General features: G+C 64.7%; 47 protein-coding genes and 1 other RNA gene (1 of these 48 only partly in view). 31 read left to right on the top strand and 17 right to left on the bottom strand.

What is annotated here, in order from left to right:
• Positions 1–407: 407 nt before the first annotated feature.
• The gene (locus tag AB4Y34_RS13985; RefSeq protein ID WP_368716337.1) at positions 408–917 is read right to left on the bottom strand and encodes a disulfide bond formation protein B; all 510 of its coding nucleotides are present in this window, start codon (positions 915–917) and stop codon (positions 408–410) included.
• A 94-nt stretch (positions 918–1,011) separates the two neighbouring features.
• Positions 1,012–2,391: an amidase gene (locus AB4Y34_RS13980; RefSeq protein ID WP_368716336.1), complete on the bottom strand. Its 1,380-nt coding sequence runs from the start codon at positions 2,389–2,391 to the stop codon at positions 1,012–1,014.
• 213 nt (positions 2,392–2,604) lie between these two features.
• Between AB4Y34_RS13980 and AB4Y34_RS13975 the strand changes: the two genes are divergently transcribed.
• Positions 2,605–4,362 carry a cation:proton antiporter gene (locus AB4Y34_RS13975; protein WP_368716335.1) on the top strand — a complete coding sequence of 586 codons (1,758 nt, stop codon included), beginning with the start codon at positions 2,605–2,607 and terminating at the stop codon, positions 4,360–4,362.
• A 127-nt stretch (positions 4,363–4,489) separates the two neighbouring features.
• Positions 4,490–5,941, top strand: a complete 1,452-nt coding sequence (locus tag AB4Y34_RS13970) for a gamma-glutamyl-gamma-aminobutyrate hydrolase family protein (RefSeq protein ID WP_368716334.1) — start codon at positions 4,490–4,492, stop codon at positions 5,939–5,941.
• Positions 5,942–6,018: 77 nt separating this feature from the next.
• Here the strand turns inward: AB4Y34_RS13970 and AB4Y34_RS13965 are convergent, their stop codons facing one another.
• Together AB4Y34_RS13965 and AB4Y34_RS13960 are read right to left on the bottom strand one after the other, a co-directional pair.
• Positions 6,019–6,990, bottom strand: a complete 972-nt coding sequence (locus tag AB4Y34_RS13965; protein ID WP_368716333.1) for a hypothetical protein — start codon at positions 6,988–6,990, stop codon at positions 6,019–6,021.
• Between the two features lie 178 nt (positions 6,991–7,168).
• Positions 7,169–7,693 (bottom strand): GNAT family N-acetyltransferase, encoded by a 525-nt coding sequence (locus AB4Y34_RS13960; RefSeq protein ID WP_176105364.1) that lies wholly within the window; start codon positions 7,691–7,693, stop codon positions 7,169–7,171.
• Between the two features lie 326 nt (positions 7,694–8,019).
• Between AB4Y34_RS13960 and AB4Y34_RS13955 the strand changes: the two genes are divergently transcribed.
• A complete protein-coding gene (locus AB4Y34_RS13955; protein ID WP_176124363.1) occupies positions 8,020–9,321 on the top strand; it encodes an MFS transporter in 1,302 nt (433 codons plus the stop codon).
• A gap of 76 nt (positions 9,322–9,397) precedes the next feature.
• On the opposite strand, the gene AB4Y34_RS13950 is transcribed toward AB4Y34_RS13955, so the two are convergent.
• Complete coding sequence (locus AB4Y34_RS13950; RefSeq protein ID WP_368716332.1) at positions 9,398–11,245, bottom strand: tetratricopeptide repeat protein; 1,848 nt, start codon at positions 11,243–11,245, stop codon at positions 9,398–9,400.
• Between the two features lie 191 nt (positions 11,246–11,436).
• Between AB4Y34_RS13950 and AB4Y34_RS13945 the strand changes: the two genes are divergently transcribed.
• Positions 11,437–13,131, top strand: a complete 1,695-nt coding sequence (locus AB4Y34_RS13945; protein WP_368716331.1) for an FAD-dependent monooxygenase — start codon at positions 11,437–11,439, stop codon at positions 13,129–13,131.
• Between the two features lie 75 nt (positions 13,132–13,206).
• Here the strand turns inward: AB4Y34_RS13945 and AB4Y34_RS13940 are convergent, their stop codons facing one another.
• Genes AB4Y34_RS13940 through AB4Y34_RS13925 form a run of 4 tightly spaced genes read right to left on the bottom strand, consistent with a single transcriptional unit; the run spans position 13,207 to position 18,508 of the window.
• Entirely contained in the window at positions 13,207–13,461 is a 255-nt protein-coding gene (locus AB4Y34_RS13940) for a formate dehydrogenase subunit delta (protein ID WP_176369260.1), read from the bottom strand.
• An 8-nt stretch (positions 13,462–13,469) separates the two neighbouring features.
• Positions 13,470–16,436: a formate dehydrogenase subunit alpha gene (fdhF, locus tag AB4Y34_RS13935; RefSeq protein ID WP_368716330.1), complete on the bottom strand. Its 2,967-nt coding sequence runs from the start codon at positions 16,434–16,436 to the stop codon at positions 13,470–13,472.
• A 15-nt stretch (positions 16,437–16,451) separates the two neighbouring features.
• Positions 16,452–18,026 carry a formate dehydrogenase beta subunit gene (locus AB4Y34_RS13930; RefSeq protein ID WP_368716329.1) on the bottom strand — a complete coding sequence of 525 codons (1,575 nt, stop codon included), beginning with the start codon at positions 18,024–18,026 and terminating at the stop codon, positions 16,452–16,454.
• Positions 18,023–18,508 (bottom strand): NAD(P)H-dependent oxidoreductase subunit E, encoded by a 486-nt coding sequence (locus AB4Y34_RS13925; protein ID WP_368716328.1) that lies wholly within the window; start codon positions 18,506–18,508, stop codon positions 18,023–18,025. The genes AB4Y34_RS13930 and AB4Y34_RS13925 overlap by 4 nt, the downstream gene beginning before the upstream one ends.
• A gap of 135 nt (positions 18,509–18,643) precedes the next feature.
• Between AB4Y34_RS13925 and AB4Y34_RS13920 the strand changes: the two genes are divergently transcribed.
• Both AB4Y34_RS13920 and AB4Y34_RS13915 read left to right on the top strand, forming a co-directional pair.
• Positions 18,644–19,723, top strand: a complete 1,080-nt coding sequence (locus AB4Y34_RS13920) for a substrate-binding domain-containing protein (protein WP_176381300.1) — start codon at positions 18,644–18,646, stop codon at positions 19,721–19,723.
• 130 nt (positions 19,724–19,853) lie between these two features.
• A complete protein-coding gene (locus AB4Y34_RS13915) occupies positions 19,854–20,120 on the top strand; it encodes a hypothetical protein (RefSeq protein ID WP_176369263.1) in 267 nt (88 codons plus the stop codon).
• On the opposite strand, the gene AB4Y34_RS13910 is transcribed toward AB4Y34_RS13915, so the two are convergent.
• From AB4Y34_RS13910 to ompA, 5 genes are all read right to left on the bottom strand, one after another.
• Entirely contained in the window at positions 20,117–20,398 is a 282-nt protein-coding gene (locus AB4Y34_RS13910; RefSeq protein WP_368716327.1) for a hypothetical protein, read from the bottom strand. The two genes, AB4Y34_RS13915 and AB4Y34_RS13910, sit on opposite strands and share 4 nt — an antisense overlap.
• Positions 20,399–20,519: 121 nt before the next feature.
• Positions 20,520–20,889, bottom strand: a transfer-messenger RNA (tmRNA) gene (ssrA, locus tag AB4Y34_RS13905).
• Between the two features lie 87 nt (positions 20,890–20,976).
• Positions 20,977–21,690, bottom strand: a complete 714-nt coding sequence (gene gph, locus AB4Y34_RS13900) for a phosphoglycolate phosphatase (protein ID WP_368716326.1) — start codon at positions 21,688–21,690, stop codon at positions 20,977–20,979.
• A 41-nt stretch (positions 21,691–21,731) separates the two neighbouring features.
• A complete protein-coding gene (gene ubiG, locus AB4Y34_RS13895) occupies positions 21,732–22,430 on the bottom strand; it encodes a bifunctional 2-polyprenyl-6-hydroxyphenol methylase/3-demethylubiquinol 3-O-methyltransferase UbiG (protein ID WP_368716325.1) in 699 nt (232 codons plus the stop codon).
• 235 nt (positions 22,431–22,665) lie between these two features.
• Entirely contained in the window at positions 22,666–23,313 is a 648-nt protein-coding gene (gene ompA / locus AB4Y34_RS13890; RefSeq protein ID WP_026228725.1) for an outer membrane protein OmpA, read from the bottom strand.
• A gap of 475 nt (positions 23,314–23,788) precedes the next feature.
• Here ompA and gyrA point away from each other — a divergent pair, with 475 nt between their 5' ends.
• The 17 genes from gyrA to cysM all read left to right on the top strand — a co-directional run bounded on the left by gyrA (position 23,789) and on the right by cysM (position 43,113).
• The gene (gyrA, locus tag AB4Y34_RS13885; RefSeq protein ID WP_176105376.1) at positions 23,789–26,419 is read left to right on the top strand and encodes a DNA gyrase subunit A; all 2,631 of its coding nucleotides are present in this window, start codon (positions 23,789–23,791) and stop codon (positions 26,417–26,419) included.
• A gap of 124 nt (positions 26,420–26,543) precedes the next feature.
• Entirely contained in the window at positions 26,544–27,149 is a 606-nt protein-coding gene (locus AB4Y34_RS13880) for a DUF2059 domain-containing protein (protein ID WP_176381304.1), read from the top strand.
• A gap of 206 nt (positions 27,150–27,355) precedes the next feature.
• On the top strand, positions 27,356–28,438 hold the full coding sequence (gene serC, locus AB4Y34_RS13875; protein WP_176381306.1) for a 3-phosphoserine/phosphohydroxythreonine transaminase: 1,083 nt from the start codon (positions 27,356–27,358) through the stop codon (positions 28,436–28,438).
• A 63-nt stretch (positions 28,439–28,501) separates the two neighbouring features.
• A complete protein-coding gene (gene pheA, locus AB4Y34_RS13870) occupies positions 28,502–29,581 on the top strand; it encodes a prephenate dehydratase (RefSeq protein ID WP_176381308.1) in 1,080 nt (359 codons plus the stop codon).
• A gap of 81 nt (positions 29,582–29,662) precedes the next feature.
• On the top strand, positions 29,663–30,784 hold the full coding sequence (gene hisC, locus AB4Y34_RS13865; protein ID WP_176381310.1) for a histidinol-phosphate transaminase: 1,122 nt from the start codon (positions 29,663–29,665) through the stop codon (positions 30,782–30,784).
• Positions 30,785–30,845: 61 nt separating this feature from the next.
• Positions 30,846–31,787, top strand: coding sequence for a prephenate dehydrogenase (locus AB4Y34_RS13860; RefSeq protein ID WP_368716324.1), 942 nt, complete (start codon positions 30,846–30,848; stop codon positions 31,785–31,787).
• An 18-nt stretch (positions 31,788–31,805) separates the two neighbouring features.
• Positions 31,806–33,110, top strand: a complete 1,305-nt coding sequence (gene aroA / locus AB4Y34_RS13855; protein WP_368716323.1) for a 3-phosphoshikimate 1-carboxyvinyltransferase — start codon at positions 31,806–31,808, stop codon at positions 33,108–33,110.
• 46 nt (positions 33,111–33,156) lie between these two features.
• On the top strand, positions 33,157–33,843 hold the full coding sequence (cmk, locus tag AB4Y34_RS13850; RefSeq protein ID WP_176381317.1) for a (d)CMP kinase: 687 nt from the start codon (positions 33,157–33,159) through the stop codon (positions 33,841–33,843).
• A gap of 162 nt (positions 33,844–34,005) precedes the next feature.
• Positions 34,006–35,739 carry a 30S ribosomal protein S1 gene (gene rpsA / locus AB4Y34_RS13845; RefSeq protein WP_008921410.1) on the top strand — a complete coding sequence of 578 codons (1,734 nt, stop codon included), beginning with the start codon at positions 34,006–34,008 and terminating at the stop codon, positions 35,737–35,739.
• Between the two features lie 21 nt (positions 35,740–35,760).
• On the top strand, positions 35,761–36,084 hold the full coding sequence (locus AB4Y34_RS13840) for an integration host factor subunit beta (protein WP_006050255.1): 324 nt from the start codon (positions 35,761–35,763) through the stop codon (positions 36,082–36,084).
• Positions 36,085–36,384: 300 nt separating this feature from the next.
• Positions 36,385–36,678: a lipopolysaccharide assembly LapA domain-containing protein gene (locus tag AB4Y34_RS13835; protein ID WP_013090140.1), complete on the top strand. Its 294-nt coding sequence runs from the start codon at positions 36,385–36,387 to the stop codon at positions 36,676–36,678.
• Positions 36,679–36,749: 71 nt separating this feature from the next.
• Complete coding sequence (gene lapB, locus AB4Y34_RS13830) at positions 36,750–37,925, top strand: lipopolysaccharide assembly protein LapB (protein WP_368716322.1); 1,176 nt, start codon at positions 36,750–36,752, stop codon at positions 37,923–37,925.
• A gap of 128 nt (positions 37,926–38,053) precedes the next feature.
• On the top strand, positions 38,054–39,457 hold the full coding sequence (locus AB4Y34_RS13825) for a UDP-glucose/GDP-mannose dehydrogenase family protein (RefSeq protein WP_368716321.1): 1,404 nt from the start codon (positions 38,054–38,056) through the stop codon (positions 39,455–39,457).
• The gene (gene rfaE1 / locus AB4Y34_RS13820) at positions 39,423–40,430 is read left to right on the top strand and encodes a D-glycero-beta-D-manno-heptose-7-phosphate kinase (protein WP_368716320.1); all 1,008 of its coding nucleotides are present in this window, start codon (positions 39,423–39,425) and stop codon (positions 40,428–40,430) included. Before AB4Y34_RS13825 ends, rfaE1 begins: the two co-directional genes overlap by 35 nt.
• Before the next feature lie 96 nt (positions 40,431–40,526).
• A complete protein-coding gene (gene rfaD / locus AB4Y34_RS13815; protein WP_368716319.1) occupies positions 40,527–41,519 on the top strand; it encodes an ADP-glyceromanno-heptose 6-epimerase in 993 nt (330 codons plus the stop codon).
• 78 nt (positions 41,520–41,597) lie between these two features.
• A complete protein-coding gene (locus tag AB4Y34_RS13810; protein WP_176124342.1) occupies positions 41,598–41,972 on the top strand; it encodes a helix-hairpin-helix domain-containing protein in 375 nt (124 codons plus the stop codon).
• A gap of 238 nt (positions 41,973–42,210) precedes the next feature.
• The gene (gene cysM, locus AB4Y34_RS13805; protein WP_018435653.1) at positions 42,211–43,113 is read left to right on the top strand and encodes a cysteine synthase CysM; all 903 of its coding nucleotides are present in this window, start codon (positions 42,211–42,213) and stop codon (positions 43,111–43,113) included.
• Positions 43,114–43,223: 110 nt separating this feature from the next.
• Here the strand turns inward: cysM and mltB are convergent, their stop codons facing one another.
• Positions 43,224–44,402 carry a lytic murein transglycosylase B gene (mltB, locus tag AB4Y34_RS13800; RefSeq protein ID WP_176381328.1) on the bottom strand — a complete coding sequence of 393 codons (1,179 nt, stop codon included), beginning with the start codon at positions 44,400–44,402 and terminating at the stop codon, positions 43,224–43,226.
• A 334-nt stretch (positions 44,403–44,736) separates the two neighbouring features.
• On the opposite strand from mltB, the gene AB4Y34_RS13795 reads away from it, so the two are divergent.
• Entirely contained in the window at positions 44,737–45,660 is a 924-nt protein-coding gene (locus AB4Y34_RS13795) for a histone deacetylase family protein (RefSeq protein WP_176381330.1), read from the top strand.
• 3 nt (positions 45,661–45,663) lie between these two features.
• Positions 45,664–46,473: an enoyl-CoA hydratase gene (locus AB4Y34_RS13790; RefSeq protein WP_176369273.1), complete on the top strand. Its 810-nt coding sequence runs from the start codon at positions 45,664–45,666 to the stop codon at positions 46,471–46,473.
• Between the two features lie 27 nt (positions 46,474–46,500).
• Here AB4Y34_RS13790 and AB4Y34_RS13785 read toward each other — a convergent pair whose 3' ends face one another.
• Positions 46,501–47,406, bottom strand: coding sequence for a lysophospholipase (locus AB4Y34_RS13785; RefSeq protein ID WP_368716318.1), 906 nt, complete (start codon positions 47,404–47,406; stop codon positions 46,501–46,503).
• Positions 47,407–47,645: 239 nt separating this feature from the next.
• Here AB4Y34_RS13785 and AB4Y34_RS13780 point away from each other — a divergent pair, with 239 nt between their 5' ends.
• The 6 genes from AB4Y34_RS13780 to AB4Y34_RS13755 all read left to right on the top strand — a co-directional run bounded on the left by AB4Y34_RS13780 (position 47,646) and on the right by AB4Y34_RS13755 (position 54,014).
• Positions 47,646–48,680 (top strand): methionine ABC transporter ATP-binding protein, encoded by a 1,035-nt coding sequence (locus AB4Y34_RS13780; protein WP_368716317.1) that lies wholly within the window; start codon positions 47,646–47,648, stop codon positions 48,678–48,680.
• The gene (locus AB4Y34_RS13775; protein ID WP_008924321.1) at positions 48,670–49,323 is read left to right on the top strand and encodes a methionine ABC transporter permease; all 654 of its coding nucleotides are present in this window, start codon (positions 48,670–48,672) and stop codon (positions 49,321–49,323) included. Before AB4Y34_RS13780 ends, AB4Y34_RS13775 begins: the two co-directional genes overlap by 11 nt.
• A gap of 48 nt (positions 49,324–49,371) precedes the next feature.
• Positions 49,372–50,169, top strand: coding sequence for a MetQ/NlpA family ABC transporter substrate-binding protein (locus AB4Y34_RS13770; RefSeq protein WP_368716316.1), 798 nt, complete (start codon positions 49,372–49,374; stop codon positions 50,167–50,169).
• A 236-nt stretch (positions 50,170–50,405) separates the two neighbouring features.
• Entirely contained in the window at positions 50,406–51,155 is a 750-nt protein-coding gene (locus AB4Y34_RS13765) for an electron transfer flavoprotein subunit beta/FixA family protein (RefSeq protein WP_368716315.1), read from the top strand.
• A 22-nt stretch (positions 51,156–51,177) separates the two neighbouring features.
• Positions 51,178–52,125, top strand: coding sequence for an electron transfer flavoprotein subunit alpha/FixB family protein (locus tag AB4Y34_RS13760; protein WP_368716342.1), 948 nt, complete (start codon positions 51,178–51,180; stop codon positions 52,123–52,125).
• Positions 52,126–52,223: 98 nt separating this feature from the next.
• The gene (locus AB4Y34_RS13755; RefSeq protein ID WP_368716314.1) at positions 52,224–54,014 is read left to right on the top strand and encodes an acyl-CoA dehydrogenase; all 1,791 of its coding nucleotides are present in this window, start codon (positions 52,224–52,226) and stop codon (positions 54,012–54,014) included.
• A gap of 140 nt (positions 54,015–54,154) precedes the next feature.
• Here AB4Y34_RS13755 and AB4Y34_RS13750 read toward each other — a convergent pair whose 3' ends face one another.
• Positions 54,155–54,476: the final stretch of a D-amino acid dehydrogenase gene (locus AB4Y34_RS13750; RefSeq protein ID WP_368716313.1), read on the bottom strand. 965 nt of this gene lie beyond the right edge of the window; 322 of the gene's 1,287 nt are visible here — the last part of the coding sequence; the start codon falls outside the window, past its right edge; its stop codon occupies positions 54,155–54,157.

Here is a 54,476-nt window from a genome sequence, read left to right as displayed (position 1 = left end):
TGCTGCAGCACGGTGCGCGTCGCCGGAACGCCCGCGACCTCGCGGACGGACCCCTGGTGATAGAAGCGGATGGTTTGCGTTGTCATGGCGGATCGGAAGACAGTGCGGACCGGGCGCGCGTTACGCATGGGGTCGCAAAAACCGGCCTCGCGCACGTAGATCGCCATCCATACCCGAAGATAGCACTACCCCGGCCCGAAAATATTTCCCGCGTCGCATGAAGCTCATGCGGCGGCGATCATGATCCTGGTACGATTCGCGCGGCAGCGAGAAGTTGCGTGCGCGGAGCGGGGAGCGACGACAATGGTGCGCGATGGGCGGACATCGCGCAGAAAAAAACGCCGGACTCCGGTGGCCCAAGCATGGGCGACACGAAGTCCGGCGTCATTGGCAATGCGGATCGGTCGTCATGACACCCGATGGCGATTGCCCACTAGGCTCAGCATCAGCGCGACGAACGCGACGATGAACGCGACGCCTGACCACATTGGCAGCGTCAGCCCGAGAATCGGCGGATATGCGGTTTCGCACAGGCCCGCGACCTTGAACACGCTCGGCAGCCAGTGCGCGGGCGGCAGGCTGTCGACGATCGGCTGCAGCTCGTCGAAGCCGCAGCTGAAGCCAGGATTCGCCTGGATGTACACATGGCGCGCGGCGGTCGCGATGCCGGCGAGCGCCGACAGCGCCGCCATCACTTCGAGCAGGCGCACGCCGCGCCAGTTCTTGAAGCGCGCGCCGAGGAACGCGAAAATCGCGATCAGCAGAAAGAAATAGCGCTGGATGATGCACAGCGGGCACGGGTCTTCGCGCAGGCCGAACTGCAGGTACAGCGCACCGCCTACGAGGGCGAGACAGATCAGGCCGAGCAGATTCAGCAGGGTGCGCTCGCGGCGCAGCATCGCGGAGTCGTTAGTCATGGATCTTCGATTGGTCTGGAGACGATAGAGCGGGTGCCGGCGATTCTAGCGCGAACGCCTTTCGCGCCGCTTATCGCCTGACGATTGCCGCGCTTTAACGGATCGCTTTCAACACCGCCTCGGCCGCGCGGCCGATTGCGAGCAGCGCGTCGTCGGCGTACGGCGCGCCCGCCAGCATCAGGCCGACCGGCGCGTCGCCGCGCAGATGGCACGGCAGCGACAGCGCGCAGCTATCGAGGAAGTTGAACGCGCTCGGGTTGCGCAGGATCAGCGCGTTAGTGTGGCCGAACGTGTCGTCGTCGTCGAGCAGGTCGGCGAGGCGCGGCGGCACGACCGGCACCGTTGGCGCGACGACCGCATCGAAACGCTGCCACAGCGTGCGCGCGGCTTCGTCGAGCATCGCGGCGCGCTCGGCGAGCAGGTCCAGATAGTCGACCGCGGTGGCCGGCTGTCCTTTCATGATGCGCACGAGCACGCGCGGGTCGTACTGCTCGCGATGCTTGTCGAGCAGCGGGCGATGCCACGCATACGCCTCGATCGGCGAAAAGCCGAAGCGGTTGATTTCCGGCAGGCGGTCGAGCGGCGCGAAGCGCACCTCGCTGACGATCGCGCCGGCCGCCTCCAGGTGCTTGAGCGCGGTGTCGATCGCGCGCGCGACTTCGGGCTCGACGCCGTCGGTCACGAAGTTGGTCAGCACGCCGAGACGCACGCCTTCGAGCGGCCGCGCGGCCGGGATGCGCGGCTCGAGCCCGGCGAGCATCCGGTCGACCAGCGCGCAGCAGGCGACCGATACACCGATCGGCCCGAACGAATCGAGCGTCGACGACAGCGGCACGCCGCCTTGCTTCGGGATGCGCGCGGCGGTCGGCTTGAAGCCGGTCAGCCCGCACAACGCGGCTGGAATGCGGATCGAGCCGCCGGTGTCGGTGGCGAGCGCGACCGCCGCCATGCCGTCGGCGACCGATGCCGCCGCGCCCGACGACGAGCCGCCCGAAACCCGCTCGTCGCCCTTCACGCCGCGCCGGTACGGCGACAACGGATGGCCGTAGTGCGGATTCAGGCCGAGCCCGGAAAACGCGAACTCGCTCATGTTGGTGCGCCCGACGATCACGGCGCCGGCCCGCTTCAGCCGCGCGACCGCGACCGCGTCGGCTTTCGCGGCTGGCGCATCGGCGAGCACGACGGAGCCCGCGCGGGTCGGCTGGCCTTCGATGTCGAACAGGTCCTTGACCGACACCGGAATCCCGGCGAGCGGCGACAGCACGGTGCCGGCCGCGCGCAGGCGATCGTGCGCGTCGGCGGCGGCGCGGGCGGCATCGGCGTCGACGTGCATGAAGACGGCGGCGCCCTGGCCGGCGGGGTCGGCGATCCGCTCGAGCGCGGTTTCGACGAGCGCGCGGCTGGTGGTGCGGCCGGCGGCGAGATCGGCGGCAAGCTGGGCAAGCGGCGGGAACGGAGCGAAGTCAGTGGCCATGATGTCGGTAGAGATCCGGTTGAGCGCGGCTCGGGCGCATGAGCGGGGCGGTGTCGAGCCAACGGAAAGGTCCGTCCGCATTGTAGAGCAAGGTTTTGCGGCCGAGCGGCCTGCCAGGGCCGGCGCGGCGCGGCGCGTAAATTCGCCAAAAACATCGCCGGCCCGTTTGTTACACTGCGCTTTCCGAGATTACCGTTTGTAAGGAAAACGCTCATGCACCATGGCATTGGCTTCATCCAGGATCTGGCCGTCGTGATGGCGCTGGCGGGCGTCGTCACCGTGCTGTTCCATCGCCTGAAGCAGCCGGTGGTGCTCGGCTATATCGTGGCCGGCGTGATCATCGGACCGTACACGCCGCCGTTCCAGCTGATCCATGACGAACAGACGATTCAGACGCTCGGCGAGCTGGGCGTCGTGTTCCTGATGTTTTCGCTGGGTCTCGAATTCAGCCTGCGCAAGCTGTTCAAGGTCGGCGCGACGGCGATCGTCGCCGCGCTGTCCGAGATCGTACTGATGCTGTGGATCGGCTACGCGATCGGCAATGCATTCGGCTGGAGCCCGATGGATTCGCTGTTCCTCGGCGCGATCCTCGCGATCTCGTCGACCACGATCATCGTGAAGGCGCTGTCCGACCTCGGACTCAAACGCGAAAGCTTCGCGCAGCTCGTGTTCGGCATTCTGATCGTCGAAGACATTCTCGGCATCGCGATGCTCGTGCTGCTGACCGGCATCGCGCAGACCGGGCAGTTGTCGGCCGGGATCGCGGCCGTCACGCTCGGCAAGCTGCTGCTGTTCATGACGGTGTCGCTGCTGGTCGGCGTGCTGCTCGTGCCGCGCGCGCTGAACTACGTCGCGCGCACCGGCAGCAGCGAGATGATGCTCGTGTCCGTGCTCGGCTTCTGCTTCGGCTTCTGCCTGCTGGTCGTCAAGCTCGATTACAGCATCGCGCTCGGCGCGTTTCTGATCGGCGCGATCATGGCCGAGTCGCGCCATCTGCATCGGATCGAGCATCTGATCGCGCCGCTGCGCGACGCATTTTCCGCGATCTTCTTCGTGACGATCGGACTGATGCTGAACCCGGCCGTGATACTCGACTACGGATGGCCGATCGCCGTGATCACGTTCGCGGTGATCGTCGGCAAGATCGTGTCGTGCGGGCTCGGCGCGTTTTTGTCGGGGCAGGACGGGCGCACGTCGATGCGCGTCGGCATGACCGTGTCGCAGATCGGCGAGTTCTCGTTCATCATCGCGACGCTCGGTTTGACGTTGAAGGTGACGAGCGGGTTTCTGTATCCGATCGCGGTCGCCGTGTCGGCGTTGACCACGCTGACGACCCCCTATCTGATCCGCGTCGCCGATCCGCTGACGCGCCGCATCGCGAATGCGATGCCCGCCACGTTATCCAACGCGTTCGGCATGTACGGGCAATGGCTGCGCAGTTTGATCGCGGCGCGCGGCGAGCCGACGCTGATCAGCATGACGCGGCGCATCGTCGTGCAGATCGCGGTGAATCTCGCGCTCGTCGCGGCGATTTTCCTGGTCGTGTCGTATAGCGCGCCGCATAGCGGCCGGCTGCTCGCGCACTGGCTCGACGATGAGCCATTGCAACGCGTCGTGCAGTGGAGTGTCGCGCTGGTGGCGTCGCTGCCGTTCCTCGTGGCCGTGTATCGCAAAACCAAGTCGCTCGCGCTGCTGCTCGCCGAAGTCAGCGTGCAGCCGACCGCTGCCGGGCGCTTCACCAGCGCGCTGCGTCACGCGATCGCCGACCTCGTGCCGATCGTGTCGATGATCGGCGTGTTTCTGCTGGTGGCGGCGCTGTCGGGCAGCATCCTGCCGCCGACGGGCCTGCTCGTCGCGGTGCTCGCGTGCGCCGCGCTGCTGCTCACGCTCGTGTGGCGATGGTGCGTGAAGATTCACGCGTCGATGCAGATCGCGTTGCGGGAGACTTTCGACGAGCGGCCAGACCCTTGATTCAGAGGGTTTGTGTAAAGCTTCGCAACAATGTGAGTAATTGTTTGCGGGTTTGCCGGGCCTGCTGCACTGACGGATAATCAGGGCATATTCATTCGTTCGCGCGGAAGGCGCCGGTCCGACAGTCATGAGCGACAAACCCGAAAACGCCGGCACGACCGGCAGTCCACCGCCGAGCTCGCCCGCGCCGAGCGGCACGCCGGCCGCACCGGCACCCTCGCTTCCTCCGTCGCATGAAGATGCCACCCAGTCGGCCGCCAAAGACACGAGCCCGGCCACCGAGGAGGCGACCGCGCTTTCGTCGACCGACGATCCGATCAGCGCATCATCAGTTACTCGCGAAGATCCGCGCACGGCGCGGTTGCGCGACGCGGCGGAGGCACGCAGCGCCGCCGCCGAATCGACCGCGCGCCAGGAAGCCGCGGTGCACGAGCGCGAAGCGCGGCGCGCCGGTACGCGCCCCGGCGGCGCGACCACGGTGAAACCCGAGCCAGCCGTCAAACCGACGGCAGCCGCCGGCGAGCCTCTAGTGGGTGGCGGCCTCAGCGCTGCGGACGTCGCCACCGACGGCGAGATCGCCACCGAGGAAACCGCCGCGCCCGCGGCGCGCGCGCCCGGCTCGCCGCCGCCCGGATTCGGCGCGGCACCCGATTTCAGCGCCACCAATCCGCCTCCGCCCAACGCGCTTCCGCCGTCGCCGCCGCGTTATCTGAAGCAGAGCGATTCGGCGTGGAGCGTGTTCGGCCGTATCGTCGCGGCGCGCGCGCGGCAGCTGTTCGATCGCGCGGGACAGCGGATCACGCAGCGCACGCTGCGCATCGGCGTGTCGGCGCGCATCTTCCACCCGGAACCGGGCGCGAAGGGCTTGCGCGGCAAGACGCTGCAGTATCTGGAGGAGTCGATCGCGCACTGGGTGATGTCGCGCGACGTGCTGGTATTCATGATCCCGACCGTCGGTCATCAGGGCATGCTGCACCCGAGCAACATCCGTCTGCGCGACTATGCGAAGCATCTCGACGGCCTGCTGCTGCAAGGCGGCGCCGACGTGTCGCCGCAGACCTACGCGGAAACGGCGAGCAGCCACGAATGGCCCGGTGACCGCGTGCGCGACATGTACGAGCTCGAACTGCTGCACGAGTTCGTCGAATCGGGCAAGCCGGTGCTCGGCGTGTGCCGCGGCTGCCAGCTGATCAACGTCGCGTTCGGCGGCACGCTGTATCAGGACATCGCGACCGATGTGCCTACCGCGAACGCCCATGTCAACGAGAACTACGATCAGCACCGGCATGGCGTGCATTTTCCCGATGGCTCGACGCTGCTGAACATGTTCCCCGGACGACGCGATGCGATCGTCAACTCGATCCACCATCAGGCGGTGAAGACGCTGGGCCGCGATCTGAATATCGAGGCGGTGTCGGCGTCGGACGGCATCATCGAGGCCGTGCGCTATCGGCGGGCGCCGTTCGTGATGGGCGTGCAGTGGCATCCGGAGTTTCATCGCGCGGGCGGGCCGGAGCTGCTCGATTGCACGCCGTTGCTCGATACGTTCCTGCGGGTCGCGCGGGAGACGCGGTTTTGAGCTGGGCGGGTTCGCGTTGACCCGACGGGCCCGTCCCACCCATTTGACGCACTGCCACGCTATGTGGCTGGCGGCGATCATTGCGCGAATTGTTCCGGGATTTCGGTGACGCGTCGCTGCGATATGTGATTCATCCACTCGGAGCTGTCCGCCGGCCGATCGTTCGACACGGTGGGGCGCGGCAGCGGCGCGGCGTCGCGTGAGGACATCATCGCGAAAGTCGTCACGTCGGCATATTCGTCATCGCCGAACCGGGTTCGAACGCGCGCTTCATGCGACGACTCGTTTGCGGCATGGCGATTTACCGAAAGCGGACGCGTTTGCGCGCGAAGCGCACGACGCGCAGGCGAGGAGTGAATCGCATCACGCGGCGTGCGCGGATTTCGCCTGGTGTTGCGCTGAGGCAAAGCCGCTATGGGCGCGGGTGCAGCGGCGGCCACGTCGACAGGTAATGGCGGAAGCACAGCAGCCGGTGTGACGGCCTCGGCAATCACCGGCGCATCGCGACGCGGCATCAACGCCTGCGCCGACTTCAGCATCTCGGAGGCCATGTGCCGCGGCGCCAGGGGCTGATCGACGATCCACCACACTAGCGCCGCGACGCAGCCGATTACCCCGGCACTCGCCGCGACAGTACGTCGATTCCAAACTGAGCGCCGTTGCGCGATTCGCGGCGAGCGGGCCTTGAGCGCGATACGCATTGGACCCTGAGGCACCTTCCGTTGCATAGCGGGACGCGTCACCGTCGCGGTATGCGCCGCTTCCGCGGCATGCTGCGTGGCGTCCGCGACCGGAGCCTCGGCCGGACGCGTCACGCCGCCCAGCGCGCCCTCGATCGACACCCACTGCCCATACGACAGCAACGGCTGATCCCTGATGCAGACGGTGCGCAGCAGCGCGGCATACAGCGAATCGATTCCGGCTCGCCAGCACTGAGCGTCCGGCAGCAACGCCCAATCGCGGCCGAACGGTTCGGAAAGTTGATTGAGCGGACGGAGAGGGGGAAGGGCGAATGCGCCTTCGATCAAGGTGAGCGGCGTGCTGGTCATCGGTTTCTTCCGGTGTCTCGTGACAGGACGACCGGCGAGGCAGGGACGGAATCTGTAGGGGACCGATGAAGCCATCGGCGACAGAATATCGTGCCTCGAAACTACCTTGTCCACCCTTCAGATGACTCCGAAAACGGGGACATCTCGGGCGCGCTGCACGTGCGTTCAACTGCGATGCTCAGGGCTTCAACCGGTACACGTAGCGCAGCGCGGTGATATCGACGCCGCCCATATGGTCGGGCTCCGCGCCGACCAACTGCCAGCCGTGCCGCTCGTAAAAGCCGATCGCCGCCGTGTTGCCCTCGAGCACGTACAGATACAACTGGGCCTCGCCTTGCGCGCGGGTCCAGTCAACGGCTGCGTGCATCAGTGTTTTGCCGACGCCGATGCCCTGATAACCGGGCAGCGCATGCAGGTTGTCGAGCAGCACGCCCCATGCGGACTCCGGCTGTCGCTCGACACACACGAATCCGATCGGCTCGCCGGCCAATTCGGCGATCAGCACGATGCGGCGCTCGCCGCCCGGCGCGCCGAGACGCGCTTCCCAATAGGCGGCGCGTTCGCGCGTGACTTCGCCGTCGAGGAACGCGTCGGGCAACAGACCGCGATAGGTCGCCTGCCAGCTGGCGCTGTGGATCGACGCGATCAGCGCGGCGTCCTCGAGCGTGGCGGGGCGCAGGGAAAGAGCAGGGGTGGTTTGCATCGGAGTAGTCAACTGAATGGCTTGCGCGGGCAGTCTACCGCCGCCCGCAGGTGTCGCGCGTAAGCAAACTGTATGCGTTTCGCGGCGACCTTATCAGCAGTAACATTACGTGGCATCGGCCCCGCATCAAGCTCAGCGTTTACCCTAGTCTCGGATGAACACCGTGGGCAGCGGAATGCGGCGCCCCCGGGCGCGCTTCGCCAATCGATAACCGCGTGTCCGTCTGCGGGATCCGCTTGCCAAGCGCAGTGGATCGTTCCAACTGCCCGCTCGTCACCGTCCGCGTCGATCCGTCCGACTGGGCGGCGGGCCTCTCCGAGAGTGTCATGTCTACCGCCACCCACGCCGCTTCCAATACCAAAGAATCCAAGGTCAAGACAGTGTTCCGCGTCGTCAGCGGCAACTTTCTTGAGATGTACGACTTCATGGTCTATGGCTACTACGCTTCCGCGATCGCCAAGACCTACTTCCCGAGCGGCAGCGATTTCGCGTCGCTGATGCTGTCGCTGTCCGTATTCGGCGCGGGCTTCCTGATGCGTCCGCTCGGTGCGATCGTGCTCGGCGCCTACATCGACCATCACGGGCGTCGCAAAGGCCTGATCCTCACGCTGAGCCTGATGGCGCTCGGCACGCTGACGGTCGCGACGATACCGGGCTACGCGACCATCGGACTCGTGGCGCCCGTGCTCGTGCTGTTCGGCCGGCTGCTGCAAGGTTTCTCGGCCGGCGCCGAGCTCGGCGGCGTGTCGGTGTATCTGTCGGAGATCGCGACGAAGGGCAACAAGGGCTTCTATTGCTCGTGGCAGTCGGGCAGCCAGCAGGTCGCGGTGGTATTCGCCGCGCTGATCGGCGTGGGGCTCAACAAGATTCTTCCCGCCGACCAGATGTTCGCGTGGGGCTGGCGCGTGCCGTTCCTGATCGGCTGTCTGATCGTGCCGTTCCTGTTCATCATCCGCCGCTCGCTGCAGGAGACCGAGGAGTTCACGGCTCGCAAGCATCGCCCGGGCATGGGCGAGATCCTGAAGTCGATGGCCGCGAACTATCCCGTCGTGCTGGGCGGCATGGGCATGGTCGTCATGACGACCGTGTCGTTTTACATGATCACGGCTTATACGCCGACCTTTGGCAAGGAGGTGTTGAAGCTGACGGCGATCGACGCGCTGGTCGTCACCGTCTGCGTCGGTATCTCGAACCTGATCTGGCTGCCGGTGTCCGGCGCGTTGTCCGATCGCATCGGCCGCCGTCCGGTGCTGCTCGCGTTCACGATCCTGACGATCCTCACCGCGTATCCGGCGCTGCAATGGCTCGTCGCCGAGCCGTCGTTCGCGCGTCTGCTCGCCGTGCAGCTGTGGCTGTCGTTCCTGTATGGCTGCTACAACGGCGCGATGGTCGTCGCGCTGACCGAAGTGATGCCGGTCGAAGTGCGGACCGCCGGCTTCTCGCTCGCGTACAGTCTCGCGACGACGATCGGCGGCTTCACGCCGGCCATCGCCACGCTGCTGATCCACGTGACCAACAACAAGGCGGCGCCGGGTCTGGTTCTCGGCGTGGCGGCGATCTGCGGTCTGCTCGCGACGCTGTTCCTGTATCGCACGCCGGAGGCGCGCAATCAGTATCGGGCGGCCTGACGGGTTCGCCCCATGTTCCGAAAGCAAAAACCCCGCGAAAGCGGGGTTTTTGCTTGTTGGCGGAGCGTGGCCGTCGCTACCCGTGGCGCAATTCGTTGGCGACCACTTCGACGACTTCATCCCACGCGCCCGGCCGCGGCTGACGCACCAGCGTCGCGCCCGGATACCACGGGCTGCGCGTGTCGCCGTCGAACCAGCGCCAGTCGGCGGCGAACGGCAGCATCAGCCACAGCGGCTTGCGCAGCGCGCCGGCGAGGTGCGCGATCGAGGTGTCGATCGACACCACCGCGTCGAGCCGCTCGACGATCGCCGCGGTATCCGCGAAGTCGCCGATCCGTTGGTCGAAGCGATGGATCGCGGCCGCGCGCGGATGGGCGTCGAGCGCCGCGCGTTCGTCGTCGGACAGATCGGGCTGCAGCACGATCCAGTCGATGCCGTCGAGCGCGAACAGCGGCTCCAGCGCGGCGAGCGGCATCGTGCGGGTTTCGTTGCGCTGGATGCGCCCTGACCACGCGAGCCCGATCTTGCGCTTCGCCTGACCGCCGAGCGAGCCGCGCCATTTGCGGCGATAGGCCGGCGGCACGCTCAGATAGGGCGTGCGCGCTTCGATCGTGTCATAGCGCGTGCCGAGCGCGAGCGGCAGGCTCAACAGCGGAATCTGCAGATCGGCGGCGGGGCGCGGCTGACCTTGCGCGATCAGCGAGACGCGCCATGCCTGCGCGACGGGCGCGAGCAGCGGCACCAACTGCGGCTGCACTTCGAGCACGACGCGCGCGGCGCGTTGCGCGGCGAGCGGCACGAAGCGCACGAATTGCAGCGTGTCGCCGAAACCCTGTTCGGCATGGATCAGCAGCGTGTACTCGTCGATTGACTCGCCGTGCCAGCGCGGCAGCGTCTGGATCGCCGGTTGCGCGACGGTTTGCAGGCGCCATTCGTATTCGGGCAGACCGCGCTCGAAGTCGCGCATCGCAAGCCACGCGAGCGCTCGGTTCATATGCGCGGACGCGAGGTCGGGGCGCAGCCGCAACGCCTGATCGAGCGCGCGCACCGCGGCCGCGTGCGCGCCGAGCGCCTGGTGCGCGGTGCCGAGCGCGAGCCACGCGAGCGCGAATTGCGGGTCGAGCCCGACCGCGCGCTCCAGATACGGCAAGGCCTGCTCGGCCCGGCCGAGCGCCGCGAGCGCGTTGCCCATGCCGTAGATCGCGGGCGGCAGGTTCGGCTGCAGCCGCAGCGCCGCTTCGAATGATGCGACCGCCTGCGCATGTCGGCCGGTCGCATCGAACGTGTTCGCGAGGTTGAAGTGCGCGGCGACGAAGCGCGGCTCGGCGGCGAGCGCGGCCTCGAAGCAGGGCACCGCTTCGTTCGGCCGATCGAGCGCGTTCAGCGACATGCCCATGTTGTTCAGCGCGCCGGCGTGACCGGGGCGCAGTTCGAGCGCGCGCCGGAACGACGCGATCGCGTCCGCGTGACGGCCGAGCGCGTGCAGCGCATTGCCGAGATTGTTGTACGACGACGCGTCATCCGGCTGCAGGCGCAGCGAGCGTTCGAACGCATCGGCGGCGTCTTCGTGACGGCCCAGCGACGCGTACGCGTTGCCGAGGTTGTAGTGCGCCATCGGGAACGTCGGCGCGAGCGTCAGCGCGTTGCGGAACTGCTCGATCGCGGCGTCGATCTGGCCGAGCGCCTTCAGCGCATTGCCGAGGTTCAGCTGCAGCGCCGCGTCTTCGGGGCGCAGGTCGACCGCGCGCCGCACGAGCGCCGCGGCTTCGGCGTGCTGGCCCTGCTGGTGGCGCAGCACGCCGAGCAGATGCAGCGCATCGACATGGCTGGGGTCGTGGTCGAGCGTGGCGCGGTAGCCGCGTTCGGCGTCGTCGAGGCGGCCGTCACGATGCGCCGCGAACGCGCGGTCAAATACAGGTTGCATGACGGGGAGGGCATTCGGATCAATCAGACTGGGCCGCATTTTCCCATACTTGCGCAAGGGGCCCGGATTTGCGCGGCTCGCAGGGGCCTCTGCAGCGCCGCGGCGTCCCTTCTGGGCGATTGATGCAGCGCACCGGTGTGCGCGAGAGCGGCGGCGTACACTAGAACGCATTGTCGCCTCCGGAGTTCCGCATGGACGCTGCCGCCTACGACGCGTCGCCGGTGCTGATCGTCGGGGCCGGTCCCACCGGACTTGCCGCAGCGATGAGTCTCGCGCGTGCTCACATCCCCGTGCGTCTGATCGACAAGGCGCCGCAGCCGAACCCTTACTCGCGCGCGATCGGCATTCAGGCACGCACGCTCGAGCTGCTCGAGCAGCATCGGCTGATCGAGCCGTTTCTCGAACTCGGCCATCGAGCGCGCGTCGCGAATCTGTTTTCGAACGGCATGCGGCTTGCGCAGCTCGATTTCGACCCGCTGCACACGCGCTATCCCTATCTGCTGTTTCTCGACCAGTCGGTGACCGAGCGGCTCCTGACCGAGCATCTGGCGACGCTCGGCGTGAAGGTCGAGCGCGGCGTCGAACTGATGGCGTTCATGCAAGGCTCCGCGAGCATTCAGGCGACCCTGCGCCGCCCGGACGGCCGTACGGAAGGCATGCGCCCGTCATACATGATCGCCGCCGACGGCGCGCATAGCTCGATTCGCCATCGCCTCGGCCTGAACTTCGAGGGCAAGACCTTCGAGCAGACCTTCCTGCTCGCTGACCTGCACGCGGAAACCGACTGGCCCGACGACGAGTTCCATATCTTCGCGTCGGGCGACGGTCTCGTCGCGCTGTTTCCGATGGGCCACGGCCGTCATCGACTGATCGCCGATCATGCGGTCGAGCCGTCCGGCGGCGCCGCCCCGCCCGCCATCCCCGCAGTGCCGTCGCTCGAACAATGCAAGGCGCTGATTGCGCGACGCGTGCGCGAGCGCGTCGACGTGTCGGATCTCGCGTGGTCGGCGTATTTCCACGTGAATAGCCGGATGGTCGATCGGCTGCGCGTGGGCCGCATCTTCCTCGCCGGCGATGCCGCGCACGTGCACAGCCCCGCGGGCGCGCAGGGCATGAACACCGGCATCCAGGAAGCGCTCAATCTCGGCTGGAAGCTCGCGCGTGTGATCGGCGGCGCGGCGCCGGATCGCCTGCTCGACACGTACCACGCCGAACGGCATCCGATCGAGCGCGAGGTGCTGCGGCAGACCGGCTTCATCACGCAAATGGCCGAGGCCGATCACGGTCCGCTGAAGCTGCTGCGCGAGCGCGTGATGCCGGTGCTGGCCGCGCTGGGGCCGCTGCGCGATGCCGCGCGCGCGACCATCAGCGAGCTGGCGATCCAGTACCGGCGCAGTCCACTGACGCTCGAGCGCGTGCTCGACGGCGGCCCGCGCGCGGGCGAGCGCGCGCCGGATGCGCTGGTGCATGTCGTCGACGGTCCGCTCGGGCGCGCGCCGGGTGTGGGCTGCATTTTCGATCTGCACGATCCGGCGTTCTTCTCGCTGTTTCTGCTGGTGCCGCCGCTGCCCGTCGACGGCACGCCGCTCGATCCGGCTGCGAAGCATGCGGCGCCGCCGGACCCGGAGCTGGAAAAGCTCGCCGCCGAGGTCGAGCGGCTGCTGCCGAACGCGGTGCGGATCTGGCGCGTCACCGATACGAGCGGCGACGGCGGCCCGGCGCTGTCCGAATCATATGGGCGCACACGGCCGTCGTTTTATCTGGTGCGGCCCGATGGCTATATCAGCGCGCGCGGACGCACCGGCTCGGACCTGCATGGTCTAGTACGGCACTGCGAGGCGTGGTTTGCGGTGGGGGGAGAGATACACGAGCAGGCGACGCTGTGATCAGGGTCGCCTGTTGCGCGGCAGCGGATTTCGCCGCCGTGCCACGGTGGTTGAGGAAAGGGCCTAAGTCTAAGCCTAAGCCGCCGACGCCTGGGCCGGCGTCAACTTCTCGCGATACCTGACGATCGCCTCGCGCGTGAAGTTCGTTAGCGCGATGCCATAGGTGTCCGGCGCTTCGTCGAGCGTTGCGAGCAGCGCGCGACGCATGCGCGGCTCCCAGAAGCGGCGGATGTGTTCGGCGACGCCGGTCAGCGCTTCCTCGTGGTCGGGCATCGACTCGAAGAAGTCGCCGATCCGGTTCGCCATGTCGATCAGATTCCGATTGTCCATGGCTCGCCTCACTTGCCCGCGGTAACGGCCGCGGCCGAATCGGCCTGCTCGCGCCGTTTCAGCAGATCGAGCTGTTCGCTACTGAAGCGCGAATAGTCCTTCTGCCATTGCGACGGCTGCTCGACCGGCATCACCTGCACTGCGGTCACCTTGTATTCGGGGCAGTTGGTCGCCCAGTCGGAGCTGTCGGTCGTGATCACGTTCGCGCCCGATTCGGGGAAGTGGAACGTCGTATAGACGACGCCCGGCTGCATGCGCTCCGTCACCTTCGCGCGCAACACGGTCTGCCCCGCGCGCGATTCGATGCCGACCCAGTCGCCGGTTTTGATACCGCGTTCCTCCGCATCGTCCGGATGCAGTTCGAGCCGGTCTTCGTCATGCCAGAGCGAGTTGTCGGTGCGGCGCGTCTGCGCGCCGACGTTGTACTGCGACAGGATGCGGCCGGTCGTCAGCAGCAGCGGATACTTGCGCGTGACCTTCTCCGGCGAGGCGATGAACTTCGTGATCACGAACCTGCCCTTGCCGCGCACGAAGGTACCGACGTGCATCGTCGGCGTGCCGTCGGGCGCGTCCTCGTTGCACGGCCACTGGATGCTGCCCAATTCGTCGATCTTCTGGAACGACACGCCGTGGAAGGTCGGCGTGAGCCGTGCGATTTCGTCCATGATCTCGGACGGATGGGTGTAGTCCATCTCGTAGCCGAGCGCGCGCGACAGCAGCTGCGTGACTTCCCAGTCCGCGTACCCGCCGAGCGGCGGCATCACCTTGCGCACGCGCGAGATGCGGCGCTCGGCATTGGTGAACGTGCCGTCCTTTTCGAGGAACGACGAGCCGGGCAGCAGCACGTGTGCATACTTGGCGGTCTCGTTCAGGAAGATGTCCTGCACGACGATGCATTCCATCGACGACAGCGCCGCCGCCACATGATGCGTGTTCGGGTCCGACTGCACGATGTCCTCGCCCTGGCAGTACAGCCCCTTGAAGCTGCCGTGCAGCGCGGCGTCGAACATGTTCGGAATGCGCAGGCCCGGTTCCGGTTGCAGCGTGACGTTCCACGCGTTTTCGAACTGCGTGCGCACGAGCGGATCGCCGATGTGCCGATAGCCGGGCAGCTCGTGCGGGAACGAGCCCATGTCGCACGAGCCCTGCACGTTGTTCTGGCCGCGCAGCGGATTCACGCCGACACCTTCGCGGCCGATGTTGCCGGTCGCCATCGCGAGATTCGCGATGCCGATCACCATCGTCGAGCCTTGCGCGTGTTCGGTGACACCGAGGCCGTAGTAGATCGCGGCGTTGCCGGCGCTCGCGTAGATGCGCGCGGCTTCGCGCACCTGTTGCGCGGGCACGCCGGTTGCCGCTTCGGTCGCCTCCGGCGAGTTCTCAGGCAGCGCGACGAAATCGCGCCACTGCTCGAACGCGCGCGTTTCGCAGCGCTCGGCGATGAACGCTTCGTCGAGCAGGCCTTCGGTGACGATCACATGCGCGAGCGCGTTGACGATCGCGACGTTGGTGCCGGGCCGCAATTGCAGATGATGCGAGGCCTTCACGTGCGGCGTATCGACGATGTCGATCCGGCGCGGATCGACGACGATCAGCTTCGCACCCTCGCGCACGCGCCGCTTCAGACGCGAGGCGAACACCGGATGGCCGTCGGTCGGATTCGCGCCGATCACCATGATGACGTCGGCCTTATCGACCGAGGCGAACGTCTGGGTGCCGGCCGATTCGCCGATCGTCGTCTTCAGGCCGTAGCCGGTCGGTGAATGGCAGACGCGCGCGCAGGTGTCGACGTTGTTGTTGCCGAACGCGGCGCGCACGAGCTTCTGCACGAGGTACGTCTCTTCGTTCGTGCAACGCGACGACGTGATGCCGCCGATCGAATCGCGCCCATGCTTCGCCTGGATGCGACGGAATTCCGATGCCGCGTACGAGATTGCTTCGTCCCAGCTGACTTCGCGCCACGGGTCGGTGATCTTCGCGCGGATCATCGGCTTCTTGATGCGGTCCTTGTGCGTCGCGTAGCCCCACGCGAAGCGCCCCTTCACGCACGCATGGCCTTCGTTGGCCTGGCCGTTCTTGTGCGGCACCATGCGCACGACCTGATTGCCTTTCATCTCAGCCTTGAACGAGCAGCCGACGCCGCAATACGCGCAGGTGGTGACGACCGAGTGCTCGGGCTGGCCGAGCATCACAACGGTCTTTTCCTGCAAGGTCGCGGTCGGGCACGCGGCCACGCACGCGCCGCACGACACGCACTCCGATTCCATGAACGGCTGGTTCTCGCTCGCCGCGACTCGCGATTCGAAGCCGCGTCCGGTGATCGTCAGCGCGAACGTGCCCTGGGTTTCCTCGCACGCGCGCACGCAGCGATTGCAGACGATGCACTTCGACGGGTCGTACGTGAAGTACGGATTCGATTCGTCCTTCCTGTCCTTCAGGTGATTCTCGCCGTCGAAGCCGTAGCGCACTTCGCGCAAGCCCGTCACGCCGGCCATGTCCTGCAGTTCGCAGTCGCCGTTGGCGGGGCAGGTCAGGCAATCAAGCGGATGATCGGAGATGTACAGCTCCATCACGTTGCGACGCAGCGTCTGCAGACGGTCGGTCTGCGTGCGTACCTTCATGCCGGCTTCGACCGGCGTCGTGCACGAGGCCGGATAGCCGCGTCGTCCTTCGATTTCGACCAGACACAGACGGCATGAGCCGAACGGTTCGAGCGAATCGGTCGCGCACAGCTTCGGCACGTTGACGCCGGCTTCGGCCGCCGCGCGCATCACCGAAGTGCCGGCGGGCACGGTCACCGCCTGGCCGTCGATTTCGAGCGTCACGTCGACGTCCGAGTGACGCGCGGGGGTGCCGTAGTCGGTGTCGTCGGCGAACGGGTTGGCGGCGCGTGCCATGGCTTGCGACTTGCACGCGCAGTTGCCTGAGCCGCAGCCGCCCCCCAGGGGGACGGGAGAGTTGAACTGGTCGGACATGGTGAACTCCTCGTGTCAGGCCGCGGCCGCTTTGCTGGCGTGGTCGGCAGTGGCATCGGCGGCGAGACCGAAGTCCTCAGGGAAATGATCGAGCGCGGACAGCACCGGGAACGGCGTCATGCCGCCCATCGCGCACAGCGAACCGGACACCATCGTGTCGCACAGATCGCGCAGCAGTTGCACTTGACGCGTCGAGGTATCGCCATTACGAATACGCGCGATCACTTCGACGCCGCGCGTCGAGCCGATCCGGCACGGTGTGCATTTGCCGCACGATTCGAGCGCGCAGAAGTGCATCGCGTATTGCGCGAGCTCGGCCAGGTTCGACGTGTCGTCATGCACGACGAGACCGCCGTGGCCGATCACCGCGCCGACTGCCGCGTACGCTTCGTAGTCCATCGGGATGTCCCACTGGCTTTCCGGCAAATATGTGCCGAGCGGACCGCCGACCTGCACTGCGCGCGCCGGTCGGCCACTCGCGGTGCCGCCGCCGAAGTCGTCGAGCAGTTGGCGCAATGTCACGCCGAACGCGAGTTCGACGAGGCCGCCTCGCTTGATGTTGCCGGCCAGTTGGAACGGCAGTGTGCCGCGCGAGCGGCCCATGCCGAAGTCCTTATAGAACGCCGCGCCCCGCGCGAAGATGATCGGCACCGTGGCGAGCGTGATCACGTTGTTGATCACGGTGGGCTGGCCGTAGAGACCGACGAGGGCGGGCACCGGCGGCTTCGCGCGGACGATGCCGCGCTTGCCTTCGAGCGATTCCAGCATCGCGGTTTCTTCGCCGCACACGTACGAGCCCGCGCCTTTCGCGACGAACAGCTCGAAGCGCTGCCCGCTCGAGAGCACGCTGTCGCCGAGCCAGCCGGCGGTGCGCGCGCGGGCGATGGCCGCTTCGAGCGTCGCGATCGAGTGCGGGTATTCGCTGCGCACATAGATGTAGCCGACGGTTGCGCCAGTCACGATGCCCGCGATGATCATGCCTTCGATCAGCACGTACGGATCGCTTTCCATCACCAGGCGATCGGAGAAGGTGCCCGAATCGCCTTCGTCGGCATTGCAGACGACGTACTTCTGCGCGGCCTTCGCGCCGCGCACCGTGCGCCACTTGATGCCGGCCGGGAAGGCCGCGCCGCCGCGGCCGCGCAGGCCGGATTGGATCAGCGCTTCGCACGCGGCATCGCCGTCGGTTTGCAGCGCGTTGCGTAGGCCTTCGAGGCCGCCGTGTGAGACGTAGTCGTCGATGGACAGCGGGTCGGTGATGCCGATCCGCGCGAAGGTCAGGCGCTGCTGCTTCCTCAGATACGGAATCTCGTCGACCACGCCGACGCGCCGCGCATGCTCGCCGCCGTCGACGAAGCCCGCGTCGAACAACGCAGCGACGTCTTCCACGTCGACATTCGCATAGCCGATGCGGCCTTCGGGCGTCGCGACTTCGACCAGCGGTTCGAGCCACAGCAACCCGCGCGAACCGTTGCGGATCAGTTCGATCGCCATGCCGCGGCGCGCGGCTTCGCTGGCGATGGCTTCGGCCAGCGCATCGGCGCCGAGCGCGAGCGCCGACGAATCTCGCGGAACATAGATGCGCGTCATGCCGGCACCTCCACGCGTTTGCTGGCTGCGGCGAGCAGCGCGTCGAATTTCTGTGGCGTAACGCGTGCGTGCAGCGTGCCGTTGAGCATCATCGCCGGCGACAGCGCGCATTGGCCGAGGCAGTACACCGATTCGAGCTCTACCGTCGCGTCGTCGTGGTGACCGGTGTCAAAGCGGCAACCCGTGTGCGCCTCGATGTGCTGGGCGAGCGCCTCGGTGCCCATGCTGCGGCATGCTTCGGCGCGGCACAGCTGTACCGTGACGGGCGCGGCCGGCGTGGTGCGGAAGTGATGGTAGTAGGTGATGACGCCGTGCACTTCCGCGCGCGACAGGTTCACCGCGCGGGCGAGCGGTCCGACTGCGGCAGGTGGCACAAAGCCGAGTTCGTCCTGGATCGCATGCAGGATCGTCATGAGCGTGCGGCCCGGTTGCGCGTGTCGTTGCACGAGCTGATCCGGCGCCGTGGCGAGAGAATCGTCCAAAGTGGGGGCTCCTCCAAAGCGATATATGCACTTGTTATTCATAACACGTGCACGTATGCTTCGCTTATTCGATGTGGTATAGCCGAAAGATAGGCGGGCTAACCGGCGCGTGCAATAGGAAACGGTCAAACATATATGGTCAGGATCGAATGTCAGGTCGAGCTGGTCGTGAAGAGTGCGGACGGCCGCGAGGCCAGCCTGTCTGACGTGGTGCCGCTGCTCGCGCTTGTCGATGAATCAGGCAGCATTGCGCAGGCCGCGGCGCTTAAGGGTTTGTCCTACCGGCATGCGTGGGGTTTGCTGCGCAGCATCGAGGAGCGGCTTGGTGGTCCGCTGATCGCGAAAGAGCGGGGGCGCGGCTCGGTTTTGTCCGACCTCGGACACGCGGTGCTGCGTGGGCAGCGGCTCTGCGGTGAGCGGCTCGACGGCAATCTGCAGGCGCTCGCGAGCGAAGTGGCGAGCGATCTGAACCGCTGGCTCGCGCCCCCCACCGATAACGTGCGCATCCACGCGTCGCACGGTTATGCGGTGGCCGCGCTCGTAACGGCACTGGTCGCCAACGACCTGCCGGTCGAGATCAAGTACCGCGACGGCGCCGACGCGGTCAGCGCGCTCGCGCGCGGCGAGTGCGATCTGGCGGGTTTTCACCTGCCGCTCGGCGAGTTTCGCGCGGTGTGCGCCGATACCTACCGGCGCTGGCTCGATCCGCAACGCCACGTGCTCGTGCATCTGACCCGGCGCAAGCAAGGACTCTTTATCGGCAAGGGCAATCCCAAGGGAATCGGCGGGCTCGGCGATCTGGCGCGTGACGACATCCGTTTCGTCAACCGCCAGCCGGGCTCGGGCACGCGGATGCTGCTCGATCTTTCGTTGCGACAGATCGGGGTGGACCCGGACCGCGTGAACGGCTATGCGTCGACCGAGCTGACGCACTCCGCGATCGCGGCGTTCGTCGCGAGCGGCATGGCGGACATAGGCTTCGGCGTGCAGCCCGCCGCGCATCATTTCGGGCTCGACTTCATTCCGATCGTCGACGAGGACTATTACTTCGCATGCGACCGCGCGCACCTGTCACGCGCGCCGCTCGCGACGGTGATCAATCTGTTGCGCGGCAGCGCGTTTCACCATCGTGTCGAGCAGCTCGCCGGCTACGATCCGTGCGACTGCGGCAGGCTCGTCGATCTCGACGAGGGGCTCGGCGGCGCGCTAGCTTAACGGCGGCGTAAGAGCTCGTAATCAGAAACTCGATGGCGCTCGGCGCGCGCTGCTGCGCGGCAAGCCGGTTTCGGCTACTCTCTTGGCTTCGTATCCGCTCTAACCGCGCGGCAAGCCGCGCCGAACCAACATGAAAGCTCTTTTCCACGCATGCGCCGCCGCTGCCGCGGCTGGTGTGCTCTGTGCCACCGTCTCCGTCGCTTACGCGCAAAACTCGCCTGGCGTGCCGGGGGGCATCCTGAACGATGAATTCCGCCTCAACGAGCATCCGCAGATGCCGTTCGCCGCGTCCGCGCCGTCGGACAAGTATCAGCACGGCAAACGATCGGCAGCGCGCAAGCGCGGTGACATGGGCGATCCGAGCGGCTGCAATCTGCAGTGCCCGAAGGACGACTAAGGAACGGCGCGGGCTTCGCCCGAGCTTCGAGGTTTGACGCAACGCCGGCCTTGGGGCCGGCGTTGTGCTTTGTGGCCGGTGCAATGGTGGCGCAGTTTGCGGACCGGCTGTGTTCTTGAAGCCGTCCCCTTTGCATCGCCGGCCTGCTTATCGGCCGCGTAGTGGTGCAGCGAATGGCCCTTGTACGCCCATCGCTGCTTGCCGTCCGAGCTCGGGATTAGAGTCCAGTCGTCCGACGGCTTGTCGGTCGGCGCCGTGGCCGCCGGCCAGTTGCTCATGCAGCCGGCGGTGCTACCGGGTCATGTTGTTGGTCGCGGACGGTACCGAAAATAAAAAACCCCGGCAGCGTGAAGCTACCGGGGTTTTTCGGAGCCGTTCATTGCGAACGTGCCAGGTGTTTGGTGGAGGCGGCGGGAATCGAACCCGCGTCCAGAAGTCCTCTACGACCAGTTCTACATGTTTAGTTCTGTCTTTTGATTTAACCGCAGCGACGCGGACGAACACGCTGCGCTACGGCGATTCACTAGATTTTCGACCCGGACGTCGTGACGCCGCCAAGGCTTAACTGACGTATATGACCTCTGTCGGTATTGCTACCGGTCTTGCGACACTAGCCCGTCAGTGAACTAGGCAGAGGACGGCGGCCCTTAGGCTGCCAGTGCGAACGTATCGTCGTTTGCAGTTACGTTTTTCCCATTGATTAACGAGGTGACGGGTCCTCGACATGCCCTAGCCGCTTCGCAACCCCTGTCGAAACCAGGTCGCCCCCGCGGTTCGTTGCTCACATATGTGAGCCAAAGGAGATTTTACAATAGATCGACGGCACGCGTCGTACGCATTGGCTGGCCGGACTTGGTCAGACAATGTCGCGCAGCAGCGTCTGCAACTCGGCCGTCGATTCCACCACGTGTTGCGCGTGCCACCGTGACGGCGGAATGTCGTTGCCGCAATAGCCGTACGCGGCGGCGACGGTCTTCATGCCGGCAGCAAAACCGGCCTGCACGTCGCGCAGGTCGTCGCCGATATAGACGACGCGCTCCGGAGCGATGTCCAGCTCACGCGCCGCGTGCAGCAGCGGCGCGGGGTGCGGCTTCGAATGTGGGGTCGTGTCGCCGCTCACCACGCAGCCGGCGCGCTCCTCGAGCCCGAGTTGCGCGACGAGCGGTTCGGTGAGCCGCGCGATCTTGTTCGTGACGATGCCCCAGCGCACGCCGCGCGCGTCGAGTTCATCGAGCACTTCCGCGATGCCAGGAAAGAGCGTCGTCTCGATGCACAGGTCCGCTTCGTAGTTCGCGAGAAACTCCTCGCGCATCGATGCGAATTCGTGATGATCGGGCCCGATGCCGAACGCGCCGCAGATCAGTCCGCGCGCTCCGGCCGAGGCGAGCGGGCGCAGCTTCTCGAGCGGCACCATCTCGAGTCCCCGGTCGTGGCGCATTTTATTGACAGCGGCCGCGAGGTCGGGCGCCGTGTCGGCAAGCGTGCCGTCGAGGTCGAAAAGCACGGCGAGGCAAAAGCCGAGCGTGTCGTCGTTGTCTTCGCGTTGCGGCAGGGGAGTCGGGTCGCTCATTATTCGTTTCGGATACGGCGGATCGGGGCGGTTCTGGCAGGTCAGGCGTCGCGGCGACAGGCGAGCATATAGTTGACGCTCGTGTCGGACGACAGCGCGAAATGCTTGCTGAGCGGGTTGTACACGATGCCCTTGATGTCGGCCGTGCGCAGATCGGCGGCGCGCACGAAGCCGGCGAGTTCGGACGGGCGGATGAAGCGCGCGTAGTCGTGCGTGCCCTTCGGCAGCATTCGTGCGATGTATTCGGCGCCGATCACCGCGAACAGATACGACTTCACGTTGCGGTTCAGCGTGGAGAAAAACACCCAGCCGCCTGGCTTCACGAGATTCTTGCAGGCCTCGACGATCGCGGCCGGCCTGGGCACGTGCTCGAGCATTTCCATGCAGGTGACCACGTCATAGGTGCCCGGTTCGCGCGCGGCCAGCGCCTCGGCCGCGATTTCTTCGTAATCGACAGTTACACCGCTTTCAAGACTGTGAAGATCGGCGACGCCGAGTGCCTGCGTCGACAGGTCGATGCCCTTAACATGCGCGCCCAAGCCTGCCATCGATTCCGACAGGATGCCGCCGCCGCAACCGATATCGAGCACCTTTTTGCCGGCGAGATGCGCGTGCGCGTCGATCCAGCGCAGGCGAATCGGATTCAGTTCGTGCAGTGGTTTGAATTCGGCATTCGGGTCCCACCAACGATGCGCGAGGTCGCTGAATTTCTGTAGTTCGTGGGGATCGGCGTTGGTCATGGCGAAGGCTGCCTCGATGAAAGCGGTGAGCGGACGCTCGAGGATAAACTCTGAGTATATAGGGCAAGAGAAAGAGCGGCAAAAGCGCGCCAGCGAGTGGCTGCCAATCCGAGCTGCGAGCCGCTAGTAGCGGAACGGGGTGTTCCTCCGCCGCGCATCACGCCACGTCGCGGCACCCGCACATAAAAAAAGCCCCGCCGAAGCGGGGCTTTCGATACTGCGGTAATTTTCCAGCTTACTGCTTCGGCGTACCGACAACTTCGACTTCCACGCGGCGGTCCGGTGCGAGGCAGGCGATGAGTTGCTTGCGGTTCTTCTGGTTGCAACCGGTGGTAACCGGGTTGCGGCGGCCCTTGCCTTCCGTGTAGATACGGTTGGCTTCGACGCCCTTGCTGACCAGGAAGGCCTTCACAGCTTGAGCACGACGCAGCGACAGACGGTCGTTGTAAGCGTCCGAACCGATGCGGTCGGTGTGGCCCGTGGCAACGACGACTTCGAGGTTGATGCCTTGGATCTTCGATGCCAGTTCGCTCAGACGTTCCTTGCCAGCCGGCTTCAGGATTGCTTTGTCGAAGTCGAACAGCGCATCAGCTTGATACGTAATCTTTTCGCTGGAGATTGCCGGAGCCGGAGCGACCGGTGCCGGCGGGGTCGGAGCCTGAGCAACCAGAGCGCCGTCGCACTTGGCGTTAGCCGTTGCGGGCGTCCAGAATGCATCGCGCCAGCAAAGCTCGTTCGTGCCGTTCATCCACACGTATTCGCCAGTACCATTCACCCAGTTGTCGTTGGTAGCTTGTCGCGACGCCGGCACCGACTGCGCCATGGCGGATGCAGCCATAACTGCGGTAGCTGCAATGAACGCGAGCTTTGAAAGTTTATTCATATTTCTCCTCTCGAAATTGAGATTACCGCAGGTTTACTGCGAGCCTGTTGACGGATGACCAGTCATACATTGCTCGAAGTATAACATTGGTGCGGAACAAAAACCGGCTGTATAGACTTCGAGCAGTGTCTGACTCTTTGTGCGTTGGCATTTTGCCATATCGTTCCCCTCCGACGAAAAAAAAATCTGCCCCCATTCAAATCCCCCTCCAAATGTGGTGCATGCGCAACAAATGTTTTCGTCTGAACGGTCCGCCGGCTCTGGCTGAGCGGGGAATTGGCCCTACGCAGGAATCGAGCCTGGTGAGCCTGAAATTGTGCGATCGGCGAGGTGTTGGCGGGTGCCCTCTAATATGTATACGTACCTGCGTCGGGCGCGGATGCGTGGCATGTTAGAATCGCGTGATGCGTTGCGCCTGCAATGCTTACGCGAAGTTGCGGCGAACCCCCGCCTTCGCACGTAAAAGATACGGATAATGGATCAATTCGCCAAAGAGACTCTGCCAATCTCCCTTGAGGAGGAAATGCGCCGTTCGTATCTCGATTACGCGATGAGCGTGATCGTAGGGCGAGCGCTTCCCGATGTCCGCGATGGCCTGAAGCCGGTGCACCGGCGCGTGCTGTATGCGATGCATGAGCTGAACAACGACTGGAACCGCGCCTACAAGAAGTCGGCGCGTATCGTCGGCGACGTCATCGGTAAATACCATCCGCACGGCGACACTGCGGTCTACGACACGATCGTACGGATGGCGCAGGACTTCTCGCTGCGCTACATGCTCGTCGACGGCCAGGGGAACTTCGGTTCGGTCGACGGCGACAACGCCGCGGCGATGCGTTACACCGAAATCCGCATGGCGAAGATCGGCCACGAACTGCTGGCCGACATCGACAAGGAAACGGTCGACTTCGTGCCGAACTACGACGGCAGCGAGAATGAACCGGCCATCCTGCCCGCGCGCATCCCTAACCTGCTGATCAATGGCTCGTCCGGCATCGCGGTCGGCATGGCGACCAACATCCCGCCGCACAACCTCAACGAAGTCGTCGACGCGTGTCAGCATCTGCTGAAAAACCCGGAAGCGACGATCGACGAGCTGATCGAGATCATCCCCGCACCCGACTTCCCGACCGCCGGCATCATCTACGGCGTGGCCGGCGTGCGCGACGGCTATCGGACCGGTCGCGGCCGCGTTGTGATGCGCGCGCTGACGCACTTCGAGGAAATCGACCGTGGCCAGCGCATGGCAATCATCGTCGACGAATTGCCGTATCAGGTGAACAAGCGCTCGCTGCTCGAGCGTATCGCCGAGCTCGTCAACGAGAAGAAGCTCGAAGGCATCTCCGACATCCGCGACGAATCCGACAAGAGCGGCATGCGTGTCGTGATCGAGCTCAAGCGCGGCGAAGTGCCCGAGGTCGTGCTGAACAATCTTTACAAGGCGACCCAGCTTCAGGACACGTTCGGCATGAACATGGTCGCGCTCGTCGACGGTCAGCCGAAGCTCCTGAATCTGAAGGAAATGCTGACGTGCTTCCTGTCGCATCGCCGGGAAGTGCTGACGCGGCGCACCGTCTACGAGCTGCGCAAGGCGCGCGAACGTGGCCATGTGCTCGAGGGTCTGGCGGTTGCGCTCGCGAACATCGACGAATTCATCGCGCTCATCAAGGCCGCGCCGACGCCGCCTATCGCCAAGCAGGAACTGATGTCGCGCTCGTGGGATTCGTCGCTCGTGCGCGAAATGCTGTCGCGCGCCGAGACGGATAACGCGTCGGCGGGCGGTCGCGAAGCATATCGTCCGGAGGGGTTGAACCCGTCGTTCGGCATGCAGGCCGATGGCCTCTACCGTTTGTCCGATACCCAGGCGCAGGAAATCCTGCAGATGCGTCTGCAGCGCCTGACCGGTCTCGAGCAGGACAAGATCATTGGCGAATACCGCGATGTGATGGCGCAGATCGCTGACCTGCTGGACATTCTGGCTCGCCCGGAACGCATTTCGGCGATCATCGTCGACGAACTTTCGTCGATCAAGGCCGAATTCGGCGATGCGCGTCGCTCGAAGATCGAGTTGAACGCGACCGAACTGAACACCGAAGACCTGATCACGCCGCAGGAAATGGTCGTGACGATGTCGCACGCGGGCTACGTGAAATCGCAGCCGCTGTCCGAATATCGGGCCCAGAAGCGCGGTGGTCGTGGCAAGCAGGCCACTTCCATGAAGGAAGACGACTGGATCGACACGCTGTTCATCGCCAATACGCACGACCACATCCTGTGCTTCTCGAATCGCGGCCGGGTGTACTGGGTCAAGGTCTACGAGGTGCCGCAGGGCTCGCGCAATTCGCGCGGCCGGCCGATCGTCAATATGTTCCCGCTGCAGGAAGGCGAAAAGATCACGGTCGTGCTGCCGGTCAAGGAGTTCTCGGCCGACAAGTTCGTGTTCATGGCAACCGCGTTAGGAACGGTAAAGAAGACCCCGCTCGAGGCATTCAGCCGGCCGCTGCGCAAGGGTATTATTGCGGTCGGTCTCGATGAGGGTGATTACCTGATCGGCGCCGCGATCACCGATGGCCAGCACGACGTGATGCTGTTCTCTGATTCTGGCAAGGCAGTGCGCTTTGACGAAAACGACGTGCGTCCGATGGGCCGCGAGGCGCGCGGCGTGCGCGGCATGCAGCTCGAAGACGGCCAGAACGTGATTGCGTTGCTGGTGGCCGGCGATGAGCAGCAGTCGGTGCTCACCGCAACCGAGAACGGCTTCGGCAAGCGCACCCCGATCACCGAGTACACGCGTCACGGCCGCGGCACGAAGGGCATGATCGCGATCCAGACGTCGGAGCGCAATGGCAGGGTCGTTGCCGCGACGCTCGTGGATTCGGAAGCGCAGATCATGCTGATTACCACGACGGGCGTGCTGATTCGCACGCGCGTGTCGGAAATTCGCGAAATGGGACGCGCAACGCAAGGTGTTACACTCATCAGCCTTGACGAAGGGACCAAGCTGTCCGGTCTGCAACAGGTAGCTGAGGCCGAGGGCGAGTCGGAAAGCGATTCCGACGGCTCCGCTGAAGGTGATAACGGCGGTGAGGGCGGCGGCGCGGCTTGATCCGTGCCAGCGGCTTTCAGTCTCAGTTAATACGTTGAAGCTACGCTGCGGGTCAACGCGTATCAGGCCGGTACGCTTTCCCGTGCGGCGTGCGGTTCAAGTTAATTTCTCTTAGGGAGTAATGATGCAAAAACGATTCAAACAACTGATGTTGCTGGCTGCCATCGTGCCGACCTTCGCCATGGCTCAAGCGCTGCAGAACCAGGCGCCCGCAGCTCCGGCTGCCGCAGCAGCACCGGTTGATCCGGCCAAGCAAGCTGCCATCAAGGACCTGCTCGACGCCATCGACGCGCAGAAGCTGGTTGGCGCAATCGGCAATAGCGCGCAGATGCAGGCCAAGCAGCTCGTGCCGGCAATCCTGTCGGACGCGCTGACCGAGAACAAGACGATGACGGACAAGCAGAAGCAGGCCGCCGTGCCGACGCTGCAGAAGAACGCGGTGCCGAAGCTGGTGGACGCGGCAGGCCAGGTCTTCGCAACCGACTCTTTCCGTCAGGACGCGATGCAAGCTCAGTACGATGCGTACGCGAAGTACTACAGCGTGTCGGAAATCAAGGACCTGACCACGTTCTACAAGAGCCCGACCGGACGCAAGTTCATCCAGGTGCAAGACCAGGTTGGCCGCGACGTCGTGAACGGTCTGATGCAGAAGTACATGCCGGAATCGATCAAGGCAACGCGTGACCAGGCCGACAAGGAAGTCGCATCGGTCAAGCCGGCTGCCAAGTAAATTCCGCTCGCAGGCCGCGCTAACCAGCCGGCCTGTCGCCGCGCCCGTTGGGCCACCCGGCGTGGCGGGTTGGCGGCGACAATGCGATAATGGCCGTTTGCGCACTGGCGCAGACGGCCATTTTCTTTTTCGGCGAGCCATTTCGCAGTTCTTTTCGCAGATTCCCGCGCGACTTCGTTATTTCACGCCCGCTTCCAGGACCTCACATGCGCGTTTTTAATTTCTCCGCCGGCCCGGCGGCCATGCCCGTAGAAGTGCTGCGCCAGGCAGCCGACGAGATGCTGAACTGGCAAGGTAGTGGTATGAGCGTGATGGAAATGAGCCATCGCGGCAAGGAATTCATGTCGATCCACGAAGCAGCGCTGACCGATCTGCGCGAGTTGCTGCAGGTGCCGGCAAGTCACCGCATCCTTTTCCTGCAGGGCGGCGGGCTCGGCGAGAACGCGATCGTGCCGATGAACCTGCTCGGCTCGAAACCGCGGGCGGATTTCGTCGTCACCGGCTCGTGGTCGCAGAAATCGTTCAAGGAAGCGGAAAAATACGGCAGCGTGCATCTTGCCGCGACCGGCAAGACGGCCGAGGGCTACACGCGCGCGCCGGCGCGCGCGGAATGGCAACTGTCGGACGATCCGGCTTACGTGCATTTGTGCACGAACGAGACCATTCATGGCGTCGAAACCTTCGAGATTCCCGACCTCGGCAATATTCCGCTCGTGGCGGACGCGTCGTCGCATATCCTTTCGCGCCCGATGGACATCGCCAAATACGGCGTGCTGTTCGGCGGCGCGCAGAAGAATATCGGCATGGCGGGCGTGACGGTCGTGATCGTGCGTGAGGACATGCTCGATCGCGCAATGCCGATTTGCCCATCGGCGTTCGAATGGAAGACCGTCGCCGAGAACAACTCGATGTACAACACGCCGCCCACCTATGCGATCTATATTGCCGGGCTCGTGTTCAAGTGGTTGAAGAACCAGGGCGGCCTCCGGGCGATGGAGGCGCGCAACCTCGAAAAATCGAAGCTGCTGTACGACACGATCGACTCGAGCAGCTTCTATCTGAACAAGGTCGAACGTGGCTCGCGCTCGCGGATGAACGTACCGTTCTTCCTCGCCGACGAGTCGCGCAACGAAGATTTCCTGTCCGGCGCGAAAGCGCGGGGATTGGTGCAGCTAAAGGGCCACAAGTCCGTGGGCGGCATGCGGGCGTCGATTTATAACGCCGTCCCGCTCGAAGGCGTCAAAGCGCTTGTCGAATACATGAAGGAATTCGAACAGCGCAGCGCCTGAGTCACACTGACCGGCAGGCGTGCGCATCTTTTCCAGCAGTTACCCGGCAGAGCCGTTTTACGCATGGACGACGAACTCAATACACGACTCAAACCTCTGCGCGATCGCATCGACGCGCTCGACGCGCAGCTGATCGCGCTCCTGAACCAGCGCGCGTCGGTCGCGCTCGAAGTGGGCGAGATCAAGAAGCATTTCAACGCGCCGGTGTTCCGGCCCGAGCGCGAGATGCAGGTGATCGCGCGCCTCCAGGAAATGAGCGCGGGGCCGCTCGCGGACGAACACATCAGCGCGATCTGGCGCGAGATCATGGCCGCGAGCCGCGCGCTAGAAAAGAGCATCAAGGCCGCGTATCTCGGGCCGGTCGGCACCTATAGCGAACAGGCGATGCACGAGTACTTCGGTCAGTCGATCGAAGGGCTGCCGTGCCCCTCGATCGATGAAGTATTCCGCTCGGTCGAGGCGGGCGCCGCCGACTACGGCGTCGTGCCGGTTGAGAACTCGACCGAAGGCGCGGTGTCGCGCACGCTGGATCTGCTGCTGCAAACCCAGCTGACCATCGGCGGCGAACTCGCATTGCCGATCCATCACAACCTGCTCACGCAAAACGGGCTCGCTGGCGTCACGCGCGTATGCGCGCATGCGCAGGCGCTCGCGCAGTGCCAGCGCTGGCTGTCGACCAATGCGCCGCATCTCGAGCGCCAGGCGGTGTCGAGTAATGCGGAAGCTGCACGGATGGCGGCCGAAGATCCGACTGTCGCGGCCATCGCCGGCGATCGCGCCGCGATCCACTACGGCCTGCAGGTCACCAACGCGCTGATCCAGGATGATCCGCACAACCGCACGCGCTTCGTAATGATTGGCAAGGAGCCGACCGGTCCGAGCGGCTACGATCAGACCTCGCTGATCGTGTCGGTCGCGAACGAACCGGGCGCGATGGTCAAGCTGCTCGAGCCGCTCGCTCGCCACGGCGTGTCGATGACGCGTTTCGAATCGCGTCCGGCGCGCGTCGGCACGTGGGAGTACTACTTCTATATCGATGTCGAAGGCCATCGCGACGATCCGGCTGTGGCTGCCGCGCTCGTCGGTCTCGGCGAGAAGGCCGCGTTCCTGAAAATACTCGGCTCATATCCGCGCGCCCGTTAAGGGCTGGCAGCGCAGTCCGGGCGGCGCCGCGTGCGCTGCCCGAACGCAGATTTCACTATCCATCGTCGTTCGGAGATTTTCATGACAGCGTCTTTCGGCCCTTCCTATGTGCGCGCGATCGCGCCGTACATCGCCGGCAAGCCGATTTCGGAAGTGGCCCGCGACTTCGGTCTCGACGAGGCGAGCATCGTGAAGCTCGCATCGAACGAGAATCCGCTCGGCATGCCGGAATCCGCGCAGCACGCGATGGCGCGGGCGATCGCCGATCTCGGCCGTTATCCGGACTCGAACGGTTTCGAGCTGAAGGCGGCGCTCGCCGCGCGCTACGGTGTGCCGGCTGAGTGGATCACCCTCGGTAACGGCAGCAACGACATTCTCGAACTCGCCGCGCACGCGTTCGTCGAGAAGGGCCAGGCGGTCGTGTTCTCGCAGTATTCGTTCGCGGTCTATGCGCTCGCGACGCAAGGCGTCGGCGCGCGCGCCATCGTCGTGCCGGCGGTGCGCTATGGTCACGACCTCGACGCGATGCTCGCCGCAATCGACGACCACACGCGTCTCGTGTTCGTCGCGAATCCGAACAATCCGACCGGCACGTTCGTCGACGGCCCGAGGCTCGAGGCTTTTCTCGACAAGGTGCCGCGCCACGTGGTCGTCGTGCTCGACGAGGCGTACACCGAGTATCTGTCGGCGGACAAGCGCTACGACTCGATTGACTGGGTGCGCCGCTATCCGAACCTGCTGGTTTCGCGTACGTTCTCGAAGGCGTTCGGGCTTGCGGGCTTGCGCATCGGCTTCGCGATCGCGCAGCCCGGCTTGACCGATTTGCTGAATCGACTGCGTCAACCGTTTAACGTAAATACGCTCGCGCAAGCCGCGGCGATTGCGGCACTGAATGACAGCGCGTTCCTGCAGAAAAGCGCGGCGCTGAACGCGCAGGGCTATACGCTTCTGACCGAGGCGTTCGACAAGCTCGGCCTCGAATACGTGCCGTCCGAAGGCAACTTCGTGCTCGTGCGCGTTGGCAGCGACGACAAAGCCGGCGCCCGCGTGAACCTTGCGCTGCTGAAGCAGGCCGTGATCGTGCGACCGGTCGACAACTACGGCTTGCCGCAGTGGCTGCGCATCACGATCGGCTTGCCGGAGGAAAACGAAGCGTTCCTCGCGGCGCTCGAAAAGACGCTTGCCGAGCCTGACGCAGCGTAAGCCTTGATTCTTGACCCCGCGCGTCGACCGGCAGGAGTGGCGCGCTTAATGTCCGTATTGTGTGAGCGACGTGGCCGCGTTTTCTTTTAACAAGCTGGTGATTTTCGGTGTCGGCCTGATCGGCGGATCGCTCGCGCGCGCGTTGCGTGAACGCGGCGAGGCTGGCGGGGCGCGCACGGTGGTTGGGCTCGGACGGACCTCCACGTCGGGCGAACGGGCGTTGGCGCTTGGTGTCATCGACGGCGCCGCGGCGCTCACCGACGACGCCGCGCTGCGCGACGCGCTCGCGGGCGCGGACTTCGTGCTGCTCGCGGCGCCGGTCGCGCAGACCCAGCCGCTGCTCGAGCGCATCGCGCCCCATCTCGACGCCAACACGATCGTCACCGATGCGGGCAGCACCAAATCCGACGTGGTCGCCGCCGCCCGCGCGGCGCTCGGCGCCCGGATCGGCCAGTTCGTGCCGGGCCATCCGATCGCCGGTCGCGAGTCGAGCGGGGTTGATGCCGCGTTGCCCGATCTGTACGTGAACCGCAACGTCGTGCTGTGCCCACTGCCGGAGAATACGCCGGACGCGGTCGAGCGCGTCGCGGCGATGTGGCGCGCCACCGGCGCATTGGTGCGGAAGATGACGCCGCAGCAGCACGACCGCGTGTTCGCGTCGGTCAGTCATCTGCCGCACGTGCTGTCGTTCGCGCTCGTCGAGCAGATCCTCAATTCGCCCGACGCTGCGTTGAAGTTCTCGTTCGCGGCGGGCGGTTTTCGCGACTTCACGCGCATCGCCGCGTCGAGTCCGGAGATGTGGCGCGACGTCTGTATCGCCAATCGCGTGGCGCTGCTCGACGAACTCGACGCGTACACCGCGGTACTCGCGCGCCTGCGCACGGCGATCGAAGCTGGCGACGGCGCCGCGCTCGAAGCCGTGTTCGCGCGCTCGCGCGTCGCACGCAGTCAGTGGCAGGAGCAGCGCGCGGCTGGCGTGGCCAGCGGCGACGCGTCGAAATAACCGGAAACTGGACACATCATGGAATTCCTCGATCTCGGACCTTTTTCCCGTGCGTCCGGCACGGTTCGTCTGCCCGGCTCGAAGAGCATCTCGAACCGCGTGCTGCTGCTCGCCGCGCTCGCCGAAGGCGAGACGACGATCACGAACCTGCTCGACTCCGACGACACCCGGGTGATGATCGACGCGCTCGAAAAGCTCGGCGTACGTTTGAAGCGCGACGGCGACACCTGCGTCGTGACCGGCACGCGCGGCGCGTTCACCGCGCGCACGGCCGACCTGTTCCTCGGCAATGCGGGCACGGCGGTGCGCCCGCTGACCGCGGCGCTCGCCGTGAATGGCGGCGACTACCGGATTCACGGCGTGCCGCGCATGCATGAACGGCCGATCGGCGATCTCGTCGACGGCCTGCGCCAGATCGGCGCGAAGATCGACTACGAGCAGAACGAAGGCTATCCGCCACTGCGCATCCGTCCCGCCCAGATAACGGCCGACGCGCCGATCCGCGTACGCGGCGACGTGTCGAGCCAGTTCCTGACCTCGCTGCTGATGACGCTGCCGCTGTTGCGCACCGCGAGCGGCGTCACCACCGTGCAGGTCGACGGCGAGCTGATCTCGAAGCCGTACATCGAGATCACGATCAAGCTGATGGCGCGCTTCGGAATCGAGGTCGAGCGCCACGGCTGGCACCAGTTCGTGGTGCCGGCCGGGAAGCGGTATCAGTCGCCGGGCACGATCATGGTGGAAGGGGATGCGTCGTCGGCGTCGTATTTCCTCGCCGCGGGCGCGCTCGGCGGCGGGCCGCTCAGAGTCGAAGGCGTGGGCCGCGCGAGCATCCAGGGCGACGTCGGATTTGCCGATGCGCTGATCAAGATGGGCGCGAACCTTCAGATGGGCGACGACTGGATTGAAGTGCGTGGCGTCGGCAACGATCACGGCAAGCTCGATCCGATCGACATGGACTTCAACCTGATCCCCGATGCCGCGATGACGATCGCAGTCGCCGCGCTGTTCGCGGACGGCACGAGCACGCTGCGCAACATCGCGAGCTGGCGCGTGAAGGAAACAGACCGCATCGCCGCAATGGCGACCGAGCTTCGCAAAGTCGGTGCGAAGGTGCAGGAAGGCGAAGATTTCCTCGTCGTCACGCCACCCGAAAAGCTGTTCCCGAATGCCGCGATCGACACCTACGACGACCACCGCATGGCGATGTGCTTCTCGCTCGTGAGTTTGGGCGGCGTGCCGATCCGCATCAACGACCCGAAGTGCGTCGGCAAGACGTTCCCCGATTATTTCGAGCGCTTTACGGCGCTCACACAACCCTGATGCAACCCGGATTCGCGTGCGAATCCCCGATGTGCGACATTTTTAGATGAAACCGACCCGTCCCTTTCACCAGACGCCCGTCATTGCGATCGACGGCCCTAGCGCCTCCGGCAAAGGCAGTGTGGCCGCGATGGTGGCCGCCAACCTCGGCTTTCACCTGCTCGACAGCGGCGCGCTGTACCGGCTCGCGGCGCTCGCGAGCCTGCGCTATGGCATTGCGGCGGACGACGTCGACGCACTTGTCAAACTGATCGATGACCTCCATATCACGTTTCGCGAGGGGCTCGCGCAGCTTGACGGGGTCGATGTATCGACCGAAATCCGCGCCGAGGAAGTGGGTAGCCGCGCCTCGGCGATCGCCGTGCACGCGCCGGTGCGAACCGCGCTGGTGGCGCGCCAGCGGGCGTTTCGCAAGGAACCGGGACTGGTCGCCGACGGCCGAGACATGGGTACCGTGATCTTCCAGGACGCCGCGCTGAAGGTGTTCATGACCGCGAGCGTCGAGGCCCGCGCGATGCGCCGGCATAAGCAATTGATCCAAAAAGGATTTTCTGCTAATATAGATGACTTGCTCCGGGATTTGCGTGAGCGTGACGAGCGTGACAGTCAGCGCGCGGCCGCGCCGCTCAAGCCCGCGGCGGATGCAAAGCTGCTTGATACCTCCGCATTGTCGGTCGACCAGGCGGTCGAGCAGGTGGTGCAATGGTATGAAGCGCTGGTCCCGCACGCGTGACTGAAAACGGTCGCGCAGAAGTGGCGAGCAGCGGCAGTCCCGTTGTTGGTAGGTGCTTCGCAATGGTCGCGAAGCGTTGTTTTTAACCCTTTAACCCCGCGTGGCGTTCGCGTATTTGCCGCAGTTGCTGACCGGTCCGGTGAGCCAGGCGTTGCGAAGACCATGCAAACTCTGATTTTTATGTCCGACCTGCAAACCTCTACCCCGAATACCGAATCTTTTGCGGCTCTGTTCGAAGAGTCGCTGACCAAGCAGGACATGCGCGCTGGCGAAGTGATTTCCGCCGAAGTCGTGCGTGTCGACCACAACTTCGTGGTCGTGAACGCTGGTCTGAAGTCCGAAGCCTACATCCCGCTCGAAGAGTTCCTGAACGACGCGGGCGAGGTAGAAGTGCAGGCGGGCGACTTCGTTTCCGTCGCGATCGACGCGCTGGAAAACGGCTATGGCGACACCATCCTGTCGCGTGACAAGGCGAAGCGTCTGGCTTCGTGGCTGTCGCTGGAAAAGGCGCTGGACAACAATGAACTCGTGACCGGCACGATCACGGGCAAGGTCAAGGGCGGTATGACCGTGATGGTCAACGGCATCCGCGCGTTCCTGCCGGGTTCGCTGGTTGATACGCGTCCGGTCAAGGACACGACCCCGTACGAAGGCAAGACCCTCGAATTCCGCGTCATCAAGCTCGACCGCAAGCGTAACAACGTCGTGCTGTCGCGCCGCGCTGTCATCGAGGCAACGCAAGGCGAGGAGCGCGCGAAGCTGCTCGAAACGCTGAAGGAAGGCGCGATCGTCGAAGGCGTGGTCAAGAACATCACCGACTACGGCGCGTTCGTGGACCTCGGCGGCATCGACGGCCTGCTGCACATTACCGACATCGCATGGCGTCGCGTGCGTCACCCGAGCGAAGTCCTGTCGGTTGGCCAGGAAGTCACCGCGAAGATCCTCAAGTTCGACCAGGAAAAGAACCGCGTTTCGCTCGGTATCAAGCAACTGGGCGACGATCCGTGGGAAGGCATCTCGCGCCGTTACCCGTCGGGCACGCGTCTGTTCGGTAAGGTCACCAACATCACCGACTACGGCGCATTCGTCGAAGTGGAATCGGGCATCGAAGGCCTCGTCCACGTGTCGGAAATGGACTGGACCAACAAGAACGTTGCTCCGTCGAAGGTTGTCCAGCTGGGCGACGAAGTCGAAGTGATGGTTCTCGAAATCGACGAAGACCGCCGTCGTATCAGCCTCGGCATGAAGCAGTGCAAGCCGAACCCGTGGGACGACTTCAGCCGCAACTTCAAGAAGGGCGACAAGATCAGCGGCGCCATCAAGTCGATCACCGACTTTGGTGTGTTCATCGGTCTGCCGGGCGGCATCGACGGTCTGGTTCACCTGTCGGATCTGTCGTGGAGCGAAACCGGCGAGGAAGCCGTTCGCAAGTACAAGAAGGGCGACGAAGTGGAAGCGATCGTTCTCGGCATCGACGTCGAGAAGGAACGTATTTCGCTGGGTATCAAGCAGCTCGAAGGCGACCCGTTCAGCAACTACGTTGCAATGAACGACAAGGGTTCGGTCGTCGACGGTACCGTCAAGTCGGTCGACGCGAAGGGTGCCGTGGTCCAGCTGTCGGGCGAAGTCGAAGGCTACCTGCGTGCTTCGGAAATCGCCCAAGACCGCGTGGAAGACGCTCGCAATGTGCTGAAGGAAGGCGACAAGGTCAACGCGATGATCATCAACATCGATCGCAAGTCGCGCGGCATCAACCTGTCGATCAAGGCGAAGGACTCGGCTGAGCAGCAGGAAGCCATCCGCGGTCTCGCTGCTTCGGATTCGAGCGCAGCCGCTACCGGCACGACGAACCTCGGCGCGCTGCTGAAGGCCAAGCTCGACGGCCAGAACCAGTAAGCCTGAGAGGTCTGCTGCAGTATGACCAAATCGGAATTGGTCGCCCAGCTGGCTACGCGATTTCCGCAACTTGTTCTCAAGGACGCGGATTTCGCGGTGAAGACGATGCTTGATGCGATGTCGGAGGCGCTTGCCAAAGGTCATCGCATCGAAATTCGTGGCTTCGGCAGCTTCGGCCTCAACCGCCGTCCCTCCCGCGTCGGACGCAATCCGAAGTCGGGCGAGAAGGTGCTGGTACCCGAGAAGTACGTACCGCACTTCAAGCCGGGCAAGGAATTGCGCGAGCGGGTGGATCGTCGCGCGGGCGAGCCGCTGAAGGCCGAGGAGCCGGATGACGACCTTTAATGACTCCGCTGCGTGTGTGTTGCAGCGTGGCATAGCTAGCGTCAGCGGCCAAAGCCAGTCGGCAAAAGACCAGGAAAAGCGCCTTTGGGCGCTTTTTTTTTCGTCCATCATTTGAGAAGTCGCGCCTTCCGCTGCGGCTTTTGCATTTCGCGAATTGCACGTAAGTCCGGCATCCCGCCACTTGCTGCCCAGCCGCGAGGGCATCCATTACAATACGGGTCACTTCGGCGCGGGCAACACCGAGGCGCGACGCGTCATCGAGCCGGCGTCATCCCGCAACTGCCGTGAAGAGATATATTCATGAAATTTATCGTCTGGCTGATCCGTGTGCTGGTGTTCGTGCTGCTGCTCGTGCTCGCGCTCTCCAACACGCAACCCGCTACGCTGAATTTCCTCGCCGGCTACGTCTGGTCTGCGCCTCTGATCCTGATCGGCCTCGCGTTTTTCGTGATCGGCTTGCTCGCCGGGCTCGTGTCGGCGATGCCGGCCGTCGTGCGTCTGCGCATGGAGAATGGCCGGCTCAGGCGCGAGTTGCGCGTGGCTCGCGAGACTCCCGCCGTGGTAGAGCAGCCGCCGATGCCGCCGCTGATCTGAGCTGTCTTGCGCCGCGCGCGCTCCGAGCGCGGCTTTTCGTTTTCGCTTTTCCGCACATTTGCATTAATCGCATGGATCTAGACTTCTGGTGGCTGCTGGTCGTACCCGTCGCGTTCGCGTTCGGCTGGATGGCGGCGCGCTACGACCTCAAGACGCTGCTGTCCGAAAGCGCCAACCTGCCGCGGTCGTATTTTCGCGGCCTGAACTTCCTTCTCAACGAGCAGCCCGACCAGGCGATCGATGCATTCATCGAAGTCGTCAAGCTCGACCCTGAAACGGTCGAATTGCATTTCGCGCTCGGCAATCTGTTCCGCCGGCGCGGCGAGACGGATCGAGCGATTCGCGTGCATCAAAATCTGCTGAGCCGCGCGGACCTGCCGGTCAACGAGCGCGATCACGCGCTGTACGAACTCGGCCAGGACTTCCTGAAAGCGGGTCTGCTCGACCGTGCCGAAGAAACCTTCCGCTCGCTGCAAGCGGGCGATTACGCGCTGGGTGCTCAACGCGCGCTGTTGACGATCTACGAGATCGAGAAGGACTGGGTCAAGTCGATCGATACCGCGCGCCACCTCGAAACGATGGGCGCACCGTCGCTCGATAAGGAAATCGCGCAGTTCCACTGCGAACTTGCGCAGGAAGCGCTGCAGCAGAAAAGACCGGACGAAGCGCGTCATCAGCTCGGCCTCGCGCTGAAGGCGAACCCGACCAACGTGCGCGCGACGATCCTGTTCGGCGATGTCGACGCGGCCGGCGGCGCGCCGGAAGCGGCGATTGGGCAATGGCGCCGCGTCGAGGAGCAGAACCCCGCGTATCTGCCGCTCGTCGCCGAGAAGATCATGAAAGCGTATGAAGCGCTCGGCCGCGCGCAGGAGGGCGCCGATCTGCTGACCACGTGGGTCGACCGTCATCCGAGCAATGATCTGCTCGACGTTGCGTATCAGCACGTCGCATCGCTGCGCGGCGTCGATGCTGCGCATGCGCTCGCGCGCACGCAGATGCAGAAGTCGCCGAATCTGGCCGGCATGACGCGTCTGCTCGAAGCGCAGCAGGCCGTCGCCGAAGAGCCGCGGCGCGGCGAGCTCGAACTGATGCGCACACTGATCCGCCAGCGCACCAAGAATCTGCCACGCTATACGTGCCAGAATTGTGGTTTCAGGGCCCGGCTTTTCTACTGGCAGTGCCCGGGATGCAGCGGTTGGGAAACCTATGCCCCGCGCCGCGTCGAGCCGATTGCCGCGCCGAACTGACGCCGCATGCGCGGCGCGGTGGCCGCGTCGGCGTTCATTGGCGCGCAATCGCCCCGCGAATTTCGCAACGAGTTTATCGCCGGCCTCACGAGCGGCATTCATCACCGGAACCATCTACCGGACAGCGTATGAAAATCACCATTATCGGCACCGGCTATGTGGGCCTTGTCACCGGCGCGTGTCTCGCCGAAATCGGCAACGACGTCTTCTGTCTCGACGTCGATCAGCGCAAGATCGACATCCTCAACAAAGGCGGCGTGCCGATTCACGAACCGGGCTTGCAGGAGATGATCGCCCGCACGCGCGCGGCCGGCCGCATCACGTTCTCGACCGATGTCGCGGCGAGCGTCGCGCACGGCGACGTGCAGTTCATCGCGGTCGGCACGCCGCCCGACGAAGACGGCTCCGCCGACCTGCAATACGTGCTCGAGGCCGCGCGCAACATCGGCCGCACGATGAACGGCTTCAAGGTGATCGTCGACAAATCGACGGTGCCGGTCGGCACCGCGCAACGCGTGCGCGCGGTGATCAATGAAGAGCTCGTGAAGCGCGCGCTCGCCGGCAGCGCGCAGCATCGCTTCTCGGTCGTGTCGAACCCCGAGTTCCTGAAGGAAGGCGCGGCCGTCGATGACTTCATGCGCCCCGACCGTATCGTGATCGGCATCGACGAAGACGAATCGGGCGCACGCGCGCGTGAGATGATGAAGCGTCTGTACGCGCCGTTCAACCGCAACCACGAACGCACGCTGTACATGGACGTGCGCTCGGCCGAGTTCACCAAGTACGCGGCCAACGCGATGCTCGCGACGCGCATCTCGTTCATGAACGAGATGTCGAATCTCGCGGACAAGGTCGGCGCCGACATCGAGGCGGTGCGCCGCGGCATCGGTTCCGATCCGCGCATCGGCTATCACTTCCTGTATGCCGGCTGCGGCTATGGCGGCTCGTGCTTCCCGAAGGACGTGCAGGCGTTGATTCGCACCGCGAGCGAGAGCGGCCACAACCTGCGCATTCTCGAGGCGGTCGAGGAAGTGAACGACCAGCAGAAGGACGTGCTCGTGAACAAGATCGCCGCGAAGCTCGGCGAGGATCTGAGCGGCCGCACGTTCGCGGTGTGGGGCCTCGCGTTCAAACCGAATACCGACGACATGCGCGAGGCGCCGAGCCGTCGCGTGATCGGGGAGCTGCTCGCGCGCGGCGCAAACGTGCGCGCGTACGATCCGGTCGCCGTGACCGAGGCGCAGCGCGTGTTCGCGATGGATCTGCACGCGGCGCCCGAGCAGCTCGCACGTCTCACGTTCACGAACACTCAGGACGAAACGCTGACCGGCGCCGACGCGCTCGTGATCGTGACCGAATGGAAGGAGTTCAAGAGTCCTGATTTCGTGCATCTGAAATCGGTGCTGAAGACACCGCTGATTTTCGACGGCCGCAATCTGTACGAACCGGACGCGATGATCGAGCTCGGGATCGACTATCACGCTATTGGACGCCCCTATGCCAAACCCTCTGAACTTCCGGCCGATGCCTGAGGCCATGCCCGCGGCGCCCGCGTCCACCACGGCGCAGAAGCTCACGTTCGTGCCGCGCGGGCAGCTCAATGCGGCACGCGTGCTCGTGGTCGGCGACGTGATGCTCGACCGTTACTGGTTCGGCGACGTCAACCGCATCTCTCCGGAGGCGCCCGTGCCGGTCGTGCACGTGCAGCGCCAGGAAGATCGCCTGGGCGGCGCGGCGAACGTCGCGCGCAACGCGGTCGCGCTCGGCGCGCAAGCGGGTCTGTTGTGCGTGGTCGGTCATGACGAGCCCGGCGAGCGCATCGTGCAGCTGCTCGACGAAAGCGGCGTGACACCGCATCTCGAACGCGATCCGGCCTTGCTGACGACGATCAAGCTGCGCGTGCTGTCGCGTCAGCAGCAACTGCTGCGCGTCGATTTCGAAAATTCGCCGGCGCACGAAGTGCTGCTAGCGGGGCTTGCGCGTTTCGACGAGCTGCTGCCGTCGCACGACGTGATCCTGATGTCCGACTATGCGAAGGGCGGCCTCACGCATGTCACGCAAATGATCGCGAAGGCGCACGCGGCCGGCAAGCCGGTGCTCGTCGATCCGAAGGGCGACGACTGGGAGCGCTATCGCGGCGCGACGCTGATCACGCCGAATCGCGCGGAATTGCGCGAGGTCGTCGGACAGTGGAAGTCCGAGGAAGATCTGATCGCGCGTGTCACGAAGCTGCGCGCCGAACTCCAGTTCAAGGCGCTGCTGCTGACGCGCTCGGAGGAGGGCATGACACTCTTCGCCGACGATGGCATCCTGCACGCATCGGCTGATGCGCGCGAAGTGTATGATGTGTCGGGCGCGGGCGACACCGTGATCGCGACGCTTGCCGCGATGCTCGGCGCGGGTCTTTCTCTCATCGACGCAGTCGGGCTCGCGAATCGGGCGGCCGGCATCGTGGTCGGCAAACTCGGCACCGCCACCGTCGACTACGACGAACTCTTCTCCTGATGCAGCCCGCGGGGCTGCCGTCGTCCGACGGACCAGCGGACCCCGCGGCGTTGACTGAACGAAGCTCACTACAAAGCTCACTACGGCAGGATCATCATGACCGTCATCGTCACCGGCGCGGCCGGTTTTATCGGCAGCAATCTCGTGAAGGCGCTCAACGAGCGCGGCGAACAACGCATCATCGCGGTCGATAACCTCACGCGCGCGGACAAGTTCAGGAATCTGGTCGATTGCGAAATCGACGACTATCTCGACAAATCCGAATTCGTCGAGCGCTTCAGGCGCGGCGACTTCGGCAAGGTGCGCGCGATTTTCCACGAAGGCGCCTGCTCGGACACGATGGAAACCGACGGCCGCTACATGATGGACAACAACTACCGCTATAGCCGCGACGTGCTCGACATCTGTCTCGCGCAGGACGTCCAGTTCCTGTATGCGTCGTCGGCGGCGACGTATGGCGGCTCGAGCCGCTTCGTCGAGGAGCGCGAGGTCGAGCAGCCGCTCAACGTGTACGGCTATTCGAAGTTCCTGTTCGACCAGGTGATTCGCCGCGTGCTGCCCACGGCGAAAAGCCAGATCGTGGGCTTCCGTTATTTCAACGTGTACGGTCCGCGCGAAACGCATAAGGCGCGCATGGCATCGGTCGCGTTTCACAACTTCAATCAGTTCCGCGCCGAGGGCAAGGTCAAGCTGTTCGGCGAATACAACGGCTATCCGGCTGGTGAGCAGACGCGCGATTTCATCTCTGTCGAAGACGTCGTCAAGGTCAATCTGTTCTTCTTCGATCATCCGGAGAAGTCGGGCATTTTCAATCTCGGCACCGGCCGCGCGCAGCCGTTCAACGACATCGCGAGCACCGTGGTCAACACGCTGCGCGCGCTGAACAACGAGCCGGCGCTGTCGCTCGCGGATCAGGTGCAACGCGGACTGATCGAATACATTCCGTTCCCCGACGCGCTGCGCGGCAAGTACCAGTGCTTCACGCAGGCCGATCAGTCGAAGCTGCGCGCGGCCGGCTACGACGCGCCGTTTCTGAGCGTGCAGGAAGGTGTCGATCGTTACGTGCGCTGGCTGTTCGGCCAGGTGTAATTAGTACGCCGTCCTCTTTAAACTGGAATCTCCTGGCCGGTGATGGTCGCCGGCCAGTGGCAACAGGGAGATTCCAATATGTTTCGAAAAGTACTGGTTACCGCGGCGATGCTCGCCGCTTTCGGCCACGCGTATGCGGCGGTGGACGTCAACACGGCTAACGAAGACGCGCTGCGCGGCATCAAGGGCATCGGTCCGGCAAAAGCCAAAGCGATCGTCGACGAACGCAATGCGCACGGCCCGTTCAAGGACGCGGCCGATCTCGGCAAGCGCGTCAAGGGCATGGGCGGCCACACCATCGAGCGCCTGCAGGCGGAGGGTCTCGCTGTCGGACCGGCTGGCGCGGCTGCTAGCACGCAGGTTGCGGCAGCTGCAGCGGCCAAGGAGCCGGCCGCTGCGGCCGCGCCCGCCGCCACGCAGAAGGGCGCCGCCGCAGTGGCGGTGAAGAAGTAAGCGGCCGCGAGCCTTGTGCGTGTCATGCCGACGAGCAGCTTGCGGCGCGCAGGGTCCGCGAACATCCCATTGCTCCGATTTGCACACACGACTTCCCGCGGCTCGCAGCCGCGGGCTTTTTGCGCCGCAAGCGGCATGCATCCATGCGGACAGAAGGGCTGCAGGGCAGCGCCGGAGTTCGTGGTTTAGAATCGATGGATTGAAGACACTCTTTCGCGCATCGACCGCTAGACTCCATATGGCATATAAAACGATTGAAGACACGGTCGGCAACACGCCGCTCGTACAACTCGTCAGGCTTCCCGACGACGAGATCCGCAGCCGCAACAATGTGATCCTCGCGAAGCTCGAGGGCAACAACCCGGCGGGGTCGGTGAAGGACCGTCCGGCATTGTCGATGATCAAGAAGGCCGAAGCGCGCGGGCGCATCAAGCCGGGCGACACGCTGATCGAGTCGACCAGCGGCAATACCGGTATCGCGCTCGCAATGGCCGCGGCGGTCCGCGGCTACAAGATGGTGCTGATCATGCCGGAAGATCTGTCGGTCGAGCGCCGTCAGAGCATGGCCGCCTACGGCGCGGAAATCATTCTGACGCCGGTCAAAGGCGGCATGGAGTACGCGCGCGATCTCGCCGAGCAGATGCAGCGCGAAGGCAAGGGCATCATCCTCGATCAGTTCGCGAACCCGGACAATCCGGCTTCGCACATCGAAGGCACGGGCCCGGAAATCTGGCGCGACACGGAAGGGCGCATCACGCACTTCGTGTCGTCGATGGGCACGACCGGCACGATCATGGGCGTGTCCACGTATCTGAAAGCGCAGAACCAGCAGATCGAAATTATCGGCGCGCAGCCGGAAGAGGGCTCGCGTATTCCGGGTATCCGCAAGTGGCCGGAAGCGTATCTGCCGAAAATTTTCGACCGTAGCCGCGTCGACCGTGTGGAGAACGTCAGCCAATCCGCGGCCGAGGCGATGGCGCGCCGGCTGGCGTCGGTCGAAGGCATCTTTGCGGGCATTTCGTCGGGTGGTGCGTGCGAAGTCGCGCTGCGCATCGCGCGTCAGGTCGAGAACGCGACGATCGTGTTCATCGTCTGCGACCGCGGCGACCGTTATCTGTCCACGGGAGTATTTCCCGCGTAAGCGGGTCGCCGGGCGCCTTCGCGGGCGCACGAGCCAATGAAAAGCGCCGGTCGAGCCGGCGCTTTTTTACGTCCTTCAACGCGAGGCGCGCGCGCGACTCGCGGGGCGACTCACTGCGAATTTGAGTTCGACTGATCTGTCTGACCTTGCGACGCGCTGCCGTTGTTGACCGCCTTCGCGGCATTCGCAGTGTCGATTGCTTCCATCTGGGCCTTGACCTTCTGACCGAGTTGATACACCGCAAGCGCATAGAAAAAGCTGCGGTTGTAGCGGGTGAGCACGTAGAAGTTCTTCAGGCCGAGCACGAACTCCGTGCCGCGCCCCGGCGTCGGCAGATCGACCACCGTGACCGGCGTACCCGCTTCGGAAGCAATGTCGACGTTCGGCTCGTTCAGTACGAGACCGGCGCGCAGCAACTGGTCGAGGGGCCAGTGCGGCTCCGGCTGGCCAGTGGCCGCCGCCTGCGCGACACCGAGGCTGCCCGCGTCCGAGCCGATTCGCCATACCACCGGCCGGCCGCTTTCCCAGCCATTCTGGCGCAGATAATTCGCGACGCTGCCGATCGCGTCGGCATCGCTCGTGCGCAGATCGATGTGCTTGTTGCCCTCGTAGTCGACCGCGTACTGGACGATGCTGCTCGGCAGGAACTGCGGAATGCCGATCGCGCCCGTGTATGAACCGAGCACCGTGTTCGGGTCGATCTGCGCGTCGCGCGTCCAGACCAGGTAGTCTTCGAGATTCTTGCGGAAGGTCGCCTGGCGGTCCGCGCGATTCGCGGTGTTCGGATAATCGAAGCTCAGCGTGGTCAGCGCATCGAGCACGCGGAAATTACCCATGTAGCGACCGTAGATCGTCTCGACGCCGATAATGCCGACGACCATCTCCGGCGGCACGCCGAACTCCTGATACGCGCGCTGCAGCGTGGCCCGGTTCTCGCGCCAGAACTGCACGCCGGCATTGACGCGCACCGGGTCGAGGAAGCGCGCCTGATACGAGCGCCAGTTCTTGACCGACGGCGTCGGCGACGGCGTGACCAGCTTCACCGCGGTCGCCGAGTAGCTGACGCCGGCGAACAGCGCGTGCAGCGACGCTTCGTCGAAATCGTAGCGCGCGACCATCTCGTTGATGAACGCATCGACGTTCGCGTTGTTCGCATAGCGCTGCGGAATGATCTCTTCCTCAAACGTTTGCCCTTGCGGGACCGGCTGTTGCGGCTGGCTTTGCGCGAGCTGCACCGAGGCTTTGCGCGTGGCGCTTTGTGCGCTCGCGGGACTTGCTGCGATGAACATGCACGATGCGACGGTCAGTGAGGCGGCGAGGGAGTTGAGGCGAAGCCGGTTGCGTGGGGATCCTGCGGACAGAGCAAGCTTGACGGTCATGGTGAGCAGTGAGCGCGATGCGTGAAAGGCTGGAAGCAGTCGGAAAGCAGCAGGAACGAAACGGCGAATAACGGGTCGGGGAAGTATACCCGACGGCTCCCGCAAAACCGTGCTGAATCGGCGACAGCGGTGTCGTGTGGTAACTTGACGAATGTAGGCGCGCGGGGGCGCGCGCCGCTCGACGGAGACACGCCGCGCGCGCAGTTGATGCGCCGCGCCGTAGAAGAGACGCACAACACGAACTATGGCAACAGGTTTCTATTCCCATCCCGACTGTCTGCTGCACGACATGGGACAGTGGCATCCCGAGTGCCCCGCGCGCCTGCAGGCGATCGAGGATCAGCTGATCGCGAGCCGCATCGACGCGCTGATCGAGCGCGAACCGGCGCCGCTCGTCGACGAGGCCGCGCTGCTGCGCGTGCACACGCAGGCGCACGTCGACTACATCCGCGGTCGCTCGCCGCTCGAGGGCGTCGCCGAAATCGATCCCGACACGACGATGAATCCGCACACGTTGCGGGCCGCGTTGCGCGCGGCGGGCGCGGCGGTCGCCGCCACCGACGCGGTGATCGAAGGCCGCTACGACAACGCGTTCTGCAGCGTGCGCCCGCCCGGCCATCACGCGGAGCCGGCGCGCGCGATGGGCTTCTGCTTCTTCAACAACGTCGCGATCGCCGCACGCCACGCGCTCGACGTGCATGGTCTCGCGCGGGTCGCCATCATCGACTTCGACGTGCATCACGGCAACGGTACCGAGGCCGCATTCGCGGGCGACCCGCGCGTGCTGATGTGCAGCATCTTTCAGCACCCGTTCTATCCGTTCACGGGCGCCGACAACCAGGCGTCCAACATGTGCAACGTGCCCATGCCGGCGCGCTCGAACGGCATGGCCGTGCGCGAAGCGGTCGATATGCTGTGGTTGCCGCGCCTGCACGAATTCAGGCCGGAGATGCTGTTCATCTCGGCCGGCTTCGACGCGCATCGCGAGGACGACCTCGGCAACATGGGCCTCGTCGAAGACGATTACGCGTGGATTACCGACCAGGTGTGCGAGATCGCGCGGCGCTACGCGCGCGGGCGCATAGTCAGTTGTCTCGAGGGCGGCTACAACCTGTCGGCGCTCGGGCGCAGCGTGGTCGCGCACGTGCGCTCGCTCGCGGAGATCTGAGCCATGAACGTCAACCCCGTCAACACCGGCGACGCGTCGCTGGTCACCATCGAACCTGACGCGTATCGGGTACCGGGCGTCGTGCGCGTAACGATGAACCGGCCCGATGCGTTCAACGCGCTGTCCGAAGCGCTGCTCGACGAACTTCAGCAGACGCTGACCGACATCGCGAAGACCGATGCCCGCGTGGTCGTGATCGCCGGCGCGGGCCGCGCATTCTGCGCCGGGCACGACCTGAAGGAAATGCGCGCGGCGCCGTCGCTCGCGTACTACCAGCAGCTGTTCGCGCGCTGCACGAAGCTGATGCTGACGATCCAGCGCCTGCCGCAGCCGGTGATCGCGCGCGTGCACGGCATCGCGACCGCGGCCGGCTGCCAGCTCGTCGCCATGTGCGATCTCGCGGTCGCCGCCGAGACCGCGCGCTTCGCCGTATCGGGCGTGAACCTCGGGTTGTTCTGCGCGACACCGTCGGTGCCGCTGTCGCGCAACCTGTCGCGCAAGGCCGCGCTCGAAATGCTGCTGACCGGCGATTTCATCGACGCCGCCGAAGCCCGCAAGCAGGGGCTCGTGAACCGCGTCGCCCCAGCCGATGCGCTCGACGACGAAGTCGCGCGGCTCGCCGCGAGCATCTGCGCGAAGCCGGTCGAAGCGGTCAGCGCAGGCAAGGGCCTGTTCTACCGGCAGCTCGAAATGGGCATCGAGGCCGCGTACCAGCTCGCCGGGCAGACGATGGCCTGCAACATGATGGACGACTCGGCGCTCGAAGGCGTGCAGGCTTTCATCGACAAACGCGCGCCGGAGTGGAAGCGCTAGCCGACGGCTACCACGCGCCGCATCTTCTCAACTCCGTCCCACCGACCGTCTTTCAATCCAATCGACCAACCCCGCGATCACCCGATCGCGGTCGAGGTCGTTCATCGTCTCGTGATAGCTGCCCTCGTGCAGCGTGAGCGTCTTGTCAGGCGAACCCGCGTGCTCGCCGAACGCGCGGCTGCCGTCGGGCTCGGTCAGTTTGTCGTCGGTGCCGTGAAACACGAGCAGCGGCATGCGCAGCCCCGCGCGGCCACGTTCGATGCGCGCCATCGCCAGCAACAACTCGGCGCCCGTGCGCGCCGGAATCGCGTCGTGATGCACGAGCGGATCGTTGACGTTGGCTTTGACGACCGGCTGAAGGCGCGACAGCAGCGCGGGGTCGATCTTCATCGCCGGGAAGCCCGGATAGACGCGGCTGATCACCTGGCTCAGCGCGAGCATCCACTTCGGCACGTCGCGCCCCGGGGCGAGCGCGGGGCTCGACAGGATCAGACCACTCAGGCGCCGCCCGCTCGCATCGAGACGTTCGATCGCGTACAGCGCGGCCACCGCGCCACCCATGCTGTGGCCCATCAGGAAGAGCGGCGCGCAGCTTTGCGCGGCGGCGTCGAGCAGCGCCTGCGCATCGAGCAGGTAGTCGTCGAAGCGTTTCACATAGACGCGCCTGCCGGGCGCGTGGCCGTGGCCGCGAAGATCGACCGCGACGAGTTCGATGCCCGCCGCGTTGAGCCGGTCCGCCACGGCCGCGTAACGGCCGGCGTGCTCGGCGAGGCCGTGCAGCAGCGCGACCGTCGCGCGTATCGGCCCGTTCGGCTGCCAGCGATACAGCGGCAACTCGATGCCATCGGCGGTCGTGACCGACGTGCACTGCGGCGCTTCCTTATTAAGACTGCCGGCGCTCGCGCGCACCGTGTGGCTCGGGGAAGTTTGCATGGCGGTAGGCTGTGCGGAAGGGGGTGGTCCGATCATAGTCGGAGCGGCGCGATGCGCGACAGCTTTGTACGTAACGCGCGGCTCTAATGCCCTTTGGTTATGAAAAGATCGGAATTGATTATTAAAGGGTATGTCGGCGCTGCGGTAGAATGGCGACCTTAAATCCCAAATAAAAGAAACGGCGGCCGCTTGTCGGGAGCACGACGCTCGCCGGCAGCCTCCGCCGTTTTCGTTTGTCCATGATCGAAATACGCAATGTTTCCCAGCGGTTCGCCGGACCCCGGGGCTGGGTCGAGGCGCTGCACAACGTCAATCTGACGATTCCGGCGGGCGAGGTGTTCGGCATCATCGGCCGCAGCGGCGCGGGCAAGAGCACGCTCGTGCGCACGATCAACCTGCTGACCCGCCCATCCGAGGGCAACATCCTCGTCAACGGCCGCGATCTGACGACGCTGCCCGCCGCGCAACTGCGCGACGCGCGTCGCGAGATCGGCATGATCTTCCAGCACTTCAATCTGTTGTCGTCGCGCACCGTGTACGAGAACGTCGCGCTGCCGCTCGAACTGGCCGGCATGAAGCGCGACGAAATCGAGGCGAACGTGCTGCCGCTGCTCGAGCTCGTCGGTCTGTTGGCGCAGAAGGACCGCTATCCGGCGCAGATCAGCGGCGGGCAGAAGCAGCGCGTGGGCATTGCGCGGGCGCTGGCGAGCAAGCCGAAGGTGCTGCTGTCGGACGAGGCGACCTCGGCGCTCGACCCCGAGACCACGCGCGCCATTCTTGATCTGCTGAAGCGCATCAACCGCGAACTGAACCTGACGGTCGTGCTGATCACGCACCAGATGGACGTGATCAAGCAGGTCTGCGATCGCGTCGCGGTGCTCGACGCGGGCCGCGTCGTCGAACAGGGCAAGGTGATCGACGTGTTCCTGCAGCCGCACCACGAAGTCACGCGCGCGCTGATCGGCGACGTGATCGCGCAGGACTTGCCGCCCGCCATGAAGGCGCGCGTCGCGCAGCGCCTGAAGACCGGCAGCGGCCATCTGCTGCGCCTCGCGTTCACCGGTTCGGGCGTGGATCAGCCGATCCTATCGGAGACGATTCGCCGTTACGAGCTCGACTTCAATATCCTGCACGGCCAGATCGACGAGATCCAAGGGCAGGCGTTCGGCTCGCTCGCGGTTCTGGCGGGCGGCGATCCGGCCAAGGTCGCGCAGGCGCTCACGTTTCTGCGCGAGCAGGGTGTCGTAGTGGAGGAGCTCTCGCATGTTGAGTGAAATGTTCGATATGTTCGTCCAGTCGTTCTGGGAGACGCTGATCATGGTCGGCATCTCCGGACTGATTGGCGCCGTGGTTGGCGTGCCGCTCGGCGTGCTGCTGTATCTGACCGACCGCCAGGGCGTGCTCGAAAACGTCGCCGTCAATCGGGTGATGGGCGTGATCGTCAATGCGGTGCGCTCCACACCGTTCATCATCCTGCTGGTCGCGGTGATTCCGTTTACGCGGCTCGTGGTCGGTTCGTCGATCGGCACGGCCGCCGCGATCGTGCCGCTGACGATCGCCGCCGCGCCGTTCATCGCGCGTCTCGTCGAAACGGCGCTCCGCGAAGTCGACCGCGGCCTCATCGAGGCCGCTCAGGCGATGGGCGCGACCACCAGCCAGATCGTCTTCAAGGTGCTGTTGCCGGAATCGCTGCCGGGCGTGGTCGCCGGTTTGACGATCACGTTCGTGTCGCTGGTCGGCTATTCGGCGATGGCCGGCGCGATCGGCGGTGGCGGGCTTGGCGACCTCGGCATCCGCTACGGCTATCAGCGCTTCCTGCCGGAAGTGATGCTCGCGGTCGTGCTGATCCTGATCGTGTTCGTGCAACTGGTGCAGTCGTTTGGGGATTGGCTCGTGCGTCGTTTGAGCCATAAGTAAACAAGGGCGTTCGGAAGCCCGCTCATAGAGATTCGGAAAAGGTCCATCATGCAACGTCGCTTCATTCTCAAGCTGGCCGCCGCACTCGGCGCGGCAACGCTGTTCGCCACCACCGCGGCGCAGGCCGAAGATACGATCAAGGTCGGCGTCACCGGCGGCCCGCACGCGCAGATCATGGACGTCGTGAAGACGGTCGCCGCGAAGAACGGCCTCACCATCAAGATCGTCGAATTCTCCGATTACGTGCAGCCGAACGCGGCGCTCGCGAGCGGCGATCTGGACGCGAACAGCTACCAGCACGACCCGTACTTGCAGGCGCAGGTGAAGGACCGTGGCTACAAGCTGATCCGTGTCGCCGATACGGTCACGTACCCGATGGGCATCTACTCGAAGAAAGTGAAGTCGCTCGCCGAACTGCAGCCGGGCGCGAAGATCGCCGTACCGAACGATCCGACCAACGGCGGCCGCGCGCTTTTGCTGCTGCAGAAGCAGGGCTTGCTGAAGCTGCGCGCCGATGCCGGCCTGAAGGCGACGCCGCTCGACATCGTCGACAATCCGAAGAAGCTGAAGATCGTCGAGCTCGACGCGGCGCAGATTCCGCGTTCGCTGGGCGATGTCGATGCCGCCGCGATCAACACCAACTTCGCGATGGAAGCGGGCTTGAAGCCGAAGCAGGACGCCATCGCGATCGAGGACCCGAAGGGTCCGTACGTAAACGTGATCGCGATTCGCGAAGCGGACAAGAACAAGCCGTGGGTCGCGAAGCTCGTCGCGGCGTACCACTCGCCGGAAGTGAAGCAGTTCGTCGACAGCAAATTCGGCGGCTCGGTGATCACCTCCTGGTGATGCAATGATCCACGAACCAGGCAGAACACGACGGCAATGGGAAATTAGAGGTCGGAGTCGGAACCCGGGGTTGTTTCCCGGGTTTTTTAGAGATTAAAATAGAACGATCGTTCGATATTGCCGTCACGCCGCGGAGGAGCGATATCCTTCCGCAAAGCGCCCGCGACACGGCTGCCATGAGGGCAGTCGCTATAATGTTTGTCGGGTTGACGTATTCGTAACTTTGGAGCGTGTGCATGAAAATTCTGGTGCCAGTGAAAAGAGTGGTCGACTACAACGTGAAGGTCCGCGTGAAATCGGACGGTACGGGCGTCGATATTGCCAACGTGAAAATGTCGATGAATCCGTTCGACGAAATCGCGGTTGAAGAAGCCGTGCGGCTGAAGGAAGCGGGTATCGCGACCGAAGTAATCGCCGTGTCGGCCGGTATGACGCAGTCGCAGGAAACGCTGCGCACCGCGCTCGCGATCGGCGCGGACCGCGCGATCCTGATCGAATCGAACGAAGATCTGCAGCCGCTCGCAGTCGCGAAGCTGCTCAAGGCGCTGGTCGACAAGGAGCAGCCGCAACTGGTGATCCTCGGCAAGCAGGCGATCGACGACGACTCCAACCAGACCGGCCAGATGCTCGCCGCGCTGGCGAACCTGCCGCAGGCGACGTTCGCGTCGAAAGTGGTCGTGGCGGATGGCAAGGCGACGGTATCGCGTGAAGTGGATGGCGGCGCGGAAACGCTGTCGCTGACGCTGCCGGCCGTGGTCACGACCGATCTGCGCCTGAACGAGCCGCGCTACGTGACGCTGCCGAACATCATGAAGGCCAAGAAAAAGCCGCTGGAAACGGTGAAGCCCGAAGACCTCGGCGTCGATGTCACGCCGCGTCTTAAGACGCTGAAAGTCGCCGAGCCTCCGAAGCGCTCCGCCGGTGTGAAGGTGCCGGACGTGAAGACGCTGGTCGAGAAGCTGAAGACCGAAGCCAAGGTGCTGTGAGGAGACGCAAGAAATGACGAATCTGGTTAACCTGGTAGTAGCAGAACACGATAACGCGTCGATCAAGGCCGCGACGCTGAATACGATCGCAGCGGCACAGAAGATCGGTGGTGAGATTCACGTGCTGGTCGCGGGGCATAACGCGCAGGCTGCGGCCGATGCCGCAGCGAAGATCGCCGGCGTCGCCAAGGTACTGCTCGCCGACGCGCCGCAACTCGAAGCGGGTCTCGCGGAAAACGTCGAAGCGACGGTGCTGACGCTTGTGCAAGATGCGGCCAGGAACTACACGCACATCCTCGCGCCGGCTACCGCGTACGGCAAGAATATCGCGCCGCGTATCGCCGCAAAGCTCGACGTCGCGCAGATCAGCGACATCACTGCGGTGGACAGCGCCGACACGTTCGAGCGTCCTATTTATGCGGGCAACGCGATCGCAACGGTTCAATCTCAAGACCGGATCAAGGTCATCACCGTGCGCTCGACCGGTTTCGACGCCGTCGCAGCCGAAGGCGGCAGCGCAGCGGTCGAAAAGATCGAAGCCGCAGCCGACGCAGGCATCTCGCAGTTCGTGAGCCGCGAAGTGACGAAGCTCGATCGTCCGGAACTGACGAGCGCGAAGATCATCGTGTCCGGTGGCCGGGGTCTGGGCAATGGCGAGAACTACACGAAGGTGCTCGAGCCGCTGGCCGACAAGCTCGGCGCGGCACTGGGCGCATCGCGCGCAGCGGTCGACGCGGGCTTCGTGCCGAACGACTATCAGGTCGGCCAGACCGGCAAGATCGTCGCGCCGCAACTGTATGTCGCGGTCGGCATCTCGGGTGCGATCCAGCATCTGGCCGGCATGAAGGACTCGAAGGTCATCGTCGCGATCAACAAGGACGAAGAAGCGCCGATCTTCAGCGTGGCCGACTACGGCCTCGTCGGCGATCTGTTCACCATCGTGCCGGAACTCGTGAAGGAACTCGGCTAAGCGCCGCGGCGGTTGAAACAGGCCGCCGAAAATCAGCGAAGGGCGCTGGACCGACCAAGTCCCGCGCCCTTTTTTCATATCAAGGGAGGAGAACCGAAATGAGCTATACGGCGCCCATCAAGGACATGCTGTTCGTGATGAAAGAACTGGCCGGACTCGAAGACATCGCGAAGCTGCCCGGCTTCGAAGACGCGAACCTCGACACGGCGCAGGCCGTGCTCGGCGAGTCGGCGAAACTGTGCGGCGAAGTGCTTGCGCCGCTGAACGTCGACGGCGATCGCAACCCGAGCAGCTGGAAGGATGGCGTCGTCACCGCGACGCCCGGTTTCAGGGACGCGTTCCGCCAGTTCGCCGAGGGCGGCTGGCAGGGTGTGCAGCACCCGCTCGACTACGAAGGACAGGGGTTGCCGAAGCTGATCGGGACGCCATGCGTCGAAATGCTCAACGCATCGAATCTGTCGTTCGCGTTGTGTCCTTTGCTGACCGACGGCGCGATCGAAGCACTACTGACCGCCGCCAGCGAAGCGCAGAAACAGACCTTCGTGCCGAAGCTGATTTCAGGCGAATGGACCGGCACGATGAACCTGACCGAGCCGCAGGCGGGCTCCGATCTCGCGCTGGTGCGCACGCGCGCCGAGCCGCTGGGCGACGGTTCGTTCAAGCTGTTCGGCACGAAGATTTTCATTACCTGGGGCGAGCACGACATGGCGAAGAACATCGTCCATCTCGTCCTTGCGCGCACGCCTAACGCGCCCGATGGTGTGAAGGGCATTTCGCTGTTCCTCGTGCCGAAGTTTCTCGTCAACGAGGACGGCTCGCTCGGCGAGCGCAACGATGTGCATTGCGTGTCGATCGAGCACAAGCTCGGCATCAAGGCGAGCCCGACCGCGGTGCTGCAGTTCGGCGATCACGGCGGCGCGATCGGTCAGTTGATCGGCGAAGAGAATCGCGGCCTCGAATACATGTTCATCATGATGAATGCCGCGCGTTTCGCGGTCGGCATGCAAGGCGTCGCGATTTCGGATCGCGCGTATCAGAAGGCGGTCGCGTATGCGAAGGAGCGCGTGCAGAGCCGCCCCGTGGATGGCTCCGCGAAGCAGTCGGTCGCGATCATCCAGCACCCGGACGTGCGCCGCATGCTGTCGACGATGCGCTGCCTCACCGAGGCGTCGCGCGCGCTCGCGTACGTCGCTGCCTCGCACTGCGATATCGCGCATCGTCATCCTGACGACGCGACGCGTGCCAAGCATCAGGCGATCTACGAATACCTGGTGCCGATCGTTAAGGGCTGGAGCACGGAGCTGTCGATCGACGTGACGAGCCTCGGCGTGCAGGTGCATGGCGGTATGGGCTTCATCGAGGAAACCGGCGCCGCGCAGTACTACCGCGACGCGCGCATTCTGCCGATCTACGAAGGCACGACCGCGATCCAGGCCAATGACCTGATTGGTCGCAAGACGCTGCGCGACGGCGGTAAGGTCGCGAAAGAACTGCTTGCTGGTATCGCCGAAACGGTCGAAGCGCTCGGCGCGCAGCAGGGCGCGGCGTTCGCGTCGATGCGGACGCAACTCGCTGAGGGTCAGCGGGCGCTTGGCGCGGTCGTCGATTTCGTCGTCGCGAATGCGAAGGGCGATCCAAATGCGGTGTTCGCGGGCAGCGTGCCCTATCTGAAGCTCGCGGGCATCGTGCTAGGCGGCTGGCAGATGGCGCGTGCGCAGCTTGCGGCAGCGGCGAGGCGCGACGAGGATCCCGCGTTTCATGACGCGAAGATTGCGACCGCGCGGTTTTACGCCGAGCATGTGCTGCCGCAGGCGGCGGCGCTCGAAGTGGCGATCGTCAGCGCGAAGGGTGGCGAGGGCGTGCTGGCTTTGTCGGAAGACCAGTTCTAAGCATGCCTCGGTGCCTGCCGCGATTGCGGCGGCACCTTGGAAAACAAACGGCGCCTCGCGAGGCACCGTTTGTTTTTGCCGCTGCTGTTTGTTGCCGCGTGCGCTTGCGGCCAGGGCCGCGTCAGCGCACGCACTCGAACTCACGCATACGCCGGCCGATGTTCGCCCGCGGTCTCGCCGAGATAGCGATGCACCGACAGATCGTCCGCGCGGATCGCCGGTTGCTTGCCCGACATCAGGTCGGCGAGCAGTTGGCCTGAGCCGCACGACATCGTCCAGCCGAGCGTGCCGTGGCCGGTGTTCAGGAACAGGTTCGGCACCGGCGTGCGGCCGACGATCGGCGTGCTGTCCGGCGTCATTGGCCGTAGACCGGTCCAGAACGTCGCCTTCGACGTGTCGCCGCCGCCCGGGAACAGGTCGTTCACCGAAAGCTCGAGCGTCTTGCGGCGCGCCTCGCGCAGT

The sequence above is a fragment of the Paraburkholderia sp. BR10954 genome (genome assembly GCF_040965775.1).
Taxonomy (GTDB): domain Bacteria; phylum Pseudomonadota; class Gammaproteobacteria; order Burkholderiales; family Burkholderiaceae; genus Paraburkholderia; species Paraburkholderia youngii.
Note: the sequence above shows the minus strand (reverse complement) of the source record. Positions and strands in the feature narration are given on the sequence as shown.

What these genes read in the sequence shown, in the direction of transcription:
- AB4Y34_RS13985 (WP_368716337.1), bottom strand. Translation starts at nt 917, where the DNA reads ATGACTAACGACTCCGCGATGCTGCGCCGCGAGCGCACCCTGCTGAAT.
- AB4Y34_RS13980 (WP_368716336.1), bottom strand. Translation starts at nt 2,391, where the DNA reads ATGGCCACTGACTTCGCTCCGTTCCCGCCGCTTGCCCAGCTTGCCGCC.
- AB4Y34_RS13975 (WP_368716335.1), top strand. Translation starts at nt 2,605, where the DNA reads ATGCACCATGGCATTGGCTTCATCCAGGATCTGGCCGTCGTGATGGCG.
- AB4Y34_RS13970 (WP_368716334.1), top strand. Translation starts at nt 4,490, where the DNA reads ATGAGCGACAAACCCGAAAACGCCGGCACGACCGGCAGTCCACCGCCG.
- AB4Y34_RS13965 (WP_368716333.1), bottom strand. Translation starts at nt 6,990, where the DNA reads ATGACCAGCACGCCGCTCACCTTGATCGAAGGCGCATTCGCCCTTCCC.
- AB4Y34_RS13960 (WP_176105364.1), bottom strand. Translation starts at nt 7,693, where the DNA reads ATGCAAACCACCCCTGCTCTTTCCCTGCGCCCCGCCACGCTCGAGGAC.
- AB4Y34_RS13955 (WP_176124363.1), top strand. Translation starts at nt 8,020, where the DNA reads ATGTCTACCGCCACCCACGCCGCTTCCAATACCAAAGAATCCAAGGTC.
- AB4Y34_RS13950 (WP_368716332.1), bottom strand. Translation starts at nt 11,245, where the DNA reads ATGCAACCTGTATTTGACCGCGCGTTCGCGGCGCATCGTGACGGCCGC.
- AB4Y34_RS13945 (WP_368716331.1), top strand. Translation starts at nt 11,437, where the DNA reads ATGGACGCTGCCGCCTACGACGCGTCGCCGGTGCTGATCGTCGGGGCC.
- AB4Y34_RS13940 (WP_176369260.1), bottom strand. Translation starts at nt 13,461, where the DNA reads ATGGACAATCGGAATCTGATCGACATGGCGAACCGGATCGGCGACTTC.
- fdhF (WP_368716330.1), bottom strand. Translation starts at nt 16,436, where the DNA reads ATGTCCGACCAGTTCAACTCTCCCGTCCCCCTGGGGGGCGGCTGCGGC.
- AB4Y34_RS13930 (WP_368716329.1), bottom strand. Translation starts at nt 18,026, where the DNA reads ATGACGCGCATCTATGTTCCGCGAGATTCGTCGGCGCTCGCGCTCGGC.
- AB4Y34_RS13920 (WP_176381300.1), top strand. Translation starts at nt 18,644, where the DNA reads ATGGTCAGGATCGAATGTCAGGTCGAGCTGGTCGTGAAGAGTGCGGAC.
- AB4Y34_RS13915 (WP_176369263.1), top strand. Translation starts at nt 19,854, where the DNA reads ATGAAAGCTCTTTTCCACGCATGCGCCGCCGCTGCCGCGGCTGGTGTG.
- AB4Y34_RS13910 (WP_368716327.1), bottom strand. Translation starts at nt 20,398, where the DNA reads ATGAGCAACTGGCCGGCGGCCACGGCGCCGACCGACAAGCCGTCGGAC.
- gph (WP_368716326.1), bottom strand. Translation starts at nt 21,690, where the DNA reads ATGAGCGACCCGACTCCCCTGCCGCAACGCGAAGACAACGACGACACG.
- ubiG (WP_368716325.1), bottom strand. Translation starts at nt 22,430, where the DNA reads ATGACCAACGCCGATCCCCACGAACTACAGAAATTCAGCGACCTCGCG.
- ompA (WP_026228725.1), bottom strand. Translation starts at nt 23,313, where the DNA reads ATGAATAAACTTTCAAAGCTCGCGTTCATTGCAGCTACCGCAGTTATG.
- gyrA (WP_176105376.1), top strand. Translation starts at nt 23,789, where the DNA reads ATGGATCAATTCGCCAAAGAGACTCTGCCAATCTCCCTTGAGGAGGAA.
- AB4Y34_RS13880 (WP_176381304.1), top strand. Translation starts at nt 26,544, where the DNA reads ATGCAAAAACGATTCAAACAACTGATGTTGCTGGCTGCCATCGTGCCG.
- serC (WP_176381306.1), top strand. Translation starts at nt 27,356, where the DNA reads ATGCGCGTTTTTAATTTCTCCGCCGGCCCGGCGGCCATGCCCGTAGAA.
- pheA (WP_176381308.1), top strand. Translation starts at nt 28,502, where the DNA reads ATGGACGACGAACTCAATACACGACTCAAACCTCTGCGCGATCGCATC.
- hisC (WP_176381310.1), top strand. Translation starts at nt 29,663, where the DNA reads ATGACAGCGTCTTTCGGCCCTTCCTATGTGCGCGCGATCGCGCCGTAC.
- aroA (WP_368716323.1), top strand. Translation starts at nt 31,806, where the DNA reads ATGGAATTCCTCGATCTCGGACCTTTTTCCCGTGCGTCCGGCACGGTT.
- cmk (WP_176381317.1), top strand. Translation starts at nt 33,157, where the DNA reads ATGAAACCGACCCGTCCCTTTCACCAGACGCCCGTCATTGCGATCGAC.
- rpsA (WP_008921410.1), top strand. Translation starts at nt 34,006, where the DNA reads ATGCAAACTCTGATTTTTATGTCCGACCTGCAAACCTCTACCCCGAAT.
- AB4Y34_RS13840 (WP_006050255.1), top strand. Translation starts at nt 35,761, where the DNA reads ATGACCAAATCGGAATTGGTCGCCCAGCTGGCTACGCGATTTCCGCAA.
- AB4Y34_RS13835 (WP_013090140.1), top strand. Translation starts at nt 36,385, where the DNA reads ATGAAATTTATCGTCTGGCTGATCCGTGTGCTGGTGTTCGTGCTGCTG.
- lapB (WP_368716322.1), top strand. Translation starts at nt 36,750, where the DNA reads ATGGATCTAGACTTCTGGTGGCTGCTGGTCGTACCCGTCGCGTTCGCG.
- AB4Y34_RS13825 (WP_368716321.1), top strand. Translation starts at nt 38,054, where the DNA reads ATGAAAATCACCATTATCGGCACCGGCTATGTGGGCCTTGTCACCGGC.
- rfaE1 (WP_368716320.1), top strand. Translation starts at nt 39,423, where the DNA reads ATGCCAAACCCTCTGAACTTCCGGCCGATGCCTGAGGCCATGCCCGCG.
- rfaD (WP_368716319.1), top strand. Translation starts at nt 40,527, where the DNA reads ATGACCGTCATCGTCACCGGCGCGGCCGGTTTTATCGGCAGCAATCTC.
- AB4Y34_RS13810 (WP_176124342.1), top strand. Translation starts at nt 41,598, where the DNA reads ATGTTTCGAAAAGTACTGGTTACCGCGGCGATGCTCGCCGCTTTCGGC.
- cysM (WP_018435653.1), top strand. Translation starts at nt 42,211, where the DNA reads ATGGCATATAAAACGATTGAAGACACGGTCGGCAACACGCCGCTCGTA.
- mltB (WP_176381328.1), bottom strand. Translation starts at nt 44,402, where the DNA reads ATGTTCATCGCAGCAAGTCCCGCGAGCGCACAAAGCGCCACGCGCAAA.
- AB4Y34_RS13795 (WP_176381330.1), top strand. Translation starts at nt 44,737, where the DNA reads ATGGCAACAGGTTTCTATTCCCATCCCGACTGTCTGCTGCACGACATG.
- AB4Y34_RS13790 (WP_176369273.1), top strand. Translation starts at nt 45,664, where the DNA reads ATGAACGTCAACCCCGTCAACACCGGCGACGCGTCGCTGGTCACCATC.
- AB4Y34_RS13785 (WP_368716318.1), bottom strand. Translation starts at nt 47,406, where the DNA reads ATGCAAACTTCCCCGAGCCACACGGTGCGCGCGAGCGCCGGCAGTCTT.
- AB4Y34_RS13780 (WP_368716317.1), top strand. Translation starts at nt 47,646, where the DNA reads ATGATCGAAATACGCAATGTTTCCCAGCGGTTCGCCGGACCCCGGGGC.
- AB4Y34_RS13775 (WP_008924321.1), top strand. Translation starts at nt 48,670, where the DNA reads ATGTTGAGTGAAATGTTCGATATGTTCGTCCAGTCGTTCTGGGAGACG.
- AB4Y34_RS13770 (WP_368716316.1), top strand. Translation starts at nt 49,372, where the DNA reads ATGCAACGTCGCTTCATTCTCAAGCTGGCCGCCGCACTCGGCGCGGCA.
- AB4Y34_RS13765 (WP_368716315.1), top strand. Translation starts at nt 50,406, where the DNA reads ATGAAAATTCTGGTGCCAGTGAAAAGAGTGGTCGACTACAACGTGAAG.
- AB4Y34_RS13755 (WP_368716314.1), top strand. Translation starts at nt 52,224, where the DNA reads ATGAGCTATACGGCGCCCATCAAGGACATGCTGTTCGTGATGAAAGAA.